Origin of the sequence: Paenibacillus sp. J45TS6, from assembly GCF_018403285.1 — a bacterium.
Lineage (GTDB): Bacteria > Bacillota > Bacilli > Paenibacillales > Paenibacillaceae > Paenibacillus.
The window spans coordinates 1-57,671 of sequence record NZ_BOSJ01000021.1 but is presented as its reverse complement, the minus strand read 5'-3'; the positions used below and the strand labels follow the sequence as shown (position 1 = coordinate 57,671).

At 42.4% G+C, this 57,671-nt stretch carries 59 protein-coding genes, 1 rRNA gene and 1 riboswitch (1 of these 61 running past the window's edge); of the genes, 3 read left to right on the top strand and 57 right to left on the bottom strand.

Translation table 11 applies throughout. From position 1 onward, the window contains the following. The 32 genes from folK to pth form a co-directional block, all read right to left on the bottom strand. Positions 1-206 carry the 5' end (the start) of a 2-amino-4-hydroxy-6-hydroxymethyldihydropteridine diphosphokinase gene (gene folK, locus KJS58_RS21690; RefSeq protein WP_213535572.1) on the bottom strand. The gene continues 340 nt to the left of window position 1, outside the view, so only the first 206 of its 546 coding nucleotides appear in the window; it begins with the start codon at positions 204-206; the stop codon falls past the left edge of the window. A 6-nt stretch (positions 207-212) separates the two neighbouring features. Then, positions 213-581 carry a dihydroneopterin aldolase gene (gene folB / locus KJS58_RS21685; RefSeq protein WP_160036648.1) on the bottom strand — a complete coding sequence of 123 codons (369 nt, stop codon included), beginning with the start codon at positions 579-581 and terminating at the stop codon, positions 213-215. 2 nt (positions 582-583) lie between these two features. Beyond that, positions 584-1,438 carry a dihydropteroate synthase gene (folP, locus tag KJS58_RS21680; RefSeq protein ID WP_213535570.1) on the bottom strand — a complete coding sequence of 285 codons (855 nt, stop codon included), beginning with the start codon at positions 1,436-1,438 and terminating at the stop codon, positions 584-586. Further along, positions 1,425-2,324 carry an aminotransferase class IV gene (locus KJS58_RS21675; protein WP_213535579.1) on the bottom strand — a complete coding sequence of 300 codons (900 nt, stop codon included), beginning with the start codon at positions 2,322-2,324 and terminating at the stop codon, positions 1,425-1,427. Before KJS58_RS21675 ends, folP begins: the two co-directional genes overlap by 14 nt. A 1-nt stretch (position 2,325) precedes the next feature. After that, entirely contained in the window at positions 2,326-2,901 is a 576-nt protein-coding gene (gene pabA / locus KJS58_RS21670; protein WP_213535569.1) for an aminodeoxychorismate/anthranilate synthase component II, read from the bottom strand. A 14-nt stretch (positions 2,902-2,915) separates the two neighbouring features. Beyond that, positions 2,916-4,514, bottom strand: coding sequence for an anthranilate synthase component I family protein (locus KJS58_RS21665; RefSeq protein ID WP_213535568.1), 1,599 nt, complete (start codon positions 4,512-4,514; stop codon positions 2,916-2,918). Positions 4,515-4,693: 179 nt separating this feature from the next. After that, positions 4,694-5,632 (bottom strand): cysteine synthase A, encoded by a 939-nt coding sequence (cysK, locus tag KJS58_RS21660; protein WP_213535567.1) that lies wholly within the window; start codon positions 5,630-5,632, stop codon positions 4,694-4,696. A gap of 280 nt (positions 5,633-5,912) precedes the next feature. Further along, entirely contained in the window at positions 5,913-6,857 is a 945-nt protein-coding gene (locus tag KJS58_RS21655; protein ID WP_213535566.1) for a peptidyl-prolyl cis-trans isomerase, read from the bottom strand. Positions 6,858-6,883: 26 nt separating this feature from the next. Continuing rightward, positions 6,884-7,768 carry an Hsp33 family molecular chaperone HslO gene (gene hslO / locus KJS58_RS21650; protein ID WP_213535565.1) on the bottom strand — a complete coding sequence of 295 codons (885 nt, stop codon included), beginning with the start codon at positions 7,766-7,768 and terminating at the stop codon, positions 6,884-6,886. A 183-nt stretch (positions 7,769-7,951) separates the two neighbouring features. Beyond that, a complete protein-coding gene (locus tag KJS58_RS21645) occupies positions 7,952-8,719 on the bottom strand; it encodes a type III pantothenate kinase (RefSeq protein WP_213535564.1) in 768 nt (255 codons plus the stop codon). 6 nt (positions 8,720-8,725) lie between these two features. Continuing rightward, the gene (gene nadC / locus KJS58_RS21640) at positions 8,726-9,592 is read right to left on the bottom strand and encodes a carboxylating nicotinate-nucleotide diphosphorylase (RefSeq protein ID WP_213535563.1); all 867 of its coding nucleotides are present in this window, start codon (positions 9,590-9,592) and stop codon (positions 8,726-8,728) included. Next, the gene (nadB, locus tag KJS58_RS21635; protein WP_213535561.1) at positions 9,582-11,201 is read right to left on the bottom strand and encodes an L-aspartate oxidase; all 1,620 of its coding nucleotides are present in this window, start codon (positions 11,199-11,201) and stop codon (positions 9,582-9,584) included. The genes nadC and nadB overlap by 11 nt, the downstream gene beginning before the upstream one ends. A gap of 95 nt (positions 11,202-11,296) precedes the next feature. After that, positions 11,297-12,235 (bottom strand): quinolinate synthase NadA, encoded by a 939-nt coding sequence (nadA, locus tag KJS58_RS21630; protein WP_213535559.1) that lies wholly within the window; start codon positions 12,233-12,235, stop codon positions 11,297-11,299. A 238-nt stretch (positions 12,236-12,473) separates the two neighbouring features. After that, on the bottom strand, positions 12,474-14,510 hold the full coding sequence (gene ftsH / locus KJS58_RS21625; protein ID WP_213535558.1) for an ATP-dependent zinc metalloprotease FtsH: 2,037 nt from the start codon (positions 14,508-14,510) through the stop codon (positions 12,474-12,476). A gap of 100 nt (positions 14,511-14,610) precedes the next feature. Then, complete coding sequence (gene hpt, locus KJS58_RS21620; RefSeq protein WP_213535557.1) at positions 14,611-15,150, bottom strand: hypoxanthine phosphoribosyltransferase; 540 nt, start codon at positions 15,148-15,150, stop codon at positions 14,611-14,613. A gap of 75 nt (positions 15,151-15,225) precedes the next feature. Then, entirely contained in the window at positions 15,226-16,638 is a 1,413-nt protein-coding gene (gene tilS / locus KJS58_RS21615) for a tRNA lysidine(34) synthetase TilS (RefSeq protein WP_213535556.1), read from the bottom strand. Positions 16,639-16,688: 50 nt separating this feature from the next. Next, positions 16,689-17,630, bottom strand: a complete 942-nt coding sequence (locus KJS58_RS21610) for a serine/threonine protein kinase (RefSeq protein ID WP_374705845.1) — start codon at positions 17,628-17,630, stop codon at positions 16,689-16,691. Next, positions 17,608-18,360: a vWA domain-containing protein gene (locus KJS58_RS21605; RefSeq protein ID WP_213535555.1), complete on the bottom strand. Its 753-nt coding sequence runs from the start codon at positions 18,358-18,360 to the stop codon at positions 17,608-17,610. Before KJS58_RS21605 ends, KJS58_RS21610 begins: the two co-directional genes overlap by 23 nt. Before the next feature lie 96 nt (positions 18,361-18,456). Then, a complete protein-coding gene (gene spoIIE, locus KJS58_RS21600; protein WP_213535554.1) occupies positions 18,457-20,961 on the bottom strand; it encodes a stage II sporulation protein E in 2,505 nt (834 codons plus the stop codon). A gap of 365 nt (positions 20,962-21,326) precedes the next feature. Further along, entirely contained in the window at positions 21,327-21,857 is a 531-nt protein-coding gene (locus KJS58_RS21595) for a S1 domain-containing RNA-binding protein (protein WP_160036664.1), read from the bottom strand. Between the two features lie 181 nt (positions 21,858-22,038). Next, on the bottom strand, positions 22,039-22,383 hold the full coding sequence (locus KJS58_RS21590; protein ID WP_213535553.1) for an FtsB family cell division protein: 345 nt from the start codon (positions 22,381-22,383) through the stop codon (positions 22,039-22,041). A 62-nt stretch (positions 22,384-22,445) separates the two neighbouring features. Then, positions 22,446-23,015, bottom strand: coding sequence for a spore cortex biosynthesis protein YabQ (gene yabQ / locus KJS58_RS21585; protein ID WP_213535552.1), 570 nt, complete (start codon positions 23,013-23,015; stop codon positions 22,446-22,448). After that, positions 23,012-23,296, bottom strand: a complete 285-nt coding sequence (yabP, locus tag KJS58_RS21580) for a sporulation protein YabP (RefSeq protein ID WP_191804404.1) — start codon at positions 23,294-23,296, stop codon at positions 23,012-23,014. The genes yabQ and yabP overlap by 4 nt, the downstream gene beginning before the upstream one ends. A 134-nt stretch (positions 23,297-23,430) precedes the next feature. After that, on the bottom strand, positions 23,431-23,715 hold the full coding sequence (locus tag KJS58_RS21575) for an RNA-binding S4 domain-containing protein (RefSeq protein WP_160036668.1): 285 nt from the start codon (positions 23,713-23,715) through the stop codon (positions 23,431-23,433). Continuing rightward, positions 23,715-23,987, bottom strand: coding sequence for an HU family DNA-binding protein (locus KJS58_RS21570; protein WP_160036669.1), 273 nt, complete (start codon positions 23,985-23,987; stop codon positions 23,715-23,717). Before KJS58_RS21570 ends, KJS58_RS21575 begins: the two co-directional genes overlap by 1 nt. A 282-nt stretch (positions 23,988-24,269) precedes the next feature. Beyond that, positions 24,270-25,769, bottom strand: a complete 1,500-nt coding sequence (yabN, locus tag KJS58_RS21565) for a bifunctional methyltransferase/pyrophosphohydrolase YabN (protein WP_213535551.1) — start codon at positions 25,767-25,769, stop codon at positions 24,270-24,272. Between the two features lie 99 nt (positions 25,770-25,868). Next, positions 25,869-27,533 (bottom strand): putative polysaccharide biosynthesis protein, encoded by a 1,665-nt coding sequence (locus tag KJS58_RS21560; protein ID WP_213535550.1) that lies wholly within the window; start codon positions 27,531-27,533, stop codon positions 25,869-25,871. Positions 27,534-27,657: 124 nt separating this feature from the next. Further along, positions 27,658-28,200, bottom strand: coding sequence for a stage V sporulation protein T (spoVT, locus tag KJS58_RS21555; protein ID WP_213535548.1), 543 nt, complete (start codon positions 28,198-28,200; stop codon positions 27,658-27,660). A 276-nt stretch (positions 28,201-28,476) separates the two neighbouring features. Beyond that, positions 28,477-29,628, bottom strand: a complete 1,152-nt coding sequence (locus tag KJS58_RS21550) for a peptidylprolyl isomerase (RefSeq protein WP_213535547.1) — start codon at positions 29,626-29,628, stop codon at positions 28,477-28,479. Then, positions 29,615-33,139, bottom strand: a complete 3,525-nt coding sequence (gene mfd, locus KJS58_RS21545; RefSeq protein WP_213535546.1) for a transcription-repair coupling factor — start codon at positions 33,137-33,139, stop codon at positions 29,615-29,617. Before mfd ends, KJS58_RS21550 begins: the two co-directional genes overlap by 14 nt. Positions 33,140-33,397: 258 nt before the next feature. After that, entirely contained in the window at positions 33,398-33,628 is a 231-nt protein-coding gene (locus tag KJS58_RS21540) for an anti-sigma-F factor Fin (protein WP_160036675.1), read from the bottom strand. An 85-nt stretch (positions 33,629-33,713) separates the two neighbouring features. After that, positions 33,714-34,274 (bottom strand): aminoacyl-tRNA hydrolase, encoded by a 561-nt coding sequence (gene pth / locus KJS58_RS21535; protein ID WP_213535545.1) that lies wholly within the window; start codon positions 34,272-34,274, stop codon positions 33,714-33,716. Between the two features lie 161 nt (positions 34,275-34,435). Between pth and KJS58_RS21530 the strand changes: the two genes are divergently transcribed. Continuing rightward, a complete protein-coding gene (locus tag KJS58_RS21530) occupies positions 34,436-34,636 on the top strand; it encodes a hypothetical protein (RefSeq protein WP_160036677.1) in 201 nt (66 codons plus the stop codon). A gap of 79 nt (positions 34,637-34,715) precedes the next feature. On the opposite strand, the gene KJS58_RS21525 is transcribed toward KJS58_RS21530, so the two are convergent. From KJS58_RS21525 to KJS58_RS21465, 13 genes are all read right to left on the bottom strand, one after another. Further along, the gene (locus KJS58_RS21525; protein WP_160036678.1) at positions 34,716-35,669 is read right to left on the bottom strand and encodes a ribose-phosphate diphosphokinase; all 954 of its coding nucleotides are present in this window, start codon (positions 35,667-35,669) and stop codon (positions 34,716-34,718) included. A gap of 88 nt (positions 35,670-35,757) precedes the next feature. Continuing rightward, entirely contained in the window at positions 35,758-37,155 is a 1,398-nt protein-coding gene (gene glmU, locus KJS58_RS21520; protein ID WP_283771320.1) for a bifunctional UDP-N-acetylglucosamine diphosphorylase/glucosamine-1-phosphate N-acetyltransferase GlmU, read from the bottom strand. 232 nt (positions 37,156-37,387) lie between these two features. Beyond that, positions 37,388-37,672, bottom strand: coding sequence for a septation regulator SpoVG (gene spoVG / locus KJS58_RS21515; protein ID WP_047914164.1), 285 nt, complete (start codon positions 37,670-37,672; stop codon positions 37,388-37,390). Positions 37,673-37,844: 172 nt separating this feature from the next. Continuing rightward, positions 37,845-38,678 carry a pur operon repressor gene (gene purR / locus KJS58_RS21510; RefSeq protein ID WP_213535543.1) on the bottom strand — a complete coding sequence of 278 codons (834 nt, stop codon included), beginning with the start codon at positions 38,676-38,678 and terminating at the stop codon, positions 37,845-37,847. A gap of 116 nt (positions 38,679-38,794) precedes the next feature. Continuing rightward, the gene (gene ispE / locus KJS58_RS21505) at positions 38,795-39,649 is read right to left on the bottom strand and encodes a 4-(cytidine 5'-diphospho)-2-C-methyl-D-erythritol kinase (protein WP_213535542.1); all 855 of its coding nucleotides are present in this window, start codon (positions 39,647-39,649) and stop codon (positions 38,795-38,797) included. Positions 39,650-39,824: 175 nt separating this feature from the next. Next, entirely contained in the window at positions 39,825-40,001 is a 177-nt protein-coding gene (locus KJS58_RS21500) for a small, acid-soluble spore protein, alpha/beta type (RefSeq protein WP_105406382.1), read from the bottom strand. Between the two features lie 182 nt (positions 40,002-40,183). Next, on the bottom strand, positions 40,184-40,462 hold the full coding sequence (veg, locus tag KJS58_RS21495; protein ID WP_160036682.1) for a biofilm formation stimulator Veg: 279 nt from the start codon (positions 40,460-40,462) through the stop codon (positions 40,184-40,186). Positions 40,463-40,714: 252 nt separating this feature from the next. Next, the gene (yabG, locus tag KJS58_RS21490) at positions 40,715-41,623 is read right to left on the bottom strand and encodes a sporulation peptidase YabG (RefSeq protein ID WP_213535541.1); all 909 of its coding nucleotides are present in this window, start codon (positions 41,621-41,623) and stop codon (positions 40,715-40,717) included. Positions 41,624-41,724: 101 nt separating this feature from the next. Next, the gene (gene rsmA, locus KJS58_RS21485) at positions 41,725-42,606 is read right to left on the bottom strand and encodes a 16S rRNA (adenine(1518)-N(6)/adenine(1519)-N(6))-dimethyltransferase RsmA (RefSeq protein ID WP_213535577.1); all 882 of its coding nucleotides are present in this window, start codon (positions 42,604-42,606) and stop codon (positions 41,725-41,727) included. A 13-nt stretch (positions 42,607-42,619) separates the two neighbouring features. Further along, the gene (rnmV, locus tag KJS58_RS21480) at positions 42,620-43,165 is read right to left on the bottom strand and encodes a ribonuclease M5 (protein ID WP_213535540.1); all 546 of its coding nucleotides are present in this window, start codon (positions 43,163-43,165) and stop codon (positions 42,620-42,622) included. Between the two features lie 166 nt (positions 43,166-43,331). Beyond that, entirely contained in the window at positions 43,332-44,534 is a 1,203-nt protein-coding gene (locus KJS58_RS21475; protein WP_213535539.1) for a resuscitation-promoting factor, read from the bottom strand. Between the two features lie 271 nt (positions 44,535-44,805). Beyond that, positions 44,806-45,022: riboswitch (cyclic di-AMP (ydaO/yuaA leader) on the bottom strand. Between the two features lie 189 nt (positions 45,023-45,211). Continuing rightward, the gene (locus KJS58_RS21470; protein WP_213535537.1) at positions 45,212-45,976 is read right to left on the bottom strand and encodes a TatD family hydrolase; all 765 of its coding nucleotides are present in this window, start codon (positions 45,974-45,976) and stop codon (positions 45,212-45,214) included. Between the two features lie 60 nt (positions 45,977-46,036). After that, a complete protein-coding gene (locus tag KJS58_RS21465) occupies positions 46,037-47,317 on the bottom strand; it encodes an HD domain-containing protein (RefSeq protein ID WP_213535535.1) in 1,281 nt (426 codons plus the stop codon). 349 nt (positions 47,318-47,666) lie between these two features. Between KJS58_RS21465 and KJS58_RS21460 the strand changes: the two genes are divergently transcribed. Then, positions 47,667-47,921, top strand: coding sequence for an AbrB/MazE/SpoVT family DNA-binding domain-containing protein (locus tag KJS58_RS21460; protein ID WP_047914173.1), 255 nt, complete (start codon positions 47,667-47,669; stop codon positions 47,919-47,921). 197 nt (positions 47,922-48,118) lie between these two features. Here the strand turns inward: KJS58_RS21460 and rsmI are convergent, their stop codons facing one another. The 10 genes from rsmI to KJS58_RS21410 all read right to left on the bottom strand — a co-directional run bounded on the left by rsmI (position 48,119) and on the right by KJS58_RS21410 (position 56,055). Next, positions 48,119-49,006 (bottom strand): 16S rRNA (cytidine(1402)-2'-O)-methyltransferase, encoded by an 888-nt coding sequence (rsmI, locus tag KJS58_RS21455; protein ID WP_213535534.1) that lies wholly within the window; start codon positions 49,004-49,006, stop codon positions 48,119-48,121. Beyond that, the gene (locus KJS58_RS21450) at positions 49,003-49,773 is read right to left on the bottom strand and encodes a tRNA1(Val) (adenine(37)-N6)-methyltransferase (RefSeq protein ID WP_213535533.1); all 771 of its coding nucleotides are present in this window, start codon (positions 49,771-49,773) and stop codon (positions 49,003-49,005) included. The genes rsmI and KJS58_RS21450 overlap by 4 nt, the downstream gene beginning before the upstream one ends. A 77-nt stretch (positions 49,774-49,850) precedes the next feature. Then, positions 49,851-50,219 (bottom strand): DNA replication initiation control protein YabA, encoded by a 369-nt coding sequence (gene yabA, locus KJS58_RS21445; RefSeq protein WP_160036691.1) that lies wholly within the window; start codon positions 50,217-50,219, stop codon positions 49,851-49,853. A gap of 29 nt (positions 50,220-50,248) precedes the next feature. Continuing rightward, entirely contained in the window at positions 50,249-51,049 is an 801-nt protein-coding gene (locus KJS58_RS21440; protein WP_160036692.1) for a PSP1 domain-containing protein, read from the bottom strand. A gap of 149 nt (positions 51,050-51,198) precedes the next feature. Then, complete coding sequence (holB, locus tag KJS58_RS21435; protein ID WP_213535532.1) at positions 51,199-52,173, bottom strand: DNA polymerase III subunit delta'; 975 nt, start codon at positions 52,171-52,173, stop codon at positions 51,199-51,201. 228 nt (positions 52,174-52,401) lie between these two features. After that, the gene (locus KJS58_RS21430; protein ID WP_213535531.1) at positions 52,402-52,845 is read right to left on the bottom strand and encodes a YaaR family protein; all 444 of its coding nucleotides are present in this window, start codon (positions 52,843-52,845) and stop codon (positions 52,402-52,404) included. Positions 52,846-52,895: 50 nt separating this feature from the next. Continuing rightward, positions 52,896-53,225 (bottom strand): cyclic-di-AMP receptor, encoded by a 330-nt coding sequence (locus KJS58_RS21425; protein WP_160036695.1) that lies wholly within the window; start codon positions 53,223-53,225, stop codon positions 52,896-52,898. Between the two features lie 146 nt (positions 53,226-53,371). Next, on the bottom strand, positions 53,372-54,007 hold the full coding sequence (gene tmk / locus KJS58_RS21420) for a dTMP kinase (RefSeq protein ID WP_213535530.1): 636 nt from the start codon (positions 54,005-54,007) through the stop codon (positions 53,372-53,374). A gap of 153 nt (positions 54,008-54,160) precedes the next feature. Further along, the gene (locus KJS58_RS21415) at positions 54,161-55,675 is read right to left on the bottom strand and encodes an aminotransferase class I/II-fold pyridoxal phosphate-dependent enzyme (RefSeq protein WP_213535529.1); all 1,515 of its coding nucleotides are present in this window, start codon (positions 55,673-55,675) and stop codon (positions 54,161-54,163) included. A 182-nt stretch (positions 55,676-55,857) separates the two neighbouring features. Further along, positions 55,858-56,055, bottom strand: coding sequence for a sigma factor G inhibitor Gin (locus KJS58_RS21410; protein ID WP_191804357.1), 198 nt, complete (start codon positions 56,053-56,055; stop codon positions 55,858-55,860). 259 nt (positions 56,056-56,314) lie between these two features. Here KJS58_RS21410 and KJS58_RS21405 point away from each other — a divergent pair, with 259 nt between their 5' ends. Beyond that, on the top strand, positions 56,315-56,836 hold the full coding sequence (locus tag KJS58_RS21405) for a hypothetical protein (RefSeq protein WP_213535528.1): 522 nt from the start codon (positions 56,315-56,317) through the stop codon (positions 56,834-56,836). 108 nt (positions 56,837-56,944) lie between these two features. On the opposite strand, the gene KJS58_RS21400 is transcribed toward KJS58_RS21405, so the two are convergent. Next, positions 56,945-57,319 carry a hypothetical protein gene (locus tag KJS58_RS21400; protein ID WP_213535527.1) on the bottom strand — a complete coding sequence of 125 codons (375 nt, stop codon included), beginning with the start codon at positions 57,317-57,319 and terminating at the stop codon, positions 56,945-56,947. A gap of 227 nt (positions 57,320-57,546) precedes the next feature. Next, positions 57,547-57,663: ribosomal RNA gene (rrf, locus tag KJS58_RS21395) — 5S ribosomal RNA — on the bottom strand. Positions 57,664-57,671: the final 8 nt, after the last annotated feature.

The following is a 57,671-nucleotide window of genomic DNA, read 5'->3' as shown; positions in this document are numbered from 1 at the left end:
ACGGAAATGGCCATATTAATAAATGCAGGCTGATCAGTATAACCTACTGGATCTGTTTCGTATAAATCAGAACAAGCAGTAACCTTAATATCATCTTGCTTGTCCAGCATCCTTATTGCAGACATAAGCGTCTGCTCCCGATCGCCTAAATTAGCCCCTAAAGCAATATAAGCCTCTGACGTATCAGAGGTTGACTGTGCATTCATGAGTCGTTATCCTACTTTCCTAGTACGATGAAGTTCTACTGTAACTCCTTCAAAATGAATATCGAAAGGAGGATGCGGTTTCGTTACCTTGACTACAAGCGCATCCACACTAGTATAAGTCTCAAGTAGGGAAGATGCAATATATTCACCTAAAGCTTCAATTAATTGGAATGACTTATTTTCAACGATATTTTTCACATGTTCGTGAATTTCAGCGTAATTTATCGTTTTGGTGAGATCGTCATGCATACCCGCTTCTTGTAAGTCCATATCGAGCTCTAGATCAATATAGAATCGCTGTCCAAGTTTACGTTCTTCCTCAAAGACCCCGTGATATCCATAGTACTCCATACGGTGAAGTTTCATTTTATCCATTATTATAATTCCTCTCTTCCTTGGTACAGCATCGCATCACACATGTCTACTGTACGCTTGATTTGAGCTACATCATGAACTCGTACCATTTGCGCTCCTTGGGCAATTCCAAAAGCCACGGTCGCTGCCGTTCCCTCGACTAGATCATTCACTGGCAATTGCAGTGTGTTCCGAATAAACCGTTTGCGAGAGGTAGCGAGCAGAACAGGGTAGCCAAGCTCCACCAGTGCACCTAATGATATCATCATCTGTAAGTTTTGCTCATAGCTTTTTGCAAATCCGATACCTGGATCAAGAATAATATGATCTTTATGAATGCCTGCTTGCAAAGCAATCTCTATGCTTTCTTTTAGATCAGTGACTGCGTCGGCAATAAAATTATCGTAATCTGTGTTCTCACGATTATGCATTAGGATAACAGGACAATTCTTCTCGCGCGCAAGCGGTGCCATATCCTGATCAGCTTTGAGGCCCCAAATATCATTAATGATATGAGCTCCTGCATCTATTGCCGCTCTCGCTACATCTGCTTTATAAGTATCAATAGAGATTGGGATATGCGGTGCTACTTTATGAAGAGATTCAATCACAGGGACTACTCGTGCAATTTCTTCATCACTCGAAATTACAGTGTGTCCAGGGCGGGTAGATTCACCGCCAATATCAATGATATCCGCTCCTTGTTCGTAGAGTTCTATAGCATGAGTAACTGCACGATCTACAGAATTGTATTGTCCCCCATCGGAGAACGAATCCGGAGTTACGTTAACAATCCCCATAATCAGTGTTCTTTCACCCAGCTTTAGCGTCATTTCGCCGCGCTGATATGTACGTTTATATAGTTTAGGTTTCAACATCTTCTCTACCTGCTTTCTTTCGGTATAAATCCAGCAGTCTGCGTGTATTCGGTCCCATTTTTCCATCCTGGACCTGAATCACTTCCCCTTCCGGAAAACCAAGCAGCGCTGTTATTGGGATTAGTTCTTGTATGGAACTGGTCATAAAAATCTCATCCGCCTGAGATAGGTGCTTAGTTGTGAATAATCCTTTTACTACAGGAATACCTAGGTCACCCGCAGCTTCAAGAACAACCGCTCTTGTAATGCCAGGCAAGATACCCGTGCTTAATTCAGGGGTATAAAGAACACCTTTGGTTATAAAAAAAAGATTACTGACAATCCCTTCAGCAAGATGCCCCTCTTTGGTCAACATTAAACCTTCCGCTTGAGACTGTACTGCCCGCTTATACTGCATAAGCTCTCTCTTCGCAAGAATGTTATTCATGTAGTGCAAAGATTTATATCGAATCTCGCCCTCAGGTGTATTCCTCATCGTCTTCAGCAATTGAAGGGGCTTACCTTTGATATACCAAGCTTCATCTAGAACCGGCAGTTCTTTAGCAAAAATAAGGTGACTCGGCTCACGGTAGTCTGCCGAAGGCAAACCAAGAATTTCTTCGCCTGCCGAAACCGTGTATCGAATATAGCCGTCACTAAGCCCATTGGATTCCAGCAGCTTGCGAATAAGCATCTCTAGTTTATGTTCTTCCGCACGAACAGGAATCCCTAAATCCTCACAGCCTTGAGAAAGCCTTTGAAGATGACGAGACAGCAGAGAAGGTTTGCCCCCATAGGTTCGAAAAGTCTCAAATAAACCCATCCCGTACAAGAAGCCGTGATCCATCACAGGAATCGCGGCTTTCGTTGTCTCGATTAATTGCCCATTCATCATGACGTATTTCATCTTATACATGTGCTTTCTGACGTAGAAAGTTGCGAAGCATATGATGACCGTAATCGGTAACGATAGATTCCGGATGAAATTGTACGCCTTCAATCGCATATTCTTTATGTCTGAGTCCCATAATCTCTCCTTCTTCCGTCTCTGCCGTAATCTCCAGGCAGTCAGGAAGACTCTCTCTCTCCACGAGTAGAGAATGGTATCTCGTCGCTGTAAATGGAGATGGAATTCCTTCGAACACAGACGCTCCCCCATGATGAATAGGTGATGTTTTACCATGCATCAAACGTTCTGCCCTAACGACGTTCCCTCCAAAAGCCTGACCAATTGCCTGGTGTCCAAGGCAGACCCCAAACATTGGAATTTTACCTTTGAAATGATGCAGTATCTCAAGACTGATCCCTGCTTCATTTGGTGTACATGGGCCTGGCGAAATCAAGATATGATCCGGGGCAAGTGCTTCAATCCCTGGAATATCGATTTCATCATTCCGGCGTACCTCTACTTCCTCACCTAGCTCACCTAGATACTGCACGAGGTTATACGTAAAAGAATCATAGTTATCAATAACCAAAATCATATAAAAAACCTCCTCTAGTTCTCGTCTCTGCTTCGCTGCATAGCAGCTTCTTCACTATACTGTACAGCCTTCATAACTGCCCTTGCTTTGTTCTTTGATTCTCTATATTCCCGGTAAGGATCTGAATCAATTACAATTCCTGCTCCGGCCTGAATATAACCGATGTTATCTTTCACGGCGAGGGTACGAATAATAATATTCAGCTCCATATCCCCTTGGTAGGAAATCCAGCCAATTGACCCTGTATAGGGGCCTCGTCTCACTGGCTCCAGTTCCTCGATGATCTCCATCGTCCTTACCTTAGGAGCACCTGTAATGGTCCCGCCTGGAAATGCAGCTGCAATCACATCAAAGGCATTTTTACCTTCGGCTAAAATTCCTTCTACTTGTGAAACTAGATGCATTACATGCGAATAGTATTCGATGGTCATAAGTTCAGGAACACGCACTGATCCATATTTGGCTACTCTACCGATATCATTACGCTCAAGATCCACGAGCATAATATGCTCAGCCCGCTCTTTTTCCGTATGAAGCAGTTCTTCTGCCATACGCTTGTCCTCTTCTGAGGTCGCTCCCCTGCGTCTTGTTCCTGCAATGGGTCTTGCGATGACTTTACCCTGCGTGAGTTTAATCAACAGCTCTGGAGAGCCGCTTACCAGTTGAAAATCCGGTGTCTGAACGTATCCCATATAAGGGGAGGGGTTAATTACACGAAGCCACTCATACACATCATCAGGAGAAGTATGCAGCTCCTTATCCTGTCTTAATGAAAGATTAACCTGAAAGACATCTCCCTGCCCGATATAATCCTGCACCTTTTTCACGGCTAGTTCAAAGGCTTCTTTATCAAAAGGAGATTCCCAGCCCTGAGCCACATCCATATGTGCATCGCCCTCAACGCTAGCCTGCTCCAGCCGCTGAATCCGCTCTGCTTGCTCGCGAATATAATAAGGCGTTTCGGCAGTTTCCGTCATATGCTCAAAGCTACGAAGCATAGCCTCCGCCCTGAAAGCGGCTTGCGTGAACTGCTTCTCTAACGGCTCTTCTTTGTCTAAGAGCGTGTAAACTGAACAATAAACCACATTCTCTTCATGATCAATTGTCCACACTTCCTCAAATCGCATCCACATGTAATCAGGGAGACTTGGGTCGTCTTTAGCAAGTTCAGGCAGCTTCTCAAGGGAACGAGCCACATCATAACTTAAGTAACCTACAACCCCGCCGGAAAACGGCGGCATCCCTTGAATCCGAGGAGCGCGGTAGGGGGCGATCCACTCTTCGATTATTTGCAGGGGGTCTCCTGTCATCGTCCCTTGTGAATGAAAACTATGCTTTTGGTTAGCTCCTTCTGCATCATCGAGAATTTTCACCTCTGCCTGTTTACCCTTCCCCGTGACGATGGCGACCGGGCATAAACCAAGATAGGTGTATTTCCCATCCTTTCCGCTTTCCAGTACAAAAGCATAGGGAGAAGCCTGTTCCCATGCAGGCTTCCAGGAACGAAGAGCTGGTGAATTCTTGAGTTTCATTTTTGTTACATAGGGAAGCACCGTCCAATCCTCTTTGCTCCATACTTTCCAATCATCGTAGGTTGTAGTTACCTTATTCATGTATGCTTCTTTCCTCCAGGCTGACCTTGTCTATTGTCTGTTAGTATACTAAAGCATTCTTCATTTTAAAAGCAGATGATAAAAAACCCTGTGCCTGCAAATGAGTTGCGACACAGGGTTATATAATTTGTTATTAATATAGAAGTAAAGATTCAATTCGAGTATTCTACTCGTCAGTCTTAACCTTCAAAATTATAAAGAGGTGTGCTGAGGTAACGTTCCCCATTACTTGGAACGATCGCAACGACACGTTTACCTTCACCCAGCTCTTTTGCCACTTTCAGCGCAGCACGAATGGCTGCTCCAGAAGAGATACCAGCAAGGATTCCCTCTTCTTTCGCTACTTGGCGAGCGGTTTCAAATGCATCCTCATTCTCAATATGAATGATTTCATCATAAACGTCCTGATTTAGAATCTCAGGAACAAAGTTTGCACCGATCCCTTGAATTTTATGAGGACCTGGGGCCCCGCCTGCCAGAATTGGTGAAGCTGCCGGTTCCACTGCATAAATTTTAATGTCTGGGAAAGACTCTTTGAGGACTTCACCTGCACCTGTAATCGTACCACCTGTACCAATTCCAGCTACAAATGCATCCAGAGAACCGCCCACGGACTGAATTGCTTCTACGATCTCAGGACCCGTAGTTTCACGGTGGATTCTAACATTAGATTGGTTCTTAAATTGTTCTGCCATGAAGTAACCTGAATTTTCTTCTACGATCGCTTCTGCTTTCTTAACCGCGCCATTCATTCCCTCTGATCCAGGAGTAAGCACAAGCTCTGCACCATATGCACGAAGCAAATTACGACGCTCTAAGCTCATCGTCTCAGGCATAACAATAATCGAACGATATCCTTTAGCCGCTGCTACCATGGCCAGCCCAATGCCTGTATTACCACTCGTTGCTTCTACAATCGTGTCACCTGGTTTAATACGGCCAGACTTCTCTGCATCCTCTATGATACTGATCGCGATCCGATCTTTCACACTAGATCCAGGGTTTTGGTATTCAAGTTTCACATATACTTCCGCGCTACCTTTAGGTACAACGCGATTCAAGCGAACAAGCGGCGTTCCACCGATAAGTTCTGTAACATTATTGACAACCTTAGCCATGATAATTGCCCTCCTTGGATTAAATGAAGTTGAATGAATGATTGCTTCTTCTATTTCATATGCCATTGTGTATTCTAGTTGTATTGTATGAGCTGGACCATGCTCTAAGACGGTTACTGCCTGCTTACGTTACCGCACCGTCCATACTCTTTCCATTCCTTTGCCCACCATTACATTTCCGACTAAATAGGTGGGTTTTTATAACTTTAATATTATCAACCTTGCTTCATAATGTCAATATTGTTAGAAAAAAATAGAGCAGAAAAAGAGACCCCTTCCCTTAGGAAGCAGGTCTCTCCAGTTTTACTCTTATATCAGCTCCATATTTACTGCGAAGCTGCTCTTCTAATTCTGACAAGGGAATGGAATCATTCAAAGCAAGCATCATTCGAATATCTTCCATTGCCTCTTCATATGTCATACCTTGTTTTTCTTCGATATCATTTAAACGAACAATAATATAGTGTTCATCCACTTGAACAGGACCGGCGACATCACCAATTTGGATCTCTTCTGCGAGCATCATCATTTCCTCAGGTTGAAAAGGATCATTCTCTTCGATAAGCCCAAGTCTCCCTTTGGATTCACGGCTGTATTCATCCGTTGACTCACTCTCTGCCACTTTTCCAAATGATTCACCCGCTTCAATCCGTTCAAGGACATGGTTTGCTGAAACAAGATCATCCACTTGGATCATAGAAATATCAAACAGACGGATGGGTTTATAATCTGCTTCATGTTGTTCATAGTACTCTTGTACTGCTTCTTCACTGACTGCAATGTCTCTTGTTGCAATTTCTTCAAGCAAAACTTGATAGGTTGCCTCAGCCCTCAATTCTTCTGAGCTCATCCCAAATTGATTCCACATTTCATCATAAAAAGCTTGTTCTGAGGAATAGCCCTCCATAGAAGATTGCAGTTCTTTGTCAACTTGATACTCGGTTACAGTCAGCCCTTGTAATTTAGCTTCAGCGAGAACAGCCTGACGATTAAGCATTTCCATTAAAACTTTGTTGCCATAACGTGTCTTAAGTGCATCTACCCATTGCTTCTCCGAAATCATTTGCCCTGCAATACTTGCAACCGGCTCTTTCCAATCCGAAGCACTTAGGCCTGTATTTGTACTCGAATCGTTCATTCCGCGAAAAATAAACGTCCCCATAAAAATAACACCTACGCTCAGCACAACGACAGTCACCCAAAGTCCTTTTTCTTGTTTCGTCATCCCTTCTCATCTACCCCATAACGGTTTTAGCTTCTCGCTTGCTCAAGAATGGTTTCCAGGTCACTTTTCGTAAATTCATATGCTTCATTACAGAACTGACACACCACTTCAGCTCGGCCTTCTTCTTCAATTAAATCAGTAAGTTCCGATTCTCCAAGCGAGATCAGTGTTTGCTCTACACGTTTACGACTACATTGACACTGGAAGACGATATCCATGCTATCATGGATTACAACATCCGGTAAAATCTTGCGGAGCATTTCTTCCACATCAAGCCCTTGGTCCAAGAGGGTGGTTACCGGCGGCATGTTACTGATTGCGTCCTCAATTGCCGAAATTTCCTCATCATTCAGTCCAGGCAAGAGCTGAATAATAAATCCTCCAGCTACAAGAACAGAGTTGTCTGTATCAACTAAGACACCAAGACCTACTGCAGAAGGTGTTTGTTCTGATTTAGCAAAATAATACGTAAAGTCTTCGCCCAATTCACCTGAAATGATAGGAGTACTTCCACGGTAAGGTTCTTTGAGCCCAAGGTCCTTGGTTATATGAATAAATCCGGAAGTACCTACAGCTCCAGCTACATCAAGTTTACCTTTACTATTGCTTGGTAAGTGGACATGTGGATTCTTAACGTATCCTCTCACTTCACCTTTGGCATTCGCATCTGCTACGATCTGACCAATAGGTCCATTCCCGTTTACTTGAATGGTCAGTTTTTCTTCCCCTTTCAACATAGCGCCCATGATGGCAGTAGCCGTAACTGTCCGCCCCATTGCAGCTGTTGTTGTAGGAAATGTATCATGTCTTCTTCTCAATTCTTCTACCAAGTTCGTTGTACGGATCGAAAATGCACGAACACGTCCACCTAAAGCTGTACCACGCACCAATCGGTCTTTCTTCTTTTCCATTCTGTTATGCTCCTTCTGTGTCATCCTATTTATAATTTACAAGGCAAGCCAGGCTGCTTCCTTATGAAGATTGTGCAAATTCATATTTCGTCTAAGTCGGCACTCTCTTTATTGTAATCGAAAAAGATAACGGAATAAAGGTGACTGCCTATCCCTTTTTCCATTATCTTTTATTCAGTAAGGTTACCCCTTATTACGTTCGTATATAATCCGCAGACCCTCAAGTGTCAACATGGGACTTACCACTTCGATGGTTCTTGTCTCACTTGCAATAAGTTCTGCCAAACCGCCCGTAGCAATCACTTTTGGTGTAGCCTTCATCTCTTCCTTGATTCGTTCCACGATTCCATCAACCTGTCCTGCATAACCAAAAATGATGCCTGCTTGCATGGCGTGGATGGTATTTCGTCCGATTACTTTCTTCGGTTTCTCGAGTTCAATACGCGGCAATTTAGAAGCTCGTTGATATAATGCCTCGGTAGAAATCCCAATACCCGGCACAATGGCTCCGCCCAGGTAGTTACCCTCTCCATCTATACAATCAAAGGTCGTTGCCGTACCGAAATCAACTACTACGAGAGGGCAGTTAAATTGATCAATCGCCGCTACCGCATTCACGATCCGGTCCGCACCTACCTCACGAGGATTCTCATAACGAAGATTCAACCCTGTTTTGATGCCAGGACCGACGATAAGTGGTTTCTTGCCCACATATTTAATACACATTTCCTCCAGCACATTCACCAGCGGCGGTACAACAGAAGAGATGATAATTCCTTCAATTTCTGAAGTTGATATACCCGACATCTGAAAAAAGCTATGAATGAGAATACCATACTCATCTACCGTTGACTGTCTGGAGGTGCTGATACGAAAATGATGAAGAAGCTCACGATGCTTGTATATACCAAGCACAATATTACTGTTACCTACATCTACTACAAGGATCAAAGAGGATTATCCTCCTTTCTTTTCGTTTAAATCAAGACTGATATCTAGGCTGTCAAAGGAGTAAGTCAGTCTTCCTACAGAGATAATATCTACTCCTGTCTCAGCTATGCTGCGAATGCTGGCAAGTGAAACATTACCCGAAGCTTCTATTTTAACATGCGGGGCTGCCTCTCGGATATGCCTAACTGCCTCACGCATCATCTCTTCATTCATATTATCAAGCATAATAATATCTGCTCCCGCCTCAATGGCCTCATTCACTTGGTATAGGTTCTCTGTCTCCACTTCAATTGTCATGGTGTGCGGGATCCTTGCTCTTGCTCTTTCAATAGCTTGTGTTATCCCTCCAGAACCCTTGATGTGATTATCTTTGATCATAACTGCATCATACAGTCCAAACCGGTGATTATATCCTCCACCGACCCGTACTGCATATTTCTCAAGCTGCCTGTGACCTGGTGTTGTCTTTCGTGTATCAACTAACCGCACCGGAAGATCTGCAATTACATCTACATAAGTACGGGTTCTGGTCGCAATACCTGAGAGCCGCTGCAGTAAATTTAAAGCCAGCCTCTCGCCTGTTAGTAGGCTATGCGTACTTCCCTCTACTACACAAAGTATCGTCCCCTTTTTTGCTAGGTCTCCATCCTTCAATTCTGCACGAAATTCAAGTGAAGGGTCAACGATATGAAAAACAAGTTCTGCAATAGAGAGTCCTGCAATAATCCCGCCTTCTTTTGCATGAATCACAGCTTTGGACTGATGTCCTTCGGGAATGGTAGCCAAGGTTGTGACATCTCCGGAACCAACATCTTCTCCGAGCCAACTTTTAATTGATTGGGTTAATACTTCATTATATCCATTAAGTAGCATGGCTAACTTCCTCCGCAATTTTACGTTCACGCTGCTGCACCGTATGCTTCTGCCACAAAAGATCGTTACAATCGGGATAATCCTCCCGATAATGAGCTCCTCGACTCTCTTTGCGGTGAAGTGCCCCCTCGGTGACAAGTATGGCGCACGTAAGTAGATTGGCAAACTCATATTCTTCTTGTGTAGTAAGGCTGGTATTAAATATAGCTAGTTCCTTCTCGAGTACCGACTTGGCCTGTAATAAACCTTGCTCCGTGCGTCGAAGCCCTACTCCCCGTACCATTGTTTTCTGCAGGGCAAGTCTTCTAGCATGAATCGAACTCACTTCTAAGGAAACTTCCTTTCTGTTAAGGGAAGGAACGAAAGGAACGGATTTCTTTAGAGGAGTGAGCTCGCGTATGCGATCTACAATTCTTTTCCCGAAAACGATGGCTTCCGATAAAGAATTGCTGGCCAGCCGATTTGCTCCATGGACACCGGTAGATGACACCTCTCCGCAGGCAAAAAGCCGCTGAATACTGCTTTCTCCTTGTAAATCTGTTTTCACTCCGCCCATCATATAGTGAGCAGCAGGTGCTACAGGAATCCAATCCGAAGCCATATCCAGCCCATAGTTCATACAGGTCTCATAGATTGTCGGAAAACGAAGCTTGATCCGGTCAAGGGTCTCATGGGTGATATCAAGATATACCTGGGTTGCATTCGTAAGCTCCATCTCACTAACAATTGCTCTTGCCACGATATCACGCGGAGCGAGCTCGAGCTGTGGATGGTATTTATGCATAAACCGTTCACCTCGAATATTACGAAGCACTGCTCCTTCACCGCGTACGGCCTCAGATATTAGAAAACGAGGAGCCCCTGGATAACAAAGAGACGTTGGATGAAATTGAATGAATTCCATGTCTCGTATTTCGGCCCCTGCCCGGTAAGCCATAGCTATACCATCTGCAGTAGCCACTTCCGGGTTTGTGGTATATCGATATAACTGGCCTGCTCCTCCAGAACAGAGTACAACAGCATCTGCTTTTACATAGATTCGTTCACCATCAGCATCCTGTACAATAGCACCCCTGCACTCACCGGACCCCGTTACAAGATCAATAACAAAGTGTTCATCCCATACCTTAATCGATGCATGAGAAGCAACTTGCTTGGCTAATGCCCTTACAATCTCGTATCCCGTTGCATCTCCATTCGCATGTAGAATCCGGCGATGACTGTGAGCTCCTTCCTGTGTTAATGCGAGTTCCCCATTCTCTATATCAAAAGTGGTCCCGAGACTAATTAATTCTCTGACTCTCTCCGGCCCCTCGCTAACAAGCACTTTCACAGCCTCTTCTCGGCACAAACCCGCACCCGCAGTAAGCGTATCCTGCATATGATAGGCAGGTGAATCATCCTCTGCAGTAACTGCTGCAATTCCACCTTGCGCATATCTGGTATTACTCTCTAGCAATGTTCTTTTAGTAATCATAAGAACCTGCCGGTCCCTGCTTGCCTCGATTGCTGTAAACAATCCTGCTATACCTGTACCGATAACAAGCAGATCTGTCTCCATTTGAGGTAAAGCCGCTATATCCAAATCAATTAAGTAAGAAGGAATCATGGGGCATCCTCACCTGTCTCCTATAAAGTAGCTCACGTAATCATGCATATATAGAAAAGGGGGCTTACCTTCATCTGAAAGCCTCCCCCTTCATCCTATTTTACTTGTAACATGCGCTCTAGGGATAAACGTGCACGATCGGCAACAGCAGGAGGTACATAAATTTCCGGCTTCATTGTCTCCAGCGCTTTTACCAGTTTCTTGAGGTTATTCACTTTCATATTCGGGCAAACAAGAAATTTGGTCGCAAAGTGAAAGGTTTTGTCCGGACTGTCTACTCGAAGTTGATATCCTGTACCGTCTTCTGTACCGACAATGAATTGTTTGCGGTCCGACTTTTTACAATATTCGAGAATTGCTGTAGTACTGCCCACAAAATCACCCATTTCAACCACTTCTGGGCGGCATTCCGGATGAACCACGAATTCTGCATCGGGATATTTAGCACGCATTTCGACCACATCTTTTATCGTTAGCATGTCATGTGTATTGCAGTACCCTTCCCATATGATCATCTTCTTATCGGTATGCTGCTGAACATAATGTCCGAGATTTTTATCAGGAACCCATATAATTTCTTCCGCATCAAGCGATTGAATCACTTTTACTGCGTTAGCAGAAGTACAGCATATATCTGTCTCGGCTTTAATCTCAGCAGAAGAGTTAATGTATGTAACGACCTTCGCATTCGGATGCTGCTCTTTTAATTTGCGAAGCCCTTCTACGTTGACCATATCAGCCATGGGACAGCCCGCACGTTCATCAGGAATAATCACTTTTTTATTTGGGGCCAAAATTTTGGCGCTTTCCCCCATAAAATGGACACCACAAAAAACAATGACTTCTGCATCGGTTTCTGCTGCCTTCTGGGCTAGAAGAAAAGAGTCTCCACGAAAGTCTGCTACTTCCTGAATTTCATCTCGCTGATAATAATGAGCAAGTATAATCGCATTCCGTTCCTTCTTTAGTACTTTTAATCGCTCTTTCAACTCACGATTCATCTCGGCCTTACGTTCTAGTGCCTGAACCTCCACTGTTGACCCTCTCCTTTTATGGAATAGCGAATACTACGTTCACTTTGCAGTGTATGACCCCGCTTGTTAATCGATTCACAAAGTCTGATACAGAACTTCCTTTTGTTTACAACTAATTTACACGGCGCACCCTGACCTGTCAATTCACAAAATAGACGCAATTCAGAGCTAAACGAATGTAATAACGCAAAAAACCGGAGAACATAAGCTGTTCTCCGGTTTTTCGTATATAGCAACCTTATGAAGTAGGTTTATTCTTATCTGGATCACTTGGAGGTGTAGATTCAGACTCCGGCTGATTTGGAACATGGTTTGGAATTTCTTCCGCCGGTGTTCCGCCGTTGTTATCTTTTCCTTGAATGCGAACTTTAACATCACCGACATTGTCGATAATAGGTTCTCCGCCTTCAGAGGATCCTCCCGTATTTCCTTCTTCTTTTTCGGTAATTGCTCCGTTTTCGATCAACTGCTTGATATCTTCAAGATCAAGAGTTTCTCTTTCGAGCAGTGTTTCCGCAATAAGGTGAACTTCTTTAGAATACTTGGTCAGCAAATCTTTTGCTTTCTCATAGCATTCTGTAACCATGCGGTGCATTTCTTTATCGATCTCATATGCAATGGAATCACTATAGTTCGGCTCGTGTCCGAAGTCACGACCCAAGAAGACTTGACCTTGGGAATTACCAAACTGCAATGGTCCGAGTTTTTCACTCATACCATATTCCATCACCATGCTACGAACGATACTTGTAGCTTGTTGGAAGTCACTATAGGCCCCTGTACCAATCTCACCAATAAACAGTTCCTCAGATACACGACCACCTAGTAACCCTGTTACTTTATCAAGCAATTCTTGTTTCGTTGCGAGCATACGGTCTTCTTTTGGCATCATAATTACATATCCGCCTGCACGACCACGAGGTACGATCGTAACTTTGTGAACCATATCAGCATGCTCCAAGAAGTAACCTACAATCGTGTGACCCGCTTCATGGAAAGCAACGATCCGTTTTTCACGGTCGCTTACTACGCGGCTCTTCTTCTCCGTACCAACAATTACACGGTCAATCGCTTCATCCATCTCACGCATGGAAATATCTTTACGATTACGTCTGGCAGCAAGAAGGGCTGCTTCATTGAGTAAGTTCTCAAGATCTGCACCTGTAAATCCAGTTGTACGCTTCGCTATTACATCCATCTTCACGTCTTTTGTAAGAGGTTTGTTACGAGCATGTACTTTAAGAACTGCTTCACGGCCTCTTACATCAGGACGGTCAACTGTAATTTGACGGTCAAAACGTCCTGGACGAAGAAGGGCAGGGTCAAGAATATCTTGACGGTTCGTTGCAGCAATGATAATAATACCTTCGTTTGCTCCGAATCCATCCATCTCTACGAGCAATTGGTTTAGCGTCTGCTCGCGCTCATCATGTCCACCGCCGAGTCCAGCACCACGCTGACGACCAACAGCATCAATCTCATCAATAAAGATGATACATGGAGCATTTTTCTTGGCATTTTCAAATAAGTCACGCACACGGGATGCACCGACACCGACAAACATTTCGACGAAGTCAGAACCCGAGATACTGAAGAACGGTACGCCCGCTTCCCCAGCGACAGCTCGTGCAAGGAGTGTTTTACCTGTTCCCGGAGGACCATTTAGTAGAACCCCTTTTGGAATTCTAGCACCTACTGCTGCAAATTTACGAGGATCTTTCAGGAACTCAACAACTTCGACAAGCTCTTGCTTCTCTTCGTCAGCTCCTGCAACATCTTCAAAAGTAATCTTTTTCTTCTCTTCGTTATATAAACGTGCACGGCTCTTACCAAAGTTCATTACTTTGCCGCCGCCGCCTTGCGCCTGATTAAACAGGAAGAAGAAGAGGACAAACATCAAAATAAGAGGTATAAACGACGTTAGTAGTGTCAGCCAAATACTGTCACCCTTCATCGGTTTCGCTTCCATTGCTATTCCGTTCGCTTCACTGGCATCCGCAATTTCTTGAACTGCAGCATCCGTAGCAGGAATGTACGTAATAAAGTTTTTGGCTTTTTCAGCAGGCGGGGTTACATACTGTCCCGTTACCTGGTAGGCATATCCATCAAACTGAATACTCAAATTCTCTACGTTATTTGCAGATAATTCCTGACGAAACTCGTTGTATTTAGGGGTATCAGCCGCTTCACTTCCACCATTAATAACCTGGTAGATGCCGACTACAACTAAAAATAAAATTAGATAAAAACCAGAATTCCGGATGAACCGATTCATCCCCTACCTCCTCTCGAGACACCTTAGTTATTTTACCATAGCCATTCTGCCCTTCTCAACAAATGGGCAAACGCGATTCTATCATTTTTCTGCCGGGATTTTAGTTACTGTAAATCTCCGGTTTCAGAATCCCGATATAAGGCAGGTTCCGGTAATGTTCAGCATAATCCAAACCGTAGCCAACTACAAATGCATCCGGCAGGACAAATCCCGTATAATCTGCTTCAAGATCAACAGAACGGCCAGATGGCTTATCAAACAAGGTAACCACCGTTGTCGATTTAGCGCCTCTGTTTTGCAAAAGTTCAATTAGATGGCTGAGTGTAAGCCCGCTATCGATGATATCTTCTACAATAAGAACATCGCGTCCCTCAACGGTCTGATCTAAATCCTTGATGATCTTGACTACACCGGAAGACTTGGTAGAAGCACCATAACTTGATACAGCCATAAAGTCCATTTCAAGAGGCACTGTTATGTTTTTAACCAAATCAGCCATAAATATAAACGCACCTTTAAGTACACAAATGACTAAAGGATTACGATCAGCGAATTCCTTGCTTAATACTTCGCCTAATTCCTTGATTTTACCTTGAATTTCTTCTTCACTAATTAAAATTTCTTGAATATCGTTCTGCAACGTTAGTGAACCCCCTAAAGTTATACTATGAAAGTCTTATCTGCACCATTACTGTCAACCGCCTGCGCGTAATAGCTACTCGATCCACATTTGAATGACCTGTGCAGATTGATCGGTTACGGGAGCATGAATGGAGCGTCTTACGCCCGGAATCCAGATGATGTTTCCTTCAACATCACACACGAGGGGAATACGAGAACGCAGGGACGGCGGAATTTTGGCATCGATAAAAATATCTTTCACCTTTTTACTTCCGTTTAATCCCATTACTTTCATGGTATCTCCAGGCAATCGTGCTCTTACGGTAAGCGGCCAATGAAGTTTGCTCAAATCAAACTGTGCTTCATTAGCAGATATCGGCCTGTGCATCCCCTTTGAATGAACCAAATGAATGGTTCTTTCAATCTCTTTCAGATAGAGAAATGAATCTCCATCTGGAGAATGCAACTGATAACTGTAATGCTCAGATACAGACTTCCGGGCAGTAAAAATGATACTGTTATATTCCCGCATACAAACGATACCCTGACCTATATCAAGAATCCAAGTCGTCGGTTCGGTCTGAACCACTCCCTTACGTATGGATTCTATTCTTGAAAAAGTAGCAAAATCATCGTTTGAAGGCAGATAATTTAATATTAATTTAATGAGCCTTCGTTGTAAAGCGACATGTAGCCCCTTAAACGCAGGGACAGAAAAGGTAAGTCGATCACCTGACTTCAAGACCATATCCGCAAAGGTTTGCTCTGCTACAGCTTCCATATAGTCATCTTCTGTGCTTATAACTTCGGCCATCCGATAAAGAGATTCCTTTATCTGCCCATTATATTGCCCCAAAAAAGGAAGCACATCCAGTCGGATCGCATTTCTAAGATATTTACGATTCATATTACTACTATCAACGAGATAAGGAAGCTCTTCTTTTTCACAAAGCTTTTCCAAGTCCGTCTTGGTAATACGTAAACATGGCCTAATAAGTTCCACGTTTTTTTCAGTTCGTTTGATTTTCATACCCGAAAGTCCCGAAGCACCACTTCCGCGCAGCATATGCAGCATAACCGTCTCGGCCTGATCGTCGGCATGATGTGCCAGAGCAATGCTGTTTGCCTTATACTTCACCGCGACTTGATGAAGAAAAGCATACCTTCTTTCACGGGCCGCATCCTGTGAGTTCCGCCCAGTCTCCTCTAAATACTTCGGCATATTTAGATGAACCATTTCAAAAGGAATGTGCAGCGATTCCGCATATTTTTGTACCAGCTCGGCTTCAGCATCCGACTCTGCACGAAACCCATGATGTACATGAGCACAGATCAGTGTGAGCGGTGTATGATAGAGAGATATTTGATGAAGAATATGTAAAAGAGCCACAGAATCCGCCCCACCGGATACTGCGACTACAATCCGGTGACCCGGTTTCCACAATTGATACTCCTCTGCTGTAGCAGCAATCTGCATTACCGTAGGTTCAAGTTTCGGTCCTTTCATGATGTTCCTCTTTTCTAACTCTGATATTTCAAGGTATGTACCCTCTAATTTTAGCGAAGCATCAGGATCACTGCCCCAGCCATAATTAGAGCTGATAACGCAAAAGATGGAATTAACCATCCTGGGGTTGGTTCTGATGAAGCATTCTTAGATCCGCTTCTTACTCTGTAGACATGCTTTTTCCACGAAAAAAAAGCATCTTCTGCATCGTCATAATCACCCTGTATTGCCTTTTGAAGCCAACTCCTATATGGCGCTAGCCGCTCGCTCTTTTGAATGATAGTTAAAAGCGCAGGTCTTCCTCTTAGTTGAGGAAGACTGTTTCCAGTGATCCTTCTTAGTTCTTCTCCCTCCAGAAGATGAATTAGAAGAAGAGCAAAGGAAAACACATCATATTTCTGATCTGCGACACGGCTGCCTGCATTCCAGTACCCTCTATCATACCACTCTGTGAACTGCTTTACACTGCGTCCTACAGGACTCGCTCCTCCATAATCGATGAGCTCCACCTCACCATACGAAGAAACAAGTACATTTTGCGGCTTCAAATCACAGAATATATATCCTAACCGGTGCAGCTCAGCAAGCTTCTTTAAAAGCCTAAGCCCGACAAGCATCGTCCAGTCCGGTCCATTTCTACGGATAAATAAATGAAGCGGCTCACCTCTGACATAAGTCATGACATAAAAAGAAATTTCACTTCCGCCAGCCTGGTAATTATCGACTTCTTTTAAATAGGAAGAGAGTCCGTTACCATCTGCAAGGTGATCCTTCTTCGCTAATGAAGTAAGAACATTAATCTCCGACTGCAAATCAAGCGGATTAAAACCCATCTTGAGCGCATACCGGCCTCCACCCGGTTCACGCTGAACCAAATAAACGATTCCATTCGCTCCCTTGCCCAGCACTCTCTGAATAATATATTTATTATTCTTCCATTTGCCGATAACTACAGTTCCAGGAGTAAGATCAGGATCCAGCGGCATAGTCACCATGCATCCCTTCTTTTTCTCCGTAATCGCGATAATACAGGTCATTCTCGTTTAGTGTACCATAACGATAATAATCAATCACCTTTAATATTGCAGGCCCGGTAGGTGTCGCACCTCTCATATCCAGCTTAGTAAAAACCGATCGAAGTGCGTTCATGTCGCTTGTCCAGTTGATATCAAGTACTGCATTTTCACTGCCTTGTCTCCCGGGAAAATGAAATACAGAGATCTGACTTCTTCCTTCACGCGCTTGAAGGCTGAGCATCAAATCCCGAATTCCTTCTTCAACGGCAGCCAGTTTTGGCTTCATACTAGCACTTGCATCGATAAGTAAAGCAACTTGAAGCGGTGTTGTCTCTGTCAAATGATCCAGCACTTGAACCACCTCTGCGCGCTGATGCAAAGGAAGTTCAGCAATACTGCCCGCACTTTTGCCAAGAATTTGTTTAAGCTCTTTATTAACCGCTAGTTCAATGGTCTGAACCACCGTTTTTCGCGTCATCATCTGCATGGTTTTTGCTAATACAGGTGTACCTACAATCCGGCTTATTCCACCTCCTGCTTTGGCAATCGCTTCAATCTCTTGTCCCCCAAGGTCACCAATGGTTCCATAATCCACCACGCCCACTACATTCACCGTAATGCCTTCCTCCAAGGCATTTGCAGCAGCAAGTACTGGATTTGAACCAACATTAGAGCATCCGTCTGTTATGAGTAAAATTTGCTTCATCTTTCTCATCCCCTTCAGCTTCGAACTTCTTCCTATTATTTCCATAATAGACTAGGTTCAAACGAGGACTTTCCCTCTATAATAAATATCCACCCGTCAACTGACTGTCCTAGGCCGCTCCATCCGATCAATACCCGGTATACGCAATGTGGCCCATTCAGGGTTAAAATGATCCACTTTGCCAACGACAACGGTCATGTCATCATGAATCTTATTTTGCTGATAACGAATGACACGCTCTAATAAGATATCGGCAATTTCTTGTGGATCTTCACTATCCATCTCCTGAATCATTCGTTTCATCCACATTTCTTTATTTACGGCGTACCCTGGTGCATCATATATACCATCTGTCATCATAATGACGATATCCCCTGGGAGCAGCTGCGTAGTGACTAGATCTACCTCTATATCTTTAATAATACCAACAGGAAGATTGCTTGCTGATATCGGGATTACCTCTTCTCCTCTTTTAATAAAGCTGGGAGTAGATCCAATCTTCATAAATGTGGTCTGTGCTGAATACTGATCAATCAACGCCATATCCACAGTCGCAAAAAATTCCTCTGTAGACCTTAGCATCAGTATAGAATTGACTGATTTGATGGCAAGTTTCGCATCCATCCCCGATTGTAGCAGCTGTTCCAGGATACCTAAAGCGGTACTGCTCTCAAGCCTTGCTCGTTCGCCATTTCCCATCCCATCACTAAGTGCGACAACAAAGGTACCATTACCAAGCTCAACTGTGCTGAAGCTGTCACCCGACAGAAGGCCTCCACCCTTGGCTGCTCCAGCTACACCTGTTGTCACTTCATATGTCTTCGCTGATCCGAAAGTTACAGTGGCAAGCCCCTGCTTCGGAAGAGTCGTCGTTTCTTCTACAACCGCAATATGCTCACCAATAATATCAGATAAAAGCGGGGCAATAATTTTTCGGCATTCATCAAACCCTTTCGTATAGGCATGTACAATTTCAATCTCGACTTTACCTGCGTCCAGGTTAATAATGTCGATACTATGGATGGACAGACCAAGCTGCTCCAACGCTGATCTAATCTGTTCCTCCTGCTTGTGCATTACCTTTGTTTCGCGCTGTATTTCCCGTGCCAGGTCCTCCATTACCTGAGACACTCCGGATAATTGTTCTGCTACAAGCATTCTACTGTCGTATATTTGGCGTTTCCATTGCATATTATCTTGGTATAGCCCGTACTGACGCTTCATCACATCAAGTACAGCCCCTGTCTTAGTACAACTTTTTGTCCAGGATGCTGGAATGTCCTTTGCCTGAAAATCTGGATTTTCTTCAATTGAAGTCATCATTTCTGTCATATACTTATAGGTCTGATAGAACTTGCCGTCCCAACACTGCTCTTGTTTAAAGCAGGATGTACAGGTTCCTTCCGCAACTGCATTCATAAAATGTTCCATATCCTGCTGTCCTTGTCCCATCTCATTAACCCCAGACATCTGATCAAAACTCTTAGATAGCTGCTTAAACACTTGTGAAAAACGATTGACCCGCTCGGCAGTCAGATCCCTGATCCGTTTAGCGTATTCATGCTGTGAATAGCTATGATCCTGTGTCCCAGGTACATATTTAGAAATAACTTGTAACATGCTTTTAGGTGTCAGTAAAAAGAGAAGAATTGCAGCACAGCTCTCATATGTCGATGTGATTACATCTCCTGTTCCACCTAAATAGATGGCTAAGATTGAGGATCCAAGCAGCATCCCCAGAGATACACCCAGTTTTTTTCCTTCCTTCATCATTCCGGCCAGCATCCCTGCAAAAGCAAGCAAGCTCATCTGATAGATGGCTGACATATTTGCCAGACTTAAGATCAGTCCCGTAAGTACACCTACTGACGCACCAAGCGGTGCCCCACCTACAATAGCGAAGAGAAGTAACAGATATCTTGATAGTACATTTTCAGCTGATAAATGATAGACCGTAAACCCAACAGCTCCGGTCATGACGGATGCCAGTAAAATAATTAGACACAGGATCTCCTCGCTGCGGAGGTTTACATTCTTTTTCCGATAAGTAAAGATCGGTATCGCCTGTATGAACACCATGGTTAGTACAAAGCTCAGCACCGCATCGATGGTCATCATTAGGACCGCGTACCATGTGAATGAGGGTCCGATCAGGACGGTAAACAAATTCACCATAAAAGCCGAGGTAAAAACCATGACAGGCGCATAAGATAATTCGGTTTTTCCAAAAGAGGAGAGTCCTTTGTACAGCAGATAAAAGATCCCTAGTTCGGCAGCGATGATGAAGAAGGTTGGATAAGGCGAGAAAAAACTGCCAGCGAGAATTGCGGCTCCCACGGGAATTAAGAAATCCCTTCTCAAGAATAAAATAACGGCAAAATAGGCTATGGCAAATGGTGAGAGCTCGTCTAATATCATAGCCTTTCCTAGCAAAAAACCCATCACCGTCAGCAGGATCATCCATTTCTTCTCGGATATGATCTGTACGGCTCGCAAGGATCCTATCCATGTCTTCATTCTCATGCTTACATCGGCACGCAGCTCTTTTCCCCGTTTACCAGCTTTGATTCCTGGAAAAGGTATTACATTCCACTTGTCCATGTTTTGCTTCGCTCCCCAACGTTTGATTTGATGTTTCCCATTATAGTCAGCTTGTTCTGTGAAAGTTTGTCAGAAACTAAGATGTCACAAAAAGAAATTTCCGACAAAAATAGGGGTCTGCGAAATAACAGAGTTACGAATTAAAAGGACAGCCCATATAGGCTTAAAGAGAGTTATGACAATTTCAGCACTTGCCAAGTCATCCTCTTCTTACTCATAAAATTCTAGCGATATGGAATGAGAATACTGGAACTAGCTTGAAACATGTCGGACGATTCTTGAGATGCGACAAAAAAAACCGCAGACTCTAAAGTCTGCGGTTCTCTCTATTCACGTACTTATATATGCAAGATCAGGTTGGTGACTTACACGCGTTTTGCGCCGCGACCTCCGCGTTTACCTTCGGTGTTCTTCTTCAACGACGAAATCCGCTCTTCACTGTCTTTCAGAAAGCGTGACACTTTATCCTCAAATGAAGGCTTGCCAAACGAAGGCTTGCCGGCAGAAGGTTTGTAAGGACGCCCTCCCCGTTCACGATTGTTATAGCTACCGCCGCCACTGTTACCAGCGCCGCCGCTAAATCGTTCTCTATCTCCTCCGGTACGTTCCGGTCTTGGTGTTCTTGGTGGACGAGCTTGCTGTTGTACTTCACCTGCTGGACGGTCAACCGCCTGCTTGATTGAAAGTCCAATTTTTCCGTCCTTGTCAACATTGATAACCTTAACAGTTACCGTATCATTAACTTTCAAATGATCGTTGACGTCTTTGACATAATTGTCAGCGATTTCCGAGATGTGAACGAGACCCGTGACACCTCCAGACAGATCCACGAATGCTCCGAAATGCGTGATGCCTGTCACTTTGCCCTCTAATTTGGTGCCCACTTCAATTGCCATAGAATAAAATGATCCTCCCTTAAAAATATACAACCCGATTTTTAAATCTGTTGCGGTAAATTAATTATACCTTATGGATTAAACCAAGGTCAACTGAACGAACGCCTGTTAACGCGCCTAATTCCGGTTAAATTTGAACATAATTCCAGTAAGAAAACAGAATTCAAGTTCTGTTGCTATATTATTCATCAACTGGGTAGATTGGTGTCTCCCCAGGTAAATACATTCCATATTTTTTTCGTGCAATTTGCCCAATATATTCAGGATCTTGAAGTCGGCTTACTTCCTGCTTAAGCTCTTCAAGTGCTTGATCTGTTTCTGTCTGTGTCGCCTTGATCTCCTGCAGCTTGGCACTCTTGTCCGCCATTTGAGTAGACTGATTAAAGAATGTGTATCCTGCCCATCCTGTGAAACAGATCATAAAGGCAAGCCATAGCATGATTCGCCTCCGAGCTCCTGTTACTTTGGTTTTCTGAGGTCCAGCTTGTTTTGAATTTTGAACACTGCGCCCAGACGATGATTTCATACGCGTACCTCCTTCATGATTAGGTAGGAATTTGAGCTAACCAGCCCATTTTGTGAATAAGATCAGAACCAGTAGTTCCACCATTCTTTAACCCGATTGAACATACGTGCTATCCAGCTTGGAGTCTGCCATTTACTGATCAAGGGTCTTATCGGCAAATAAAGAAGTTTAAGAAACGGTCTAATTATGTAATAAACCATTCTGATCAGAAAAAGGAGAATCGCTATAACAAAACCAAACAAAATCCGTAATAGCCGAAGTATCCCTTTTATAGGAATGACTAAGATGATGTAAAGCGCACGGTAAATTATATAACAGATCTGCTTTATAATTCCAATTAACATTACCACAAATTTTTGAGTCAAAACACTTAAAACCAAAAAATAGACCCAAACCCCTAAAAAAAGCCCCAAAAAGACATAAAATCGTAACTCCCCATGGTTACTGGCATACAGCATGTTAAATACAAACACGGCTGCTGCGATCCAATATACCAAATCGATTGTATGGATACTCCATCTCGGAAACCGGAACGAGAGAGACAGGACCCGGTAACTGTCATAGACCATTCCCAGTGCCGCTCCGGAGAAGAGCATCCATCCTAATGTGATCCACTGAATTTCTGGATTCATTTGAACAACTTGCCGAGAATTCCTTTTCCGGATTTGGAACTTGAACCGGGATCTAAATAGGCGAGAAAACTTACATGACCTTCAATCGATAAGAGTCCCTCTTCAAGACTGAGGTTTTTGATATGTAAATTTTGCCCTCTAATGGTTAGGTGACCGAGCTCTGTCTTGAGTAAGAATTCCTCATTATCGAAACTCTCAACATTCAAAACACCTGTAATATCAAGTTGCTTCCGGTTCTGCATGGTTAAACTGTGCTGTTTCGGTTTCACATGGTCTATCATGGCATGTACCCCTCCCTTCTTACACCTAGCTTATGGGAGGTTAAGAAGGATTAGAACAGTAGCAGAAGGAAATTAAAAAAGCGTGCTTCTCCCTCATAATCAGGATTAGCACGCTTGTTACTGTAAAACAAAGGTTAACTTAAAAAGTCCAACCCGTTATCTCTGGCAATAGGCTCTTCTTTCACCACGGTGAATAGACTCGAAGCCTCTTCTTTACGCGTGCTTTCTGCCAAACGCTCTACTCGAACGGTTACAAGTTTCTGTCCGAACTGTACGGTAATTTCATCACCGACTTTGACAGCACTACTTGGCTTCGCCTCTCGTCCATTGATCAGGACTCTCCCCTGTTCGGAGACATCCTTAGCCACCGTACGGCGTTTAATCAGTCTCGAAACTTTAAGGAATTTATCTACTCTCATTATTTTACAGCTTCTTTAAGTTTATTTCCTGCCTTAAATGCAGGAACATTAGATTCTGGAATTTCAATTGTGTTTCCTGTTTGCGGGTTACGTCCTGTACGTCCGGAACGTCTGCGAGTTTCGAAAGTGCCAAAGCCAATGAGTTGTACTTTGTCGCCATTTGCAAGGGCATCTGTAATTTCACCAAGGAAACCATTAAGAACCGCTTCTACGTCTTTTTTCGTAAGTCCACTTTTTTCTGAAATATTGTTTACCAAATCTGTTTTATTCATTGTTAAAGGCCTCCCAAATTAAAGAAAATACGACGTGCACTTCCTGCGTAAAAACGCTTCTTAGTATCACGTGCCGTTACTACACTTCTATTCTTGCTAAGTCACTAAAAATCCTGCTGCAATGCGTCTTTTTTTAATGTGACACACGCAGTGGTTTCAAGTTTGGTAAAGAATACGACATTTTAGGTGTCGTTGTCAAACCAAGCCCAGCTTAATTCATGGCAGTAGTTCTCGTATTATTCAAATACCCGCTATTTATGACTTTCAATCCGATTTCGAGCGTTAGTAATCTTTCAGTTCCTGCTTTGCTTCTTGCCAGCATGCTTCCATCTCTTCAAGCGTGCTGTCTTCGATGGTCTTTCCTTGCTCGGCAAGACGAGACTCGATGTACTTAAATCTACGGGTAAATTTACGGTTTGTAGCAGCTAGCGCTTCCTCTGGATCGACTCCAATAAACCTCGAGATGTTAGCAGTAGCGAATAAAACATCACCGAGTTCCAGCATCTGCTCTTCTGCAGCATAATTCAACTTAATTGCCTCTTTTAGCTCGCTAAGCTCTTCCTCAACCTTAATAAACACGTCTTCTACCCGATCCCAGTCAAAACCGACTTTCGATGCTTTCTTTTGAAGCTTGTAAGCTTTCATTAACGCTGGAAGATCTCTAGGAACACCATCAAGTATAGAGGTTCCCTCTTTTGCTTGTCCTTTGAGCTTCTTCTCTTCTGCTTTCATCGCTTCCCAGTTGGCTAGCGCTTCTCCAGCATCTTCTGCCTTGTTGTCTCCGAAAACATGCGGGTGTCTAAAAATGAGCTTGTCATTCAGACCTTGAATGACGTCATAGACATCAAATGTACCCAGCTCTTCTTCCATCTGAGAGTGCAGCATAATTTGAAGCAGCAAGTCGCCGAGCTCTTCTTTCATATGATCTGGATCATCATCATCAATTGTCTCCAGGACTTCATACGTTTCCTCAATTAGATTCTTGCGGATGGAAGCATGGGTCTGTTCACGGTCCCAAGGACATCCTTCCGGGCTTCGCAGAATTTCAACAATTTCATGAAGACGGCCAAACGTACGTCTGGTGAGCTGCTCATTGTCACTTTTTGGTATATAAATAAGTGATAAATTGCCGTATCCTTCTACGCGATCCAGTTCATATAGCTCGACTTCCTGAATAACCTCCTGTCCTTCAATACCGAGTGCATGTCCAACAATGATCTTCGTGTCATCTGGATACACCTCCATCAGACTTAGCTTAACGTCAGATGCAGTGAATACATCATACACTTGTCCAATGACCGTATGTAGCTTAGGCTGTAGCAATTCGCGGTCAATAACACCCGCATCAAGTAATTGAAATCCTTCGATAGGATCAAATCCAAGTCGTATAAATGCCTCATCCAGGAAGCTTTCTCCCCCGAGTATAGAGAGAGGAATTCCCTGTTCAGCGCAGCGCTCTTTTAGAAGTCCTACCGTTGCCTCTGCTACCATAGGATGTCCGGGTACAGCATACACGATCTCTTCACCCACTGTGCCTTGCTTCGCAAGCTGAATAAGCTCGTTTGCAATACTATCATATACTTCTGGGAAAGAACTTTTTGCCTCATATATACTATCGAACGAAGTCAACGATAAATGAAGATTTTCTAAATCTTTGCATACCGGATGATCAAGCGTCCGAACATAGATCCTGCTCGCTTTTTGTAACCTTTTCAAAATGCCTAAAGTCAGTTGATCTTCCCCGCCTGAACCTAGACCAACCACTGTGATTGCTGTGCTCATGTGACCCCTCCAAATAAATGGCTTCTAAATAAACCTTGTTAACTGTAACTATATCATGCTTTTACATCAAGCCAAAAATAGAGCACTCATTGTTTATGCTTATATTAATCTTAATTTGTGAAACAGCTTCATCAGCTTCTCTCCCTTAGGAAGCATAGTGATCTCTTCTGCTGTTATCCATTTTGTGCGGATTGTACCAATCATGAATATGATTACGCCAGCAGTAATACCGAGTAGGCTTTGCACAAGCGCAGTTATTCGGTTGCCTGAACCCATTCCCAAAGCACCAATTATAACCTCGGTGCCCCATGCCACCCCGGCCGCCGTCAGCGACATAGCAGCGATAATGAGGAATGGTTTTAATAAGCCAGCAGTCAAGGATACTCGCAGCCTCAGTATACGAGAAAGCAGCAATACGTTTAACAAAGCGGCCAGCGCATAACCTGCTGCCGAGGACCAAGCTGCTCCATTGATACCTAAATACGGCACTAGCAGCTCATTTAGCAGTGTTTTGACACCCGCGGCAGTCAGCATAATAAGGGCCGGTGCTTTAACTGCACCATACCCTTGAAGTAAGGCTGCAGCAATGACGCTGACTGCGCTTCCGGCAGCAGTGAGTGCCAATATACGCATCGTACTTGTTCCTTCGGTCGTGATATAAAGCATCTGGTTGATGGGTCCAGCCAGCACCGCCATACCCGCAGCAGCAGCCAGACCAATGAGCCAAAACCACTTGAGGGCAAGACTGCTTTGCCTATGGATTGTATTTTGATCACTTCGCACCTTCGCTTCAGCAATAGCAGGGATGAATAACACCGACAATGTCGTAGCTAGCATGGTCACTAACTGTACAAGCGGAATCCCCCGATTATAGATGCCAAAAAGTCTCATCGTTTCTATATCAGCCATCCCTTCCTGCTTTAGCAGGCGTGGAACAGTGAAAGTATCAACCATATTCATTAATGGGACGACAACCGAACCAAGTGCAACGGGAATAGCATAACGGAGCACACTAATCAGAAGAGAAGATATAGACTTTCGATCTGATTTCAGACCCTTCTCACTAGTAAGCACATTTTCTTCGAGACGCAGCTGCTCAGCATGAACAACTCTCCTCTTTCCCCTTCTTAACCAGAAAAACCACATGAAGAGCAGTGCGGCGGCTCCACCCAGGGCAGAGCCTAACATGGCCCCTGCTGCAATCGTTTCTGCTGATGCCCCTCGTTCAATCAGTATAAATAACAATACAAGCATGACGGTTACACGTACGGTCTGCTCTGTGATTTGAGAAACAGCCGTAGGCATCATATCCTGCAGGCCCTGAAAGTATCCCCTAAGGCCTGTCATGACAGGCACAAATAAAAATGCCAGGGAAGCAGTACGAATGGAGAGAACTACCTCTTCATTATCAATGAAATGGCTAATCTGCGGAGCAAATTGATACATGAGCAGGCTAAGCAGTCCTCCAAGTACCGCTAAGAGCACAGAAGTAACTTTAAGAACACGCTCACCTTCAGTTTGGTCACCCCTAGCGTTGGCTTCAGCAACCAGCTTGGATACTGCTATAGGGAATCCAGCTGTCGCTAGTGTAATGAACATCATATAAAGAGGATAAACCGTATTATAAATACCAAATACACTGTCACCCGCTATATTTTGCAGAGGGATCTTCTGCAGTGTTCCAATCAATTTTGATAATAGTGCAGCTACGCTGAGTATAAATGCTCCCTGAAGCATTTTTGTACTGGTTTCCATTGATTTCATATAGGCTTACCTACTTCTTCTATAGGGTAGGACGCTATGTTCCTTTACAATACGAAACCTATTATACCTCTTTATGTAAAAGCAAAAAACTCCTGCCCTCTTACAGGCGGGAGTTTATTGTTCTTTACTGCTCCATTTGCTTGCCAAGGAATGCAGCTGCGGTTTCAGACATTTTCACTTCAAGTTGAGACATTTTTGTTGATTCATCTTTGCTGTACAATATCACGGCACCGATAGGATCTCCTCCAGATATAATCGGTGCTACAACAAAGGATGATAAAGTTTCATTATGATCTTTAGCTATTTCATAAGATCCACTGCTGTTCTCAAGCAAAGTTTTACGGTTATCCATGGAGTGCTCAACCAAATTTCCGATTTGCTTCTCCAGGTATTCTTTTTTAGATCCGCCAGCTACCGTAATAATCGTATCACGGTCAGTGATGAGCGTTACATGTCCTGTACTTTCAAACAAGGATTCCGCATATTCCTTTGCAAAATCACCCAATTCACCAATAGGTGAATACTTTTTCAGAATAACCTCGCCATCCCGATCCACAAAAATTTCAAGTGGATCACCTTCACGAATGCGTAAAGTACGACGAATTTCTTTGGGAATTACGACACGACCGAGGTCATCAATACGGCGGACGATACCAGTAGCTTTCATTTACATGTTGCCCCACTTTCTCGAGAAGATTTTTCAACTACTGTCCTTTTATAACGGAGGGATTAAGGTAGTTAGTTTAGTGTGATATCTAGACCATAGTATTCATCTGTTCCCATTTCCTTATACATGGACCTTATAATATCGTTCAATAAACCTACTTAAAATTTGTCTGTATATAAAGAAAAAACCTTCCTAGAAGGTTTCGTTATACCAAAAAGACGCGGTTACCCGCGTCTAATGGATTACGTTCTATGCTATCCTGCTTGTCCGACCTGATTATTTACTGTCGGTTGTTGGTTCTGTACTTTCAGTACCTGCATCGGTTCCTTCGGTATCTGTTGTTCCTTTGTCCGTACCTTCAGTTCCTGTTTCAGTTCCTTCTGTACCTTCAGTCTCTGTACCTTCGGTACCTGTTCCCTCAGTATCGGTTCCTTCTGTTTCAGCTGCAGGATTTGCAGGAAGCTTGATTTCACCTTTCATAATTCCATCAAGCTCTTTTTCCATGAAGGTTTGGATTTGTGTATTTACGATGGTATTAGCAAGTGTATCTTTTTGTTCTTGTGTTAATTCTTCAAAGGTTGGTTCTGTACGTTTCTCTACCTTGATAATGTGATATCCATAATCTGTTTCGACAGGATCGCTGATCTTGTTGATTTCTAAAGTTTTAGCCGCCTCTTTGAAAGCTTCTACCCAAGATACAATAGGAGTATCTTCATACAAACCGCCATTTTCAACAGAACCTGGATCCTCGGAGTATTCTTTCACTACAGCAGCAAAATCTTCTCCTTTATCCAGTTTTGCTTTTGCTTCTTTTGCGATTTTCAGTGCTTCACCTTCTGCACGCTCTTCTTGTGTTTCAGGATCTTGGAAGCTGATCAGGACGTGACGAACGGTAGCTGTAATAAATTGCTCAGGGCTAGCGTCATATTGTGCTTTCAATTCTTCTTCCGTTACTTTTGGTGATTTATCCTTAACAATGGTCAAAACACGAGCCATATAATTTTTGATATCTGCTTCAGTAAGATCATAATTTTCGAGCATTGCTTTCCACTGCTCATCTCCAACTTGTTCTTTCATCTGAGCAAGCTGATTGTCTGCTTCTTCTTCTCCTTGTTTCTTGGATTCGTCAGAAGCTTGATTGCTCAAATACTCATAAGTCACTTGCTGCTCAACTAGATATTCACGGAACTCATCCATTTCCATGAGCTGTGCGTACTGAGGACTCATAAATTTCATGATTTTCATCTCAGTATTAAATTCATTTTCTGTAATTTCACCGCCATCATATTTAACGATGATCGCACTATTATCGTCGCTTGCCGCATTTTGATCATCGCCATTTCCACAAGCAGCCAGAAGAGATATCGATAATACGCCGACCATTGTCACCGCAATCGTCTTCCAGGATTTTTTATTACTTCGCAACATCTTGAAGTTCCCCCTTTGATTTAAAAGCATCCTTCATGGCTGCAAGGAATTTCTCTAGCAATTGAAGAAGCTCCAAATCGCTGAGTCCTTTACCTTTTACATGAATAGACATACTTTGTCCTTGTTCAAATTGTACACGTCTTTCAAACTGATTTCCAATCTGAATAAGTTTTGCTCCATTTACAGCTTTTTCTTGACCCTCATAGAATTTCAGAGTTATGTCATCTCCACGCTGTACGATCGACTCAATACCATAGGTTTTACCATAGATTTTAAGTCTCGCCACAGTGAGCAAGTTCGTAACTGCCTCCGGTAAATCACCAAAACGATCCACCAGTTCATCTTCCAGTTCCATCGTATCATCAAAGGAAGCAAGAACAGCCACTTTTTTATAAATTTCAATTTTTTGAATGCTATCATAGATATAATCTGACGGCAAGTAAGCATCGATCCCTAGATCAATCGCTGTTGTCCAGCTGGACTCTTGTGGAGCTTCCTCACCAAGCATTGTTACTTTACGTTTATTAATTTCTTCTGCGAGCATCTGTGAGTAGAGATCAAAACCGACAGAGGCGATAAACCCGTGCTGTTCTGCTCCAAGCAAATTTCCAGCACCCCGAATCGTTAGATCCCGCATTGCAATTTTGAAACCGGAGCCAAGTTCTGTAAACTCCTTGATGGATTGAAGCCTTTTTTCCGCTACTTCTGTCAGCACTTTATCCCTTTGATACGTAAAATAGGCATACGCAATTCGGTTGGAACGTCCAACTCGTCCGCGCAGCTGATAGAGCTGAGAAAGACCCATCTTATCGGCATCATGTACGATCAAAGTATTCACGTTCGGGATATCAACCCCAGTTTCAATAATACTGGTGCTGACAAGCACATCAAACTCCCCATCCAGAAAATCAAGAATGGTCTTCTCAAGTTCGGACTCTGTCATCTGTCCATGCCCAACACCGACTCTTGCCCCAGGGACAAGATCTGAAATTTCTGCAGCCATCTCCTGAATTCCCTGAACACGGTTATACAGGTAGTACACTTGCCCGCCTCTTGCCAGTTCCCGCTCTATCGCTTCCCGAACTAAGGTCTGACTGTGCTCAACAACATAGGTCTGCACAGGGAAACGATTTTCTGGAGGCGTTTCGATAACCGACAAATCACGTACACCCAGCATAGACATATGAAGGGTTCGAGGAATTGGTGTTGCAGTCAGTGTTAATACGTCCACATTCGTCTTCAGCTTCTTGAGTTTTTCTTTATGAGTAACCCCGAAACGTTGTTCCTCATCCACAATCAGCAACCCCAGATCTTTAAAGACAAGATCTTGAGATAATAAACGATGCGTACCAATTACAATATCAATAGTTCCTTCCTTGATTCCCTTCGTTGTCTCATTCTGTTCCTTACGAGTACGGAAACGGCTCAGAACGCTCACATTAAATGGATATCCAGAAAAACGCTCACGGAATGTTTCATAATGTTGCTGTGCAAGAATCGTTGTAGGAACAAGTACTGCGACTTGTTTCCCTTCGATTGCTGCTTTGAATGCAGCTCGGATCGCGACTTCGGTTTTGCCGTATCCCACATCCCCGCATAATAATCGATCCATAGGACGACTTTGTTCCATGTCTTTCTTAATTTCTTCAATTGCTCTTTCCTGATCCCGTGTTTCATCATAAGGGAATAAATCTTCAAATTCCTGCTGTTCTGCCGTATCTTTTTCAAAAGCATAACCTGGTGAAGATTGACGAGCTGCATACAGTTTGATCAAATCATCCGCTATATCCTGAACAGAACTCCGAACCTTATTCTTAACACGTGTCCAGTCATTGCCGCCAAGTTTATAGATTTTCGGCTCTTTCTCTTCTGATCCCACATACTTCTGGATGAGGTCAATCTGTTCAATAGGAACAGACAGCTTATCTCCGCCAGCATATAGAATATGCATGTAATCCTTATGGATCCCAGCGACCTCTAATGTGCCGATCCCCATATACTTACCGATACCGTGGTTCTGATGGACAACATAATCCCCAACCTTAAGTTCACTGTAACTCTTAATACGTTCTGCATTATCTACATTGCGAATAGGTTTGCGAACTTTACGTTGTTTTTGGGAGAACATCTCGCCTTCCGTAATCACTGCTAAATGAATCGAAGGCATCTCGAAACCACTCTGTAAACTACCAATCATCATGGTCGGTTCATGTATATCGTAATCCTGTAATACGCGGCGCATCCGATCCAGCCGTTCTTCGCTGCTTGCCAGCATAAAAACCTGTACACCTGCTTTTTGCCAGCGTTCCATTTCCGCTTTAAGCACATTCATCTGACCATGGAAGTCCTGCATACTGCGGCTGACCATGTTCAGAATGTTCTGAGGTAATGTATGTGGAACCTGTCTTAGGAAAACAGAAATAAATAACGTCTGGAATGGACGTTTATATAAAACTTCTTCATGATCAAGAGAAAGAGTAAGCTGTGGCAACGTTTTCCCATTTTGAAGCAAATGCATACTCCACTCGGACTCATCCCGCTCAAGTTGTTTTCCCGTTTCCAGAAGCCTTGCCGGCTCGTCGAAAATCAGGACCGTATCCTGCGGCATAAAGTCATAAATGGTTTGTTTCTCAGGGTATAACTCTGTGACATATTTATATATTTCAGGAAAATACACATGCTCACGCAGCAGTTCAATCTCACGATGGATTTCATCCCGCAGACGAAGTTTCGCTTGCCGATCTGTTGTCTTTTCTAATTGCTCCTCAAGCAAAATGGCCGCTCGATCTGCGGCTTGCTTCATTTTAGCTTCGTTTGCAATTAATTCCTTGCAGGGTGTAATGACAACCTGATTCGTCTTTTCTATAGAACGCTGATCTATCGGATCAAAGGTACGAATCGAATCAATCTCATCGTCAAATAACTCCACACGATAAGCAAGCCCAGAAGTCACAGGGAAGAAGTCAATGATACCTCCACGGACGCTCATCTCTCCTTGTGTTTCTACGCGTTCTACACGTTCATATCCTAGCTCGACCATACCTCGAAGGAAGGACTCCAGCTCAAGCGTTCCGCCCTGCTGTAATGTAATTTCCGCATTTGCAATAATCTCAGGAGAAGGTAAATACCGACGGGCCCCCGATAAAGGAATAACTACGATACCACGGAATCCTTTAGCACACTTGAGGAGTACATCTATACGCTGTGCAAGGGTTTCCGGACTGGATATGGCTGCCTCAGCAGCAATCAACTCGTTTGCAGGGTATAAAAGGACTTGATCAGCAGAAAGCGCTTCCTGCAAATCATCTGCCACTTTTTGTGCCGCAAACATATTATGTGTCACAACGAGCATTGGTCGATCTAATTGCTTGTGTAAGGCAGCTATCATGATTTGACGAGCCGACCCAGTCAAACCGGAGATCAACTGCTCCTTCATTCCCGACGTAACGCCGGAAGCAATCGATTCAAAATCAGAATCTTTGGAATAGGCATCAATAAGTGCTTGTAGCAAAAGGGGCACCTCTCTTATCACTTTCTAATCTATCTGCTATTTATAAAAGATAGTCAGCATTGTAATTGTAAACTTTTGGGTACTGGTTATCTCATCATAATCCTTTTTTTCTGGCCTTACCATAGGTAAAGTCAGAACATACGGCTTATTTACTACTCTGTAACTGAAAAAAAAGCCTCAGCACTTACAGCCAAGGCTAGAGGGAATGGAATGAGTCTTCCCATAAAGCTCGATGAATCTTATGTTTATAAACAAAGCTTACTGCAAGGGACTTGCAATCAGGCTAAGCTCTGGATGGTCCATAATTGCTTCCGTACAATAGCTGCAGGTAATACTGACAATCTGCTCACCTTTTGAATTATAGGCAATTATATCTTGACGCTCTGAAGGGGTCAAGAAATGAAGACCTAATCGAACCTCTGTCGTAAGATCCGCCTCGATACTTCCTATAGATGAACGGCAGTGACGACAAACATAATGGATTTGCATAGATATGCCTCCTGAAAAAGATTAATATCTTTAGTCTTTCCAGGAGACTGCTAGTTTAGCCCATCTATCAGAGTAGAATCGAAAATTAGCCATTGAATTTAGCCATCGTTCTCTCAAATGTATCCTTCATTGCATACTCCAAAGCATCACAAGTGGATTCAATCATTGAAGTCAGCGCCTCTTTTTCCTTCTTTGGAAAATTGGAAAGGACGTAATCAACAATTGCATGCCCCGGTTCGGGTCTTGAGACACCCATGCGAATTCGATTGAACTGCTGAGTCCCTGTATGCTGAATGATGGATTTAATACCATTATGTCCGCCCGCGCTTCCTTGATATCGAAGTCTTATTTTTCCAACCTCTGTATCCATGTCATCGTAGACCACAATTAAATCTTCCAACGCAACCTTATAATAATCCATATAAGCTCGGACCGTTTCTCCAGAAAGATTCATAAAGGTCATAGGCTTGATCAGAACTGCTTTTTCTCCTTGGATCATTCCTTCTCCAATAAGCGCCTTACACTTGCTCTGATTAATAGATATATGATGACGATCTGCTAAGGCATCCAGCGCCATAAACCCAACATTATGTCTTGTCTTAGCATATTCAGAACCTGGATTTCCAAGTCCTACAATCCATTTCATAATATGCTCCTCCCTCCTTTTAGATGAGTAACGAACAAAATATCAAAAAAGACATCGCTAGATCCGCTGATGTGGACTTACGCTCTTTTTCACTTTACAATAAAAACAATTGTATACGGCAGGAAGCGAGTAATAGCAACCGATGAAAGGGTGACCCGGTTATGCGCCATGATATAGAACGTTTAACGCAGCTGTCCCAGTTTCAGCACCATATGGAACAGGCCATACCGGTACAAGTGTATGACCGAGACAGACACATTGATATTGGTTACATCACTCATTACGATGAACATTTTGTGGAAGTTGGCAGTGTTTTATTTAACCGTGCCTGCCACTATTTTATTTCAAGGCCAGGGTACTAAAATCAGTTCATACGCCGACAGGGGTTACATTGTCTTATCCAAGACAGTGTAACCCCTCTTTCATGTTAACTATGCAGAACTATTCAATTTCGAACAATTTACTAATCGACAATTCCTCATGAACCCGGATAATAGCTTCGCCCAGTAGCGGTGCTACAGAAAGCACATTCAGCTTATTTGTTGGATTTGGATGAGTAATCGGAATGGTATCCGTCACTACGACTTCCTTAAGCGGTGAGTTCTCCAATCGTTCCATTGCAGGACCGGAAAGAACGGGATGGGTACAGCAAGCGTATACTTCTTTCGCTCCGCCTTCCATCAATGCATTCGCACCAAGAACGATCGTACCTGCTGTATCGATAATATCATCAATCAGAATTGCTGTTTTACCTTCAATGTTACCGATGATATTCATAACTTCACTTACATTCGGTTCAGGTCTGCGCTTGTCAATAATAGCAAGTGGCGCATTCAGGAAGTCAGCCAATTTTCTTGCGCGTACAACGCCGCCATGGTCCGGAGATACAACAACCGGATTCTCAATCTGCTTCGAGCGGAAATATTGTGCAATAATTGGAACTGCAAGCATATGATCTACAGGGATATCAAAAAATCCTTGAATCTGCATTGCATGCAAGTCCATAGCAATAACACGTGTTGCTCCTGCTTTTTCAATCAAGTTTGCTACGAGTTTAGCCGTAATTGGATCTCTTGAACGTGCTTTACGGTCTTGTCTTGCATATCCATAATACGGGATAACTACGTTAATTGTTTTAGCAGAAGCACGCTTCAGTGCATCAATCATAACAAGCATTTCCATCAAGTTGTCGTTAACTGGCAAGCAAGTGGATTGTACGATATACACATGGCTGCCACGTACACTCTCTGACAGTTTTACTTGAATCTCACCATCGCTAAAGCTTGTTGTATGAGACTCACCCATTGGAATACCGATGTAGTCGGCAATTTGATGTGCGAGTTTCGGGTTTGAGTTACAAGTAAATATTTTTAGTTTGGAATCAAAATAAGTCATAAAATAAAAAACCTCCGTGCTGGTTCATTGGAATCGATTTTAGTTCTGCTCATAAAAGTCGGCGCTATTCGTATAGAACAGCATTTCATTATGAATTCTTGTTGTTTTTCTTAGCTTTGGCACGGGCACGAATCTTATCTGCGTATCCCGGCTTATTTTCTTGACGGACTCTCGCAATAGCAAGATCATTATCTGATACAGAGTGCGTAATCGTTGACCCTGCAACAACATAAGCGCCTTTGCCTACTTTAACAGGTGCAATTAAATTCACATTACTTCCTACAAAAGCGTCATCTTCAATTTCTGTAACAGACTTATTATAACCATCGTAGTTCACAGTTATTGCTCCGCAGCCGATATTTACATTTTTGCCGACGGTAGCATCTCCAATATAACTCAAATGTGATACTTTTGAGCCATTATCAATGGTCGCATTTTTGATCTCTACAAAATCACCGATCTTAACATCTTCACCAAGTTTGGATGCTGGGCGTAAATATGCGAATGGACCTACGGAAGAACCGTTCCCCACTTCTGCTTTACTAAGAACAGAATGTTTAACGGTGACGTTATCGCCGATTGTGCTGTCTTCAATATCGGTATTCGGCCCAATTACGGAACCCTCACCAATTACCGTGTTGCCTTTAAGCATGGTACCCGGATAAAGAACCGTATCAGAACCAATCGTAACATCAGCCCCAATATACGTAGATGAAGGATCGATAATTGTTACTCCGTTCAGCATATGTTTACGCACGAGACGTTGTCTCATAAAACCTTCTGCCTCAGATAGAGCTACACGATCATTTACACCAATGGATTCTGCAGCATCATTTGTCATGTATGCTTCAATGGTTTCTCCTGCTTCACGGAAAATACCAATAACATCAGTAAGGTAATATTCTTGTTGTGCATTATTATTTGTTACTTTATCCAAAGCTGCAAACAGCTTAGCATTATCGAAACAATACGTACCTGTATTAATTTCTTGTACAGCATCTTCTTCTGGACTGCAATCTTTTTGTTCTACGATTTTAGTTACAGATCCTTCATTGCTGCGGATCACACGGCCATAGCCAGCTGGATTATCCATATGTGCTGTCAGCACTGTTGCTGCAGCTCCGCGAGACTCATGAAGCTCCATCAAGCCTTCTAGTGTTTCTTTTGTTACCAAAGGAGTATCTCCACAGATTACAATTGTGGTTCCTTCTTCTTTGCCAAGCATATCCTTAGCCATCTTAACTGCATGTCCTGTACCGAGCTGTTGTTCCTGTAGTACATAATCAGCTGCTGAACCAAGATATGATTTTACTGCTTCAGCACCATGACCTACAACAACAATATTGCGTGTTACTCCTGCTTGTCCTACCGTATCCAAAACATGACCAACCATCGGTTTGCCACATACAGGATGGAGTACTTTATATAACTTCGACTTCATACGTTTTCCTTGCCCTGCGGCAAGAATAATAGCCATTCTTTTCAACAATCCCGACCTCCTACGCTGTAATTGTAATGTTATCCACTCTAATTCCAAAAAAGGATCTCAGGACTATTCAACAGTGAATTGGGCGCAAACAATTATACCCTAATCCTTATCTTCAGGAAGGGATGCAACTTCGCTCAATCTTACTCATTAAAGAATATACTTCATTATTGAAAAAAAGAAAAGAGAGCCATAGAATGACTCTCTTTTCTTTCGAACCCCAATAATGTTATTATGCGCCTTCTTCGATAACCTCTTCTTCAGTTGCGGCGCGTTCATATTCGGCCAATACTGCAGCCTGAATCTTCTCACGAGTCCCTGAAGAAATCGGATGGGCGATGTCACGGAATTCTCCATCTGGAGTCCGCTTACTTGGCATAGCAACGAACATTCCATTGTTACCGTCAATAACTCGAATGTCATGAACGACAAACTCATTATCAATAGTAATCGAAGCTATTGCCTTCATTCTCCCCTCAGAATTAACGCGGCGGAGTCTGACATCTGTAATCTGCATGTGTGTTCACCACCTTTTTCCATCGGAACTTGGTGTAATAATTCCACACAACATGCAAGATTTCCTTCTTTTTACTGCTACAAAATGTCCTAATTTTAGGAATTTTTTTGTGGATGAGCCGTTTTAGTACATTTTCGACAAAAATAGTGTAAACTCACCAAAAAACAGCAAATTATAGAAGGGAATCGAAGTAATTTCCAGGCTTCACTGTAATCTGCTTCGTTTTCGCATCAACAGCCGTCAATGTTGCTAGGGAAATATAATCATGGAGCAGACGTTCCTCTGAATCCACCGTTCCCGATTCAACCAATACACCCACACCTGCGACTTCAGCATTAAACTCCCCTAGGAGATCAATCATCCCCTGGACCGTTCCTCCTGCTTTCATAAAGTCATCTACAATAAGCACACGGGATTTTTCAGGCAGTGCTCTTCTTGAAAGAGACATCGTATGAAGGCTTTTATGAGAACCTGATACATAGTTAATGCTTACAGCTGAGCCTTCAGTCACCTGATGGTCTCGTCTAACAAGAACAACAGGAAGATTCAACTGAGAGCCTACCGCATAAGCCAAAGGGATTCCCTTTGTTTCTACCGTCATAACTGCATCGATTTCGAGGCCCGAGAAGGCAGTGGCAAGAATCTTACCAATTTCATTGACAATAGACGGTTGTCCCAGCAAATCAGACATGTATAGATATCCGCCCGGTAAAATCCGATCAGGCTGTTCTAACTTACCGCACAGCTGCTTAATAAAAGAGAAAGCCCGTTCCTGGGACATTTTCGGCATGAATTTCACACCGCCTGCAGCACCTGCAAGAGTTTGCAAATCTCCCATGCCCTCTTCTTCAAATACTTCCTTAATGATAGCTAAATCTTCGCTTATGGATGACTTCGCAGCTCCATATCGTTCCGCAAAAGTAGTAAGCGGAATTAAGGTATGTGGTCTAGAGAGCAAGTATTGTGTCATTTCAACCAAACGTGCACTACGTTTCAATTTCTTCACAGACGATTCCTCACGATCTACTTCCAAATCCGAATATTTGCTAATAAATATATCATTTTTGTACGTATTTGTACAATGTAACAAATGAAAATAGCACTATATTTGGAAAAATTATTCTAGGTTAGTAATCTTACTGCATAAACTTCTTTACAGAAACCACGCAGTCCGTTGTAAATCCTCGGTACTTTTGATTCTTTGGAGACCAGTCCAAATACAGTAGGACCGCTGCCTGACATCAATACACCATCGGCGCCAAGACGCAGCATGGCCTCCTTCAATTGACCTACTTCAGGATGAAGTTTTAGGGTAACATCTTCTAAAACATTACCAAGTTCCTGGCAAACCCCTGCAAAGGACTGATTGCGAATGGCTTCTTCCATTCTTTTGGCCGAAGGATGATGTGTAATGCGGTCACTTCGTACACGCCCATAGACCTCAGCCGTCGATACATTAATAGGCGGTTTCGCAAGGATAACCCAGCATTGAGGAGGATTTGGCATCATCGATAGCTTTTCTCCTCTTCCTGTAGCAAGAGCGGTTCCTCCTGTTATACAGAAAGGGACATCAGACCCAAGCTCTGCACCTAGAAGTCTAAGTTCTTCATCAGAAATGCCAAGACCCCAAAGTTTATTTAGTCCTCGCAGTGTTGCAGCAGCATCACTGCTTCCCCCTGCTAGTCCTGCAGCAACTGGGATTTTTTTATCTAAATGAATATAGACGCCTTTCTTGACGTTATATCGCTCTTTTACTAGCCTGGCAGCCTGAAAGGCTAAATTTTTCTCATCAAGGGGGATATATCCCGCCTGGCTTGAAATCATGATGGTGTCGCGAGGCATTTCTGCCATCTCGATTCGGTCAGCAAGATCGACCATTGTCATGATCATCTCAACTTCATGATACCCATCGTTTCTTTTATGTAATACATCCAGCATCAAATTAATTTTTGCAGGAGCTTTTTCGTAAATTTTCAAGGCGTTCACCCACCCTTAGCTTTTCCCTCAAGACAACTTAACATATTATATCAAAATGACGCTGTCAAGTCATTCTGCCGATCTTAGACCAACTTATACCTGCTCAGTATACGATAGGGCAGAAATATAGAGAAAAGACCCCCATCATTCAGGGAGTCTAATGCTATTATTCCTTCTAGGACTTTCTCGCAGCCTGTTCAGCGAGCTGAATGGCCCGCTTTACCATATTCCCTGCATCCTTGGCCTTGATGCCTCCCCAGCCTTCCTGCTGGACGGTATCATAGAACCCCAAGTCTTTTGCAAGCTCATTCTTAAGTTCCTCTGACATTACACTGCGTCTTCTGCGGCTCATGATGGTTCCTCCTTATAAGGGGACTGATAATTTCCTGCACCATTAGTATCTCTGTAGTACAGAAACATTATGCATTGACACTTGTCACTATAAAGACGCGACGTTCTCCTAAAACTTCTCCTCATACAAAAAAATGGCCTCACCCTGCTAAACAGGATAAGACCACCTTACAAAAATCATGCCTACACTTCGGTATACGATATTTCACTTGCAACCTGCTCAGGATCAAAAATTGAAACTTGTACAGATTCAGTTAAAATATCGGCGTAACTGTAAGACACTCGTTTAAACGTTTGTTGTTCTTGATCTAGCTTGACAATAAAAACAGAAGGGTACGTTTCTTCGAGTACACCGGTCCGCTCAATTGTCTTACGGCGTCCGCCGTTCGCACGAAGCAAGATCTTCTGACCAACGTGAGCGTCGAGACTTCGTTTAATATCCAATAGCGTATTTTTAGCCATCGTGTAACGACCACCTCTTTCCTCTTGTCCATTATACAACGTTTCATATGTATTGTCAAATTAAATAAATAATTATATCAGTATCAAAAATATGTTGTCAACGAATTTTTTAGCGAAATCTAAATTTATTCAAATCATTTTTATGAAATATTGCCGCTCATTTTGTTAGTATGTTGTTATATGAAATAAAAGAACAGATTCCATTAAAGGAATCTGTTCTCAAGAAAGCTTCAAAAGATTCATTCACAGATTTTAGATTGCCGCCGGCGTAACCTTTAAAGTCGATAAATCTTGTAATGGAGGCAGGCCGATTCGGTAACTTCCTTTGGATTCAAGACCGCCTATTCCTTCACTTCCTGTAATAGTATGATGAACGATGTCATTCATATTCATTGTATCTTTGACAGAAGTAAAAGCAGCCTTAGCCGCGACGTATACCGGATCAAGAGCATGAATAAGTACTCGGCTAGGTGAACTAGCAAAATTAGCACCCGCACGGATCAGCGCCTCAAAATGAGACTGACATGCCCCCGCCACAATAGTGAGTGCATCAAGATGCCACTCATATTGTCTTGCTACTTGTATAGCAGCAATGAAATTAGCTGAGTTTTTATAATGATTGATGTTGTATAGATCATACGGCTGCCTACTCTTCAAAACGCCATCATGTCCTGTAATAACAACAATGTCTGGACGGGAACGCGGCAGTAAGCGGTAAAGAGTATCTGCCATAGATCCTTCATGTACAAAATGTCCTTCAGCCGGTACACGCAGCCTTTCGTAAAGTGCCATACTTTTCTTTAAGTAATTGGGGTCACCATCCAAATGCAACACCTTACCTGGCATCTCAAAATACGAAGGAGTTTCTGCCTTTACTGCTGTATGGTTCCAATCATCAATAAGCCCTGCCTGATTACGCTGCGCCTGTTCCTTGCGATGCTGCTGAAGCAGCGAATACGATTCATTGGCTTTAATATGAGCCAATCTTGTTTTTTTCGTCTCTGGTTCGTACGGCACTTTCACCAGATCATCCAGGGGGGAATCGGCAAGAAGCCTAAACTCGGTTCCTTTAATCACCGCTTTATCCTCCTGGAGGCCCTCTACCCGGAAAGTAACGTCACCACCGTACGACTTCCGAATGACCAAGTCTCCTAAATTCATCAACATTATCACCTCTAACCCTATGGTATGGGCATCCCCCTGCTTTGGTTCGTAGGTGATAAAAAATATGGATTCTTAGATCTTCGCAGCGAAATATAAGTTTACTCCGTACCTATGCCTGCTTCCAGTAAAACAGCACTCAAACGAGCATACTCCTCGATACTGAGTGTTTCCCCGCGTCTAGTCGGTTCAATACCGGCCTTAAGCAGAAGCGGTTCTAATTCATCTTTGTTTTCTTTTGTAAAGAAACGACTTTTCAAGTTGTTTGCTATCGTCTTCCGCCGCTGAGCAAAAGAAGCATGAACCACTTCGAAGAAGTGTTTTTCGCTTATCACCTCAACAGGAGGCTTTTCCCTTACCTTCAATCGAATAACGGCAGACTCTACATTAGGCTGAGGTATAAAGACCGTATGCGGTACGATGCACACTAGCTTTGGCTCACTGTAATATTGCACAGCAATACTAAGGGTACCGTAATCTTTTGTTCCTGGAGATGCAGCCATTCTCTCTGCTACCTCTTTCTGAATCATAACCACAATGTTGTCGATGGGCAGCTTCTCTTCAAGCAGCTTCATCAGAATGGGAGTCGTCACGTAATATGGGAGGTTAGCCACGACGCTGACTTGATCGACATCACTAAAATTTTCTTTAAATAATTCAGGTAAATCTGTTTTAAGAACATCTCCGTGATGTAAATATATATTAGGATAAGGTTCAAGTACTTCTCGCAAAATTGGAATCAGGCGCTGATCAATTTCCACTGCAGTTACTTTCTTAGCTGCCTGTGCCAGTTTTTCAGTCAGTGCTCCAATACCTGGTCCAATCTCCAGCGCACCTTTGTTTTCATCCAGATTTGCAGCATCTACAATTTTGTGGAGGATGTTCTGATCAATAAGAAAGTTTTGTCCCAAGCTTTTCTTGAAAGAAAATCCGTGTCTTGCAATAATCTCTTTTGTCCGCCTTGGTGTTGCAATTTCATCCATACCCTTCACATTCTCACAATCCTTTTTGTTCAATTTGCTCAAGTGCATTTACAAACTCTTCACGACTAATCTGAAACATCGTCAATCTTTTATATAACTGTTTTCCATTACAATAACCAATTCCCAAAATGTTACCAAGCTCCATACGCCGAGAAGCAGCATCGGGGTGTACAATAAGCCCTGCTTCGATCAAATCCTGCCAGTCGATAAGCGGCTTAGCTGCCTCATACGCTGTATGAGCCCGGGATAACGCCTGACGAATCGCTTCCGGTGAAGCATTCTCAACGCCAATATCGCCTTTACGAGTCGCATCTTTTTCTTTTATGAAAGCATGACTTACCCCGGGAATTTTATTCGCTATTATTTTACGAATGCGTTCTCCAGCATGATCAGGATCTGTAAGTACAATTACACCCCTTCTCTGCTGGGCAAGTTCGATTTTTCTCAAAATTTGAGCATTAATAGCAGAGCCTCCCGTTTCAATGGTGTCTGCATCTACAGCCCGTTTAATTGCTACGGTATCATCTCTGCCTTCAACGACAATAATTTCTTTAATCATGACCGCTTGTCTTCCTTTCTAAACAAAAAGAGAAGAGGAAAATTTCCTCTTCTGCATGTAAGAGGCAAACGATAGACCTGTGGTCTAAACTTCCGTTCACCTTATATAGCATCACCGAATCATGTTGTTAATACTATAGCATTAGTGATGCATTGTAAATTATATTTTAGTTCAGTTCCGGCTTCACAGGACCAATGACATACACGGTTTTTCCCTTTTTACGGCCAAAAGTCAAGGCTTGGTCCAGACTGTCATAATAGACGTCTATTTTATTTCCTTTAATAGCACCGCCCGTATCTTCAGCACGGCGGAACCCGACGCCTTCAATATAAACCCACCATCCAAGTGGTATCACATTTGGATCAACAGCAATTGTGCGACCTTCCTGTACACGAGTACCGGATGCTGTTTTTGTTCCTATGCCTTCTTCTTCCGAAGAATAAGCTGTCATAGAAACATTATTAAGTACTTTTTTCGCTTTAAAAGAAACGCCGTCTTTCGTTATTGTATCACTGCTTGAAGAAGAGGAAGATACCTTCTTCACTTTATCTGATAAAGATTTGTTACTTACATTTGATGTACTAGCTGCTGCCACAAGTGTCTCGGGCTTAGGTTCAGGTTTAGGCTCCGGCTTTTTCTTGGACCCGACAGCAATGACCTTATCGACACGATTCTTCGAAACGGTCTTGCCTGTCATTTTCTTGGATACCAATTTACCATCCTGGAACACTTTCTCGATGGTTTGAACCATCACACCTTCTTGCCCATTTTGTATTACGCGGTTATCCCCTTTGTACAAGCTAGGGTCAGCAGTTTTGATTACTTTATAAGGAATCGCAACTTCTTGTTTTGCCGTTTGTTTCGCTACCCGGACAATTTTAATATTAAGATCTGCTTTCACCGCGGTGTCCACAGAAGGATATACTTTATCATCTTCTGATACCTTCACGCCCTCATTTTGAAGCGCTTCCTGGACTGTATCCTTTGTCGTATAAATTTGTTCCGTTTTTCCATCTGCTGTTACGTTCACGGCAACAGCTCGTTTAATGGTAACTTGATCTCCATCTTCGATTGCTCCATTCAGCGGCATCGAAATCTCATCATGGGGGCTTACTGTGATTGCATGCTCATCCAGCACTTCATTAAGCATACCCTCACGAGTTTCCAGCGTTTGGACCTTGCCATCCACGACTAGTGAAATTTCCTTACCTCCCTGACTGTAAACAATAAGAGAGACCATAACTAACAGTGCGATTGAGAAGATTGCGACTAATATCATTTGACGCAGATTCTCATGCTTCCATCGCAACGCGTAAGACTTGCTGGATGATGGTGACTCATGGGTCTCCTCTGGTTGGAAATTTCCCACTTACTCCGTCCTCCTTCGTAGTCCCGCCGTCAAGAGTAATGCATGATTGTATTTTGACGCGACTATAACATTTGTATACAGAATCAGATTGCTTCTGTTTCTGCACCATGTGCCACTCTTCGCGGCATGATGTTTCCTCCTGTTAACCAACAGTATGACGAGGTTGTAACTTTTATTCTCCTAAAACAAAAAGCCAGTAGAGAGTTTATGAGGAGCTCTCTCATGGCTTCCGGATAAGATCATAAGAATAACCGGAAACATCAAACGCGAGTTTACCTCTTTATACGCTTACGGAGTTAGCTGTCGGATTGGGACGCAAGAGTCGCCCTGGATCAGGTCATTAGCTCATGGCTAGTGCCTTTTCCTTCACCCCAAGACTCAAAATGAAATCAAATATGATGGTCTAAAGTATAAAGCTACAAGCTTATAAGACCAACTTATTGGTTCCCCCGCTCTTCGGTTTTTGAAGAATTCAGCGAGAATAACACACGAAGTGAATATTTCAACATTTCACTGAGACGATGATATCCTGTTTGTATGCATGTTGTAAAGCCGTATTCAAGTACGTTTTTCTAAATAAATGGTTAAAACTTTGTAATAAACACGTGAAAAGCCTTCCAAAAAGGTGAATCGCTCTTGTTTACTCACTATTTCATCTGTTTTGCTCCAAATATGAACTATATTCCAAATAGTTCCAGTGCATTTTGAGTCGTAATCTGCCCGATTTCCTCTACAGATACCCCTTTTAAAGACGCTGCAGCTTCTGCCACGAGCGCCACATGTCCCGTTTCATTTCGCTTTCCGCGATATGGATGTGGTGTCAGGTATGGAGAGTCCGTCTCAATCAACAATCGATCCATAGGTACCTTGGCAAGTACCTCTTTCGGCTGTTTCGCATTCTTAAAAGTGATAGGGCCCCCAAACGAAAGATGGAATCCCATATCAAGACACATTTGTGCCGTTTCCCAGCTTCCTGAGAAAGAGTGCATGATCCCGCCGACCTCATGGGCTTTTTCTTCACGCAGGATTTTAACTATATCCTCATGAGCATCTCGATTATGAATTATAATCGGCATGCTGATTTCTCTAGCAAGTCCAATTTGACGCCGTAAAACCGTATGCTGAATGTCTTTTGGAGAAGTATCCCAGTGGTAGTCTAGTCCAATCTCCCCGATTGCTACCACTTTCTCATGCTCACACAAAGAAGCGATCCACTCCAGGTCTCCATCCTTCATCGTAATAGCATCTACCGGATGCCAGCCAACAGCTCCATAGATGAAATCGTACTTTTCGACAAGTTCCATGGTTGTCGGTATCGTTTCGCGGTTAAAACCGATATTTACCATCCGAGTTACTCCCGCATCGAGAGCACGCTGGATTACTTCTTCTCGATCGTTGTCAAATTCTGCTGCATCTAAATGCGTATGTGTGTCAAATAACATCGTTTTGTGCTCCTCTCTTGCTATGAATGAAAAGTATCTATTCTAAAGAACATTACATGCTTAGGAAAATATTTTTGCGATTTGAGGTGGTAGTTGACCAAGAACTGTCCTCACTTTTTCTTCTGGAAAGTATAGATGGTACTTGCCTCGCTGAATGCCGCTGATGGACCGAACGATTTCAGATACTTCTGAGATATCGCGTAGACGTTCTTGTTTGTCGATGATAATAATTTGCTTTTGGCTATCCTCATCATCCGGACGAAACACATCATACGGCAGATCAGATGGAAAATCAATTTCCAGGTCATACTCTGGATTAAGGCCCACATCTTCAAAAGCCTGTGTGATTTCCGTGATTTCATCAGCTGACATAAGATCCACTTCTACATATTTATACAGTTTTCGATCTAGAAATCGCGTACATAGATCTCGTAGCAATTCATCCTTCTCTTCAGTCCACTGGTTAAATGCAGTTTGTATAATGGACTCATCAATACGAAGATATTCTTGTACCGTAATATTCCCTTTAATGAGGGAAAGGAGTGAGGGTAACATAAAACCGAATGAATATTCGCTTTGAACAAGCTCTTTTGCTCTTCTAAAGATTTGACGAAGAATAATTTCTGAACTGCGGGTTACAGGATGAAAATATACTTGCCAATACATTTGATAACGAGCCATTAGATAATCTTCTACCGCATGCATTCCTGAATCCTTTACGACAACCCTGCCATGATACGGACGCAACATTCTTAGGATTCGATCGAGGTCAATCGTGCCATAGTTTACCCCCGTGTAATAAGCATCTCGTAATAAATAATCCATACGATCTGCATCAAGTGGACTCGACACAAGGTTTACTACAATTGGTTTATCGTAGGTCTTTTCAATGACAGAAGCTATCTTCTCTGGAAAATCAGGTGCAACCGTTCTTAGAATCGCCCCAATCTCCGTATCTCCCATAATAATTTTACATGTCCACTCTTCATGGTTCATATCAAATGCTTCTTCTATAGAATGTGAAAAAGGTCCATGACCCACATCATGCAGCAGAGCCGCACAAAGTGCGACAAGTTTCTCTTCTGTTGGCCAGTCTGTATAACCACTTCGCTCAAATTGCGAAATAATTTTTCTCGTAATTTCATAAACACCGAGCGAATGGGAGAAACGGCTATGTTCAGCTCCATGAAAAGTCAGATAGGAAGTCCCCAGCTGTCTAATTCGACGAAGACGTTGAAATTCAGGGGTATTGATTAGCTGCCAGATAATCGGATCTTTAACATGCACATAATTATGAACTGGATCTTTAAAAACCTTTTCTTCAGTTAGTTTTAGTTGCATATGTCTCAATCCTCCTCAAGATAATGAATTAAAATTCAATTGCGCGCAACCCTTACAACAATTTCGACTTATAGTCAACTATTTATTATTTTTTTCGACATTTTACGACATTTTGTGTCGAATTAGGCTATAGTTTTGATTTCCAAATCGACAAGCGTTATAATAATAAAAGCGACAGTGAAAATCATAGATAAACCAGTCCTTTTCATAGATGCTCATTAAATATTAATCTAATAAGTCATTTTTAATGTTGACTGATTTGGGAATGGTTGGTATGATGATTAGCATAAAAGATAAAATAATGTCGAATAATGCAATTATAAGTGATGGCGAGAGGAGCAACAAATTTATGATGAAATCTACAGGTATTGTAAGAAAAGTTGATGAACTAGGACGGGTGGTTATCCCTATCGAGCTGCGTCGTACACTAGGCATCGGAGAAAAAGACGCTCTGGAAATTTATGTTGATGGAGAGCGCATCATGCTCAAAAAATATGAGCCTGCTTGTATCTTCTGTGGTAATGCAGAGAACGTAACTTACTTCAAAGGAAAAATTGTTTGTCACGAATGTATTTCTGAAATCCCTGCACCTGTGACAAATTAAGGAATATTGGTTATAAAAGATGCTATAGAAAAGCTATCATTTTAAATTAAATTATAGATTTCTCTATTTTATATATAGTGCTTTTCTTTTTTTGATTTTAGTCTTAACTACGGTTATCTCTAACCTTTTTATAATCCTTAATGCCTTCCTCGGTTACTATGTAACCGGTGAAGGCATTTTTTGATTTCTGAAATTCATTATTCTTCTTTTAATAAGGCATTGTAGATATCTCTTTTTGACAATCCACGATCAGACGCTGTTTTTTTCATTGCATCCTTTCGGGATAATCCTTCGTTTTCATAATGCTCTACATGCTGACCTAACTCTAGGTTTTGCCACCATTCATTCTGCAGCGTATGTTCTTCCTCGGCACTCATTCCTTCCACAATGACACAGTACTCTCCAATCGGTGGATTTTCCTCAAGCCATTCTATACATTCCTGAATGCTTCCCCTTACATATTCCTCATGTCGCTTCGTCAGTTCTCTAGCGAGAACGACTTTTCGATTGCCATAACTCTCAAGTAATACTGTTAATGTTTTCAGTACGCGGTGCGGAGATTCATAGAAGATTAACGTTCCTTGGGAATAGCCTACTGTTTCTAAAACCTTTTGCATATCTTTTTTATCACGCGGTAAGAAGCCAATAAACGTAAACCTTTCTGTAGGTAAACCTGATGCAATGAGAGCAGATAAAGCTGCATTCGCACCCGGTACAGTAACGACGGGAATGCCTGCTTCAATTGCCAGCGCAACGAGATCAGAACCAGGGTCTGAAATAGCCGGCATTCCTGCATCACTAACGAGCGCCAAATTTTTTCCTTCTATTATATAACGTATCAGCTCCGGACCACTTGCAGCCTTATTATGTTCATGATAACTAAATAAAAGCTCTGGACTAATCTCAAAATGACTAAGTAATTTTCTTGTCATCCTTGTGTCCTCTGCTGCAATAATGTCGCAATCTTTCAATGTTTGAACCGCACGATAAGTCATATCATTTAAATTACCTATAGGTGTAGCAACTAAATAGAGTGTTCCTGTCTGTATCTGACTATCAAAACTTTTTTGTACCTGAAATTTCATTTATTCTCCTCCTCTAGATTGTGCTCACCATAATAGATGTTCATAATCTCCTCACAGTATTGTCCCTCTTCGTTATAGACAATTAGAGGTGGGAGCATTCTTACATCCGGTTTTCCATCACGTAAAGCTTCAATTAGCACCATGTTTGCCTCTTTATCAATCCTAGGGTGAACCATACGAATACGTTTAGGTTCTAATCGGTATTTCCGCATAAGCGTAATAATTTCTCCGATACGCTGTGGTTTATGGACCATAGAGACTTTGCCGCCTGTACGCACAAGGTGCATGCAAGCTTTTATCATGTCTTCCAGTGTTCCATTCAGTTCATGCCTTGCTGTAGCTTGATGTATACTCAGCTTAATGTCACTTCCATTGAGCGGCATATAAGGCGGATTCACTGTGATTGCATCATACTTACCATAACCAATCTGTTCCGCAAAATTCCGCACATCCCCCTCGTAAATTTGGATCTGCTCATCCAGCTGATTTAATCGCACACTTCGTCTTGCCATTTCTGCTAATCTGGGCTGAATCTCCACTGCATCAATAGAAGCCTTTGTTCGAGTGGTTAACAGAATAGGGATAACCCCGTTACCCGTGCATATATCTAGAATTTTTCCTCTTTTCGGAATCCCTGCAAACCTTGCTAAGAGGACTGCATCCATAGAAAAACTAAAAACCTCATCGCTCTGAATGATCTGTAGATCATGCGTAAGAAGATCATCTAATCGTTCAGAAGGATGTAGAAAAATTTCGTTTCTTTTCATTATTATCTCTTCCCTGCCTTACCCTTAATATCGTTCCTGATCCCTAAAAAAAAACCGTAGGGAACCCCTACGGCTCATTACTTATTCAAAAATGATAGACAGAACAGACAATCGCCTTCCGTTCGTAAATGACCATAATAGACATTACAAATATGAAAACCTTCATAATACAGTCGAGCCAAGTTGTCATGACCTTCACCAACAACATCTTCTTCTGGCTCAAGGACATGAGTCTGAGGTAGAGGAGTCTTGGGTGTAGGAGCCGCCTTCTCGGCAGAAGCCCCACGTTTTAACACCTTACGAAGTTGCTCGTTCTCTAGTGTGATACGCTGGTTTTCTTCGAGCAATTCCTTTACGATCATTTTCAGCTCTCCCAGATCACTGCTCATTTGTCCCATTTGTGTTTCCATTTCAAGAATGTGTGCAAAAACTGTTTTCTTCTCCAAAATCCCACCCCGAAAGCAAACATAATGGTTTACTTGATGACAACGTCATCCATTGAAAGTTCTTTCACTTTATTTATTTCAAACAACTGAACATGAATGGTTCGATTACCTGCATGTATTCCAACAACTTTACCTTCACCAAGTGAGGTAACCACAAGTTTTCCTACTGCTGGCATCTCCTCTTTAACACTCTCATAGTTATCATGCTCAAATTTCAAGCAACACATAAGTCTTCCACAAAGTCCTGATATTTTGGTTGGATTGAGCGAGAGGCTCTGATCCTTCGCCATTTTGATGGATACGGGTTCAAAATCCCCGAGCCAAGAGGAACAACATAGTACTCGTCCACAAGGACCTATTCCTCCAAGCATTTTCGCCTCATCACGCACACCAATCTGGCGCAATTCAATTCGAGTACGGAAAATACTTGCCAAATCTTTTACCAGTTCTCTAAAATCTACACGGCCTTCTGCCGTAAAGTAAAATATGATCTTATTGCGATCAAAAGTAAATTCGACATCAACCAGCTTCATTTTGAGGCCATGGTCTCTGATTTTATTTAAACAGGTTCCAAATGCGTCCTTTGCTGCGAGCTTATTCTCTTCCACTACTTTGGCATCCGCTTCACCTGCAATACGAATGACCTTTTTGAGAGGCAATACGACGTCAGATTCCCCGACTTCCTTCTTACCTATAACTACTTTGCCGTACTCAATCCCGCGAGCGGTCTCTACAATAACGCTAGAATCCTTTTCAATAGGAAGATCGAGGGGATCAAAGTAATAAATTTTGCCCGCTTTTTTGAAACGGACACCGACTACACTGTACAAAAAATTAACCCCCTTGTATACAATAAAACCTCTATTGAAGCCTTTAAATGAAAGACCGCAATCAAAGCGTATTATGTTAAGACATTGCTAGGGTAAAGAATAAAAAAACAAAACAATATACTTATTGCTGACTAGACCCTTTTAAAAAGTTATGCTGCAAGTCCAATCAAAAATTGCTCCACACATAGTTGTCCATTCATATTCGAACGCAATTTCTTTCTACATTCTGCAGCCAGATCCATATAAGACACCCACTGCTCTGTCGAACGACTTCTTGCTATCGTAGAAATGGAACTAAGTTGATCTATAAAAATAACGTTCTCTTGCTTGCCGTAAGTTACATAAAGCATGTCCTTGAACCACAAATGGAACATATCAAACATCAGTTCAAGATGTTCAGAAAGTCCTGTCTTGAAAAGTTTCTGTTGTGCAGAAACTAGTGACATACTGCCTCTCGTCAGTGACTCTCCTCCTAATTGTAACATTACATTTCTAATTTCTGCAAACCAATTCTGGTCAAGCAGACTCTTGCATGACTCTAACCCTGAGGTTAAAAATGCGGCAGTTCTTACAAGCGCAGGTGAATATCCTTCTTTAACAAACACCTCTTCGATTCGCTCCGGACTAAGTGCCTTAAAGGGAACCTCTTGTGTCCTGGATAAAATTGTTGGAAGCATAGCACCTTTGTTACTTGTTATTAAGATCCCTACAGCGGGTACCTGTGGTTCTTCAAGAAACTTTAGCAAGCTGTTTGCAGCCTGTGTCGTCATCTTATCTGCCTGATCTATAATGTAAATTTTACGATTGTTGTTCTCGGACCGGTAATTGAAAATTTTCTGCAGCTCACGAATCTGATCAATCTTAAGGCTGGCCCCTTCAGGCTCTATATAATGTAGATCCGGATGGTTCCCGTGTTCCACCTTACGACATTCCAGACATTCTCCACACGCATCATCCTCCTGACGAGTACAATAGATCGCTTGGGCTAATGCAGTAGCCATTTGTCGCTGCCCGCTGCCCGAAGGACCACTAAATAAGTAGGCATGACTGGTTGATTGTTGCCGAAGTCCGCTTTGCAGCATTTGTTTTGCTGTTTCCTGGCCCATAATATCACGAAAAGACATGAGATGATCCTCCCCATGCTGTATTGCCGCATGAATTATGTTTGTATGACAATCCTATATAATTCAATTCTTCATAAAAAAGAATTACAAATCATCATCTTTATCTATTATATCATGTTCACTGGTAATATAAATTTTAGGATGATAATAAAATTAATTACCAGTTTACAAGGAGCGCTATATATAAAAAAAGACAAGTTAGAGTGCACTTGTCTTTCACTACATTTATCAAAAGCTGAGATTTATAAGCATTCCGCGAATCTCGCCAATTTTTTGAAGGAGTTCCATCTTCCCTTGTTCTGTTTGAAGCATCTCTTCAGCCATTTTGAGCAAAACCTCATCTACCTCATCTAGAAGCAGATAACGTTTCCCGCGTCCTCTTCGATCCCAACCTCTAGATTCTTTCATGCTGACGCCTTGTCTTACCGTATCCTCTAGAAATCGCTTAACGAGTTGCTTATACGCCTTTAACTCACGAATCGTCATGGAACGTGCAAGCCGGTCCCCCTGAAGTTGAATTTCGTTCAATCGGCGAGTTAGCTCCTCATTCGATGCTCTCTCTGCCTGTTGCTGCATCATGCCGGTAAATTCCTTATTCTGTACAGGTCTGGCACCTGAATCAGAGGGGCTTATTCCATTCTGCAGCGGCCGAAATCCTGGGTTGATTTTCACACGTATCCCTGCTTTCTTCTAAAACAAACTTAGGGTGTTTATTCTTTCTATTAGAAATGTTCGAAACGATCGACTGGTAATACGAATACGGTTGCTCCGCCCACTTGTACTTCCACTGGAAGCGGTAAGTATGAATCAGTTGTTCCACTCATAGGTGTCACAGGGGTTACAAGTTGTTCTCTTACTTTACAGCTGCTGCGAATTACATTCATCACGGCTTCTACCTGACCATCGTCTACCCCGATCATAAACGTTGTATTTCCCGCTTTTAGAAAACCACCTGTACTGGCAAGCTTCGTTGCGCGAAAGTTAGCTTTCACTAGACCGCTGGAAAGACGGTTACTATCTTTATCTTGAATAATGGCTACGATAAGTTTCATCGAAAAACGCCTCCTAAGTAGAAATAAATAATACCCAAAATGTAATTCGTCTGTTCATATCTAACCTATTCTCCATTGCTTGAACAGTTTCCCTTACTGTCAGAGTCCAAACTTGCTCTGTTTAAGTCTTTATTAGACATATACCCCTAAATATCCTTTAATACGCAATCAAGGTTTGCAATTAAACTACAAAATACTTCATCAGGTGACAACGAAGCATCTATCATCTTTATTCTCTCCGGCTCATTCTCTACTAATTTGAGGTAACCTGCTCTCACCTTATCGTGAAATAAACGGTTTTCCAAATCTAAACGATTAACTTCTCTTTCTTGATTGGCTGCTATTCGTGCAAATCCAATCTCTGGATCAACATCAAAGTAAATCGTAACATTCGGAGTAATACCTTCCGTCGCAAAAAGATTAATGGAACGAATTTCCTCTTCACCAATCCCTCTTGCGTACCCTTGATATACCAGACTACTATCAACAAACCGATCACATAATACAATAAGCCCTTCTTCAAGTGCTGGAATGACTTTTTCGACAAGATGTTGTCTGCGTGCCGCTGCATATAGAAGGGCTTCTGTTCTCGCATCCATAGCTGTATGTTCAGGATCTAAAATAATAGACCTGATCTTTTCGGCTATTTCAATACCTCCGGGCTCCCGAGTTACTAGATAAGCAATGTTTCTTTCTTCTAAATAATTAGATAGACGTCCAATCATTGTAGTTTTACCTGATCCTTCGCCACCCTCAAGCGTTATAAATATTCCTTTAGACAATGTTTCTCTCCCCTAGGCTTTAATTTTTAGCAATAAGTACGTAATTTATTAGTTCATAGATGGTTGAGAACCATTCATAATAACAATACGATTTGGTTAAGTCCATACGATCATTTCTACTAATGATGATTTGGTCTTATATACAGTTAGTAATTACTCTTCTACCATAACCCAGATGGTTTCTAAGCTCGAATCTGCAGTGCCTTGAATTTTTGCTCCCGAATCCCGTAGCTTTATCAGATGATTTCTCATGTTCTCACTAATTTCTTCTCCAGGATACAATATAGGAATACCTGGAGGATAGGGAATAACCATCTCAGCACTAATTCGGTTAGATGCTTTTGTAATACTAATTTTCTCTTTCTGTTCTTTCTTTATTTTACCTAAATGAAAAGGAACAGGACAGGAATAGACAGAAGAATGCAAAATGTTCCACGTGGAAACATGATGTGTAGCTGTACTCTCTGATTTATGATGTTGTTTTGTTTCTTCAGGGCCCTCTTCTAATGATATATGCACTAAGGCCTTCAAAAGGTGTCTAGCATCCTCCTCCGTGGAACCTAGACTAAAGAGGAGTACAACGTAAGTCTCGTCACTCATTTCAGGCACGCAGTCCTGCTCTTCCAGCTTATCCTGCAATTCATATCCTTTTAACAGCTTCTCTTTATCATATATGACGAGTTTAAAAGGATCCTGAACCGTATATGCTTCCGCTTCTCTCAGAGGATCCAATAAACCAAAACGGGGCAAGTCTTCGATTCCCCTTCTTACCATGTGTACAGCTGCGAGACCAGTAGAGAAGGCCTTCTCACCATGCTTATGCAGATGTAAGCGCGCAAGATCAAGAGAGGCCATAATGGGGTAGGATGGACTCGAACTCTGTATCATAGACAAACGCTGCTTCAGAAGCTCACGATCCAGCAGGTTACCCTGTACATGAAGCATAGCACCCATTGTCATGGCTGACAGCATCTTATGAGTGGATTGTACCACTCCATCGGCTCCTGCGGTTAAGGCAGACCCAGGCAACGCAGGATGCTGTCCATAATGTGCTCCATGTGCTTCGTCCACGAGAAGCGGTACACCGGCCTTATGGCAAGTTGCTGCAATATCAGATAAATCAAATCCCATCCCATAATAATTAGGCATGGTAATAAATACACCTTTTGCATTCGGATAAGCCTGCAGTGCTTCCTCAATCGTTGATTTTGCTGGGGCTGTAGCAAGGCCACTTGATGGATCTACCTCTGGAGCTAGAAACACTGCATGTGCACCAGCGAGCATGAGACCATGAATTACTGATTTATGAACATTACGCTGCACAAGTATAAGATCTCCTGGTTCAGTGCATACCGTAAGAAGCAGCGCAATATTACCTGAGGTGCTTCCTCCTACAAGAAAGAAGCTTTCCTCTGCACCAAAACAATCGGCTGCTAGCTGCTGTGCCTCCTTGATGACGGATTCCGGATGATGCAGATCATCGAGGCCTGTAATCTCTGTAGCGTCAATTTTCATTACTTCTTGAAGCAATGTGCCCTGTGCAAGATTTGAATAAACCTGCCCATTTTTATGACCAGGTACATGGTATGTATGTTTTTTTGAATTTCTATATTGAATCAAAGCCTCGTATAAGGGAGCTTTATCTTTATTTAATTGGTGATTGTCCATTTCTTTAATCCTTCCGATCTTTTCATAGATACAACTATATTGTATTGTATTCAAATTAAAATAGCATCGACCGTAGATAAAAAGTTAATAAATGAAATAGAAATACATAATACGTAACCAGAAATATAAAAAAAGGCCTTCTCAGGCCTTTACTAAAAGTTCAAGGAGAAGAGCATTATATATTATGCATTATTTTGTTGTAACCAAATTTGCTTTAGTTGATGAATAAAAAAAGGATATTTTGCATCTTGAGCGTCCGTGTGCACGATTTCGGTCTCACAATCTGTACAAATAAATTCAGAAACAATAAAAATACCTTCTTCTTTAGACTGCTCACAAACAATACATTTGTGTTTAGGCTGAATTTGCTGTGCATCCATAACTATCCCACCTTTATTTCTTTTCCTATTAGTATGGTACAGTTTCTACTATTTTAAACCTTTTCATAGTCAAACACCATTTCTTTATCATAGGTTATGCTATTCATCCTATATAGAATGGGTGTCTGTACCTATTTCTTTACAACATTTAAATTTATCCATATCATTATCCGATATACAATATATGAAAGAGGTTTCAAAAGTTCCTTAGAATATAAGTGTAGTCAATCAGTTCATAGGTAAGGGAGGATTTATTAGAATGCCCGAAGTCATCGGAGAAGAAGCTACATACTATCATTATCGTCTTCTACGTAAAAGCTACATAGCGCGCCCAGTCATCTGGAGTTATGTGAGCTTGGCCATCATTATGCTGTTCATTAGTCTTCTCTTCTTCACATGGTTCGGAGTACTTTGCTATGTATTATCATTCATTACAATCATTTGGACTCATTTCGTTATATCCCGCTCTGTCCTTCTCCTCAGTAAAAGATACTTACAGAAGTGGAGGTTCACATGGCAGCTGCCCTGGATGGGAATGATCCCAGAACAATATGTCAATTATCGTTTTTTTTCAAAAATACACCTGCATATCACTTGGATCAGCCTGATCCTCATCTTCATCTTTATCATAGCTGCCCCAATTGCTTTCTCCATTAACTTATTATTCTGGCACTTCTGGTTGCTACTCCCTAGGCTCTACTGCATAACCTGGTTAATCCGTGAAAGAAAAGACGGTCTTATAAAAATAACAAATCAAGATATCTCATACTACATACAGTAGGGGCTTCGCGGTAACTCAACATAGCCCCCTATTAAAAATACACTCACTACCTGGTAGTTACATAATGAATTTAATGAATAAAAAAAGACCTTTCCTAAACGAAAGGTCTTAATTATTTGTATCTACAATTTTGGGTTTAGTTAGTGATGCATCTTGTGTAGGCACAAGAACTGTTAAATAACCATTATGCAAAGATAAATGTACTCTGGTTGTGTCTTTTACAAAAATACGCGGTGCTGGATCAGAAGTATCAGATTGTTCACTAGTTACGTCCTCAGTCCAACCCCACTCTATAATTTCATTTATATATTGATCCGGTAATTGATCGTTCTTACTCACGCCTGGCAACGAATATTGTATGTAATCCATTTCCGGATTAGTTGTTGCACGATCCATTCGATTAGCTTCTTCTGGGACAGGAAAACCTTTAACATTAGCTGCTTCTTCATATGACTCCCAAGAAGTTTTCTGGCTGCATCCCATTGTCATCAACAAACTCAGGCACAGCAGACAATAGAGACATAGTTTTTTGTATCGCAGCCGATATTCTCCCTTTGTTGCGAAAATGATACCACCCCTTTTATTTTATAACCCGTAGTTATTATAACTTTTTAAAAGGGTAAATCCGTAACAAAAATGTTACTACCTTCTTTCAATACAGTCTTTTTAAAAAATAAAAACCACCATCGATTGATCGACAGTGGTTCTTTGCTTGGCGACGTCCTACTCTCCCAGGACCCTGCGGTCCAAGTACCATCGGCGCTGGAGGGCTTAACGGTCGTGTTCGGGATGGGTACGTGTGGAACCCCTCCGCTATCGCCACCAAACAGGATTT

What these genes read in the sequence shown, in the direction of transcription:
- folB (WP_160036648.1), bottom strand. Translation starts at nt 581, where the DNA reads ATGGATAAAATGAAACTTCACCGTATGGAGTACTATGGATATCACGGG.
- folP (WP_213535570.1), bottom strand. Translation starts at nt 1,438, where the DNA reads ATGTTGAAACCTAAACTATATAAACGTACATATCAGCGCGGCGAAATG.
- KJS58_RS21675 (WP_213535579.1), bottom strand. Translation starts at nt 2,324, where the DNA reads ATGAAATACGTCATGATGAATGGGCAATTAATCGAGACAACGAAAGCC.
- pabA (WP_213535569.1), bottom strand. Translation starts at nt 2,901, where the DNA reads ATGATTTTGGTTATTGATAACTATGATTCTTTTACGTATAACCTCGTG.
- KJS58_RS21665 (WP_213535568.1), bottom strand. Translation starts at nt 4,514, where the DNA reads ATGAATAAGGTAACTACAACCTACGATGATTGGAAAGTATGGAGCAAA.
- cysK (WP_213535567.1), bottom strand. Translation starts at nt 5,632, where the DNA reads ATGGCTAAGGTTGTCAATAATGTTACAGAACTTATCGGTGGAACGCCG.
- KJS58_RS21655 (WP_213535566.1), bottom strand. Translation starts at nt 6,857, where the DNA reads ATGACGAAACAAGAAAAAGGACTTTGGGTGACTGTCGTTGTGCTGAGC.
- hslO (WP_213535565.1), bottom strand. Translation starts at nt 7,768, where the DNA reads ATGGAAAAGAAGAAAGACCGATTGGTGCGTGGTACAGCTTTAGGTGGA.
- nadC (WP_213535563.1), bottom strand. Translation starts at nt 9,592, where the DNA reads ATGCTACTTAATGGATATAATGAAGTATTAACCCAATCAATTAAAAGT.
- nadB (WP_213535561.1), bottom strand. Translation starts at nt 11,201, where the DNA reads ATGATTCCTTCTTACTTAATTGATTTGGATATAGCGGCTTTACCTCAA.
- ftsH (WP_213535558.1), bottom strand. Translation starts at nt 14,510, where the DNA reads ATGAATCGGTTCATCCGGAATTCTGGTTTTTATCTAATTTTATTTTTA.
- tilS (WP_213535556.1), bottom strand. Translation starts at nt 16,638, where the DNA reads ATGAAAGGACCGAAACTTGAACCTACGGTAATGCAGATTGCTGCTACA.
- KJS58_RS21605 (WP_213535555.1), bottom strand. Translation starts at nt 18,360, where the DNA reads ATGAAGCAAATTTTACTCATAACAGACGGATGCTCTAATGTTGGTTCA.
- spoIIE (WP_213535554.1), bottom strand. Translation starts at nt 20,961, where the DNA reads ATGGACAAGTGGAATGTAATACCTTTTCCAGGAATCAAAGCTGGTAAA.
- KJS58_RS21595 (WP_160036664.1), bottom strand. Translation starts at nt 21,857, where the DNA reads ATGGCAATTGAAGTGGGCACCAAATTAGAGGGCAAAGTGACAGGCATC.
- KJS58_RS21590 (WP_213535553.1), bottom strand. Translation starts at nt 22,383, where the DNA reads ATGAAATCATCGTCTGGGCGCAGTGTTCAAAATTCAAAACAAGCTGGA.
- yabQ (WP_213535552.1), bottom strand. Translation starts at nt 23,015, where the DNA reads ATGAATCCAGAAATTCAGTGGATCACATTAGGATGGATGCTCTTCTCC.
- yabP (WP_191804404.1), bottom strand. Translation starts at nt 23,296, where the DNA reads ATGATAGACCATGTGAAACCGAAACAGCACAGTTTAACCATGCAGAAC.
- KJS58_RS21575 (WP_160036668.1), bottom strand. Translation starts at nt 23,715, where the DNA reads ATGAGAGTAGATAAATTCCTTAAAGTTTCGAGACTGATTAAACGCCGT.
- KJS58_RS21570 (WP_160036669.1), bottom strand. Translation starts at nt 23,987, where the DNA reads ATGAATAAAACAGATTTGGTAAACAATATTTCAGAAAAAAGTGGACTT.
- yabN (WP_213535551.1), bottom strand. Translation starts at nt 25,769, where the DNA reads ATGAGCACAGCAATCACAGTGGTTGGTCTAGGTTCAGGCGGGGAAGAT.
- KJS58_RS21560 (WP_213535550.1), bottom strand. Translation starts at nt 27,533, where the DNA reads ATGAAATCAATGGAAACCAGTACAAAAATGCTTCAGGGAGCATTTATA.
- spoVT (WP_213535548.1), bottom strand. Translation starts at nt 28,200, where the DNA reads ATGAAAGCTACTGGTATCGTCCGCCGTATTGATGACCTCGGTCGTGTC.
- KJS58_RS21550 (WP_213535547.1), bottom strand. Translation starts at nt 29,628, where the DNA reads ATGTTGCGAAGTAATAAAAAATCCTGGAAGACGATTGCGGTGACAATG.
- KJS58_RS21540 (WP_160036675.1), bottom strand. Translation starts at nt 33,628, where the DNA reads ATGCAAATCCATTATGTTTGTCGTCACTGCCGTTCATCTATAGGAAGT.
- pth (WP_213535545.1), bottom strand. Translation starts at nt 34,274, where the DNA reads ATGAAATGGATTGTAGGACTTGGAAATCCAGGTTCTGAATATGCTAAG.
- KJS58_RS21530 (WP_160036677.1), top strand. Translation starts at nt 34,436, where the DNA reads ATGCGCCATGATATAGAACGTTTAACGCAGCTGTCCCAGTTTCAGCAC.
- KJS58_RS21525 (WP_160036678.1), bottom strand. Translation starts at nt 35,669, where the DNA reads ATGACTTATTTTGATTCCAAACTAAAAATATTTACTTGTAACTCAAAC.
- spoVG (WP_047914164.1), bottom strand. Translation starts at nt 37,672, where the DNA reads ATGCAGATTACAGATGTCAGACTCCGCCGCGTTAATTCTGAGGGGAGA.
- KJS58_RS21500 (WP_105406382.1), bottom strand. Translation starts at nt 40,001, where the DNA reads ATGAGCCGCAGAAGACGCAGTGTAATGTCAGAGGAACTTAAGAATGAG.
- veg (WP_160036682.1), bottom strand. Translation starts at nt 40,462, where the DNA reads ATGGCTAAAAATACGCTATTGGATATTAAACGAAGTCTCGACGCTCAC.
- yabG (WP_213535541.1), bottom strand. Translation starts at nt 41,623, where the DNA reads ATGAATTTAGGAGACTTGGTCATTCGGAAGTCGTACGGTGGTGACGTT.
- rsmA (WP_213535577.1), bottom strand. Translation starts at nt 42,606, where the DNA reads ATGGATGAAATTGCAACACCAAGGCGGACAAAAGAGATTATTGCAAGA.
- rnmV (WP_213535540.1), bottom strand. Translation starts at nt 43,165, where the DNA reads ATGATTAAAGAAATTATTGTCGTTGAAGGCAGAGATGATACCGTAGCA.
- KJS58_RS21470 (WP_213535537.1), bottom strand. Translation starts at nt 45,976, where the DNA reads ATGTTATTTGACACACATACGCATTTAGATGCAGCAGAATTTGACAAC.
- KJS58_RS21465 (WP_213535535.1), bottom strand. Translation starts at nt 47,317, where the DNA reads ATGCAACTAAAACTAACTGAAGAAAAGGTTTTTAAAGATCCAGTTCAT.
- KJS58_RS21460 (WP_047914173.1), top strand. Translation starts at nt 47,667, where the DNA reads ATGATGAAATCTACAGGTATTGTAAGAAAAGTTGATGAACTAGGACGG.
- rsmI (WP_213535534.1), bottom strand. Translation starts at nt 49,006, where the DNA reads ATGAAATTTCAGGTACAAAAAAGTTTTGATAGTCAGATACAGACAGGA.
- KJS58_RS21450 (WP_213535533.1), bottom strand. Translation starts at nt 49,773, where the DNA reads ATGAAAAGAAACGAAATTTTTCTACATCCTTCTGAACGATTAGATGAT.
- holB (WP_213535532.1), bottom strand. Translation starts at nt 52,173, where the DNA reads ATGTCTTTTCGTGATATTATGGGCCAGGAAACAGCAAAACAAATGCTG.
- KJS58_RS21425 (WP_160036695.1), bottom strand. Translation starts at nt 53,225, where the DNA reads ATGAAACTTATCGTAGCCATTATTCAAGATAAAGATAGTAACCGTCTT.
- KJS58_RS21415 (WP_213535529.1), bottom strand. Translation starts at nt 55,675, where the DNA reads ATGGACAATCACCAATTAAATAAAGATAAAGCTCCCTTATACGAGGCT.
- KJS58_RS21410 (WP_191804357.1), bottom strand. Translation starts at nt 56,055, where the DNA reads ATGGATGCACAGCAAATTCAGCCTAAACACAAATGTATTGTTTGTGAG.
- KJS58_RS21405 (WP_213535528.1), top strand. Translation starts at nt 56,315, where the DNA reads ATGCCCGAAGTCATCGGAGAAGAAGCTACATACTATCATTATCGTCTT.
- KJS58_RS21400 (WP_213535527.1), bottom strand. Translation starts at nt 57,319, where the DNA reads ATGGGATGCAGCCAGAAAACTTCTTGGGAGTCATATGAAGAAGCAGCT.